This is a genomic window from Saccharothrix xinjiangensis, assembly GCF_039527585.1.
GTDB lineage: Bacteria > Actinomycetota > Actinomycetes > Mycobacteriales > Pseudonocardiaceae > Actinosynnema > Actinosynnema xinjiangensis.
The window spans coordinates 683464-739847 of sequence record NZ_BAAAKE010000001.1; the positions used below are offsets into that span (position 1 = coordinate 683464).

57 protein-coding genes (2 of these 57 only partly in view) are annotated in these 56384 nt (G+C 73.4%); 25 read left to right on the forward strand and 32 right to left on the reverse strand.

The window, feature by feature from the left end; all coding sequences use genetic code 11:
- Positions 1 to 230: the 5' portion of a class I SAM-dependent methyltransferase gene (locus ABD223_RS03240; RefSeq protein ID WP_344034301.1), read on the reverse strand. The gene continues 412 nt to the left of window position 1, outside the view; 230 of the gene's 642 nt are visible here — the first part of the coding sequence; it begins with the start codon at positions 228 to 230; the stop codon falls past the left edge of the window.
- A gap of 13 nt (positions 231 to 243) precedes the next feature.
- Positions 244 to 1443, reverse strand: coding sequence for a cysteine desulfurase-like protein (locus ABD223_RS03245; protein ID WP_344034302.1), 1200 nt, complete (start codon positions 1441 to 1443; stop codon positions 244 to 246).
- A 113-nt stretch (positions 1444 to 1556) separates the two neighbouring features.
- Between ABD223_RS03245 and ABD223_RS03250 the strand changes: the two genes are divergently transcribed.
- Positions 1557 to 2096, forward strand: a complete 540-nt coding sequence (locus ABD223_RS03250; RefSeq protein WP_344034303.1) for a bacterial proteasome activator family protein — start codon at positions 1557 to 1559, stop codon at positions 2094 to 2096.
- A gap of 157 nt (positions 2097 to 2253) precedes the next feature.
- Here ABD223_RS03250 and ABD223_RS03255 read toward each other — a convergent pair whose 3' ends face one another.
- Positions 2254 to 3537 carry a polysaccharide pyruvyl transferase family protein gene (locus tag ABD223_RS03255; protein ID WP_344034304.1) on the reverse strand — a complete coding sequence of 428 codons (1284 nt, stop codon included), beginning with the start codon at positions 3535 to 3537 and terminating at the stop codon, positions 2254 to 2256.
- Positions 3538 to 3644: 107 nt separating this feature from the next.
- Here ABD223_RS03255 and wzm point away from each other — a divergent pair, with 107 nt between their 5' ends.
- From wzm to ABD223_RS03275, 4 genes are all read left to right on the forward strand, one after another.
- Positions 3645 to 4568 carry a galactan export ABC transporter permease subunit Wzm/RfbD gene (wzm, locus tag ABD223_RS03260; protein WP_344034305.1) on the forward strand — a complete coding sequence of 308 codons (924 nt, stop codon included), beginning with the start codon at positions 3645 to 3647 and terminating at the stop codon, positions 4566 to 4568.
- A gap of 17 nt (positions 4569 to 4585) precedes the next feature.
- The gene (wzt, locus tag ABD223_RS03265; RefSeq protein WP_344034306.1) at positions 4586 to 5401 is read left to right on the forward strand and encodes a galactan export ABC transporter ATP-binding subunit Wzt/RfbE; all 816 of its coding nucleotides are present in this window, start codon (positions 4586 to 4588) and stop codon (positions 5399 to 5401) included.
- Complete coding sequence (gene glfT1 / locus ABD223_RS03270; protein WP_344034307.1) at positions 5402 to 6307, forward strand: galactofuranosyltransferase GlfT1; 906 nt, start codon at positions 5402 to 5404, stop codon at positions 6305 to 6307.
- 82 nt (positions 6308 to 6389) lie between these two features.
- On the forward strand, positions 6390 to 6602 hold the full coding sequence (locus ABD223_RS03275) for a hypothetical protein (protein ID WP_344034308.1): 213 nt from the start codon (positions 6390 to 6392) through the stop codon (positions 6600 to 6602).
- A gap of 279 nt (positions 6603 to 6881) precedes the next feature.
- On the opposite strand, the gene ABD223_RS03280 is transcribed toward ABD223_RS03275, so the two are convergent.
- From ABD223_RS03280 to ABD223_RS03305, 6 genes are all read right to left on the reverse strand, one after another.
- On the reverse strand, positions 6882 to 8768 hold the full coding sequence (locus tag ABD223_RS03280; RefSeq protein WP_344034309.1) for a glycosyltransferase: 1887 nt from the start codon (positions 8766 to 8768) through the stop codon (positions 6882 to 6884).
- Positions 8769 to 8915: 147 nt separating this feature from the next.
- The gene (gene glf, locus ABD223_RS03285) at positions 8916 to 10100 is read right to left on the reverse strand and encodes a UDP-galactopyranose mutase (RefSeq protein ID WP_344034310.1); all 1185 of its coding nucleotides are present in this window, start codon (positions 10098 to 10100) and stop codon (positions 8916 to 8918) included.
- Positions 10101 to 10133: 33 nt separating this feature from the next.
- Positions 10134 to 12350 carry a hypothetical protein gene (locus tag ABD223_RS03290; protein WP_344034311.1) on the reverse strand — a complete coding sequence of 739 codons (2217 nt, stop codon included), beginning with the start codon at positions 12348 to 12350 and terminating at the stop codon, positions 10134 to 10136.
- Positions 12347 to 12760 carry a GtrA family protein gene (locus ABD223_RS03295; RefSeq protein ID WP_344034312.1) on the reverse strand — a complete coding sequence of 138 codons (414 nt, stop codon included), beginning with the start codon at positions 12758 to 12760 and terminating at the stop codon, positions 12347 to 12349. Before ABD223_RS03295 ends, ABD223_RS03290 begins: the two co-directional genes overlap by 4 nt.
- The gene (locus tag ABD223_RS03300; RefSeq protein WP_344034313.1) at positions 12757 to 13779 is read right to left on the reverse strand and encodes a glycosyltransferase family 2 protein; all 1023 of its coding nucleotides are present in this window, start codon (positions 13777 to 13779) and stop codon (positions 12757 to 12759) included. The genes ABD223_RS03295 and ABD223_RS03300 overlap by 4 nt, the downstream gene beginning before the upstream one ends.
- 168 nt (positions 13780 to 13947) lie before the next feature.
- The gene (locus ABD223_RS03305; protein WP_344034314.1) at positions 13948 to 14766 is read right to left on the reverse strand and encodes an HAD family hydrolase; all 819 of its coding nucleotides are present in this window, start codon (positions 14764 to 14766) and stop codon (positions 13948 to 13950) included.
- Positions 14767 to 14800: 34 nt separating this feature from the next.
- Here ABD223_RS03305 and ABD223_RS03310 point away from each other — a divergent pair, with 34 nt between their 5' ends.
- Positions 14801 to 15676: an LLM class flavin-dependent oxidoreductase gene (locus tag ABD223_RS03310; protein ID WP_344034315.1), complete on the forward strand. Its 876-nt coding sequence runs from the start codon at positions 14801 to 14803 to the stop codon at positions 15674 to 15676.
- A 4-nt stretch (positions 15677 to 15680) separates the two neighbouring features.
- Positions 15681 to 16868 (forward strand): L-2-hydroxyglutarate oxidase, encoded by a 1188-nt coding sequence (lhgO, locus tag ABD223_RS03315; protein WP_344034316.1) that lies wholly within the window; start codon positions 15681 to 15683, stop codon positions 16866 to 16868.
- A 50-nt stretch (positions 16869 to 16918) separates the two neighbouring features.
- On the opposite strand, the gene serS is transcribed toward lhgO, so the two are convergent.
- Positions 16919 to 18169, reverse strand: a complete 1251-nt coding sequence (gene serS, locus ABD223_RS03320) for a serine--tRNA ligase (RefSeq protein WP_344034317.1) — start codon at positions 18167 to 18169, stop codon at positions 16919 to 16921.
- A gap of 71 nt (positions 18170 to 18240) precedes the next feature.
- On the opposite strand from serS, the gene ABD223_RS03325 reads away from it, so the two are divergent.
- Entirely contained in the window at positions 18241 to 18822 is a 582-nt protein-coding gene (locus tag ABD223_RS03325) for a DUF6891 domain-containing protein (protein WP_344034318.1), read from the forward strand.
- Between the two features lie 57 nt (positions 18823 to 18879).
- Here ABD223_RS03325 and ABD223_RS03330 read toward each other — a convergent pair whose 3' ends face one another.
- The 3 genes from ABD223_RS03330 to ABD223_RS03340 form a co-directional block, all read right to left on the reverse strand.
- A complete protein-coding gene (locus ABD223_RS03330) occupies positions 18880 to 19332 on the reverse strand; it encodes a DUF350 domain-containing protein (protein WP_344034319.1) in 453 nt (150 codons plus the stop codon).
- An 85-nt stretch (positions 19333 to 19417) separates the two neighbouring features.
- Positions 19418 to 20578, reverse strand: coding sequence for a glutathionylspermidine synthase family protein (locus tag ABD223_RS03335; RefSeq protein ID WP_344034320.1), 1161 nt, complete (start codon positions 20576 to 20578; stop codon positions 19418 to 19420).
- Positions 20579 to 21253: a hypothetical protein gene (locus ABD223_RS03340; protein WP_344034321.1), complete on the reverse strand. Its 675-nt coding sequence runs from the start codon at positions 21251 to 21253 to the stop codon at positions 20579 to 20581. It abuts the gene before it with no gap.
- Between the two features lie 120 nt (positions 21254 to 21373).
- Between ABD223_RS03340 and ABD223_RS03345 the strand changes: the two genes are divergently transcribed.
- Positions 21374 to 22450, forward strand: coding sequence for a septum formation family protein (locus ABD223_RS03345; RefSeq protein ID WP_344034322.1), 1077 nt, complete (start codon positions 21374 to 21376; stop codon positions 22448 to 22450).
- Positions 22451 to 22454: 4 nt separating this feature from the next.
- Entirely contained in the window at positions 22455 to 22805 is a 351-nt protein-coding gene (locus ABD223_RS03350) for a metallopeptidase family protein (RefSeq protein ID WP_344034323.1), read from the forward strand.
- Positions 22806 to 22869: 64 nt separating this feature from the next.
- Here the strand turns inward: ABD223_RS03350 and ABD223_RS03355 are convergent, their stop codons facing one another.
- From ABD223_RS03355 to pheA, 3 genes are read right to left on the reverse strand one after another with little or no spacing between them, the layout of a single operon-like run.
- Positions 22870 to 23577, reverse strand: a complete 708-nt coding sequence (locus tag ABD223_RS03355) for an SDR family oxidoreductase (RefSeq protein ID WP_344034324.1) — start codon at positions 23575 to 23577, stop codon at positions 22870 to 22872.
- Positions 23574 to 24200, reverse strand: a complete 627-nt coding sequence (locus ABD223_RS03360) for a histidine phosphatase family protein (protein ID WP_344034325.1) — start codon at positions 24198 to 24200, stop codon at positions 23574 to 23576. The genes ABD223_RS03355 and ABD223_RS03360 overlap by 4 nt, the downstream gene beginning before the upstream one ends.
- A complete protein-coding gene (gene pheA / locus ABD223_RS03365) occupies positions 24197 to 25090 on the reverse strand; it encodes a prephenate dehydratase (protein ID WP_344034326.1) in 894 nt (297 codons plus the stop codon). The genes ABD223_RS03360 and pheA overlap by 4 nt, the downstream gene beginning before the upstream one ends.
- Before the next feature lie 103 nt (positions 25091 to 25193).
- On the opposite strand from pheA, the gene ABD223_RS03370 reads away from it, so the two are divergent.
- A complete protein-coding gene (locus ABD223_RS03370; RefSeq protein ID WP_344034327.1) occupies positions 25194 to 25805 on the forward strand; it encodes a macro domain-containing protein in 612 nt (203 codons plus the stop codon).
- 44 nt (positions 25806 to 25849) lie between these two features.
- Here ABD223_RS03370 and ABD223_RS03375 read toward each other — a convergent pair whose 3' ends face one another.
- Positions 25850 to 26332, reverse strand: a complete 483-nt coding sequence (locus ABD223_RS03375; RefSeq protein ID WP_344034328.1) for a GNAT family N-acetyltransferase — start codon at positions 26330 to 26332, stop codon at positions 25850 to 25852.
- 61 nt (positions 26333 to 26393) lie between these two features.
- Here ABD223_RS03375 and ABD223_RS03380 point away from each other — a divergent pair, with 61 nt between their 5' ends.
- Positions 26394 to 27026 carry a response regulator gene (locus tag ABD223_RS03380; protein WP_344034329.1) on the forward strand — a complete coding sequence of 211 codons (633 nt, stop codon included), beginning with the start codon at positions 26394 to 26396 and terminating at the stop codon, positions 27024 to 27026.
- 24 nt (positions 27027 to 27050) lie between these two features.
- Here ABD223_RS03380 and ABD223_RS03385 read toward each other — a convergent pair whose 3' ends face one another.
- From ABD223_RS03385 to ABD223_RS03400, 4 genes are read right to left on the reverse strand one after another with little or no spacing between them, the layout of a single operon-like run.
- Positions 27051 to 28172 (reverse strand): GAF domain-containing sensor histidine kinase, encoded by a 1122-nt coding sequence (locus ABD223_RS03385; protein WP_425563914.1) that lies wholly within the window; start codon positions 28170 to 28172, stop codon positions 27051 to 27053.
- Positions 28169 to 31243, reverse strand: coding sequence for a thiol reductant ABC exporter subunit CydD (gene cydD / locus ABD223_RS03390; protein WP_344034331.1), 3075 nt, complete (start codon positions 31241 to 31243; stop codon positions 28169 to 28171). Before cydD ends, ABD223_RS03385 begins: the two co-directional genes overlap by 4 nt.
- Positions 31240 to 32256 carry a cytochrome d ubiquinol oxidase subunit II gene (gene cydB, locus ABD223_RS03395; RefSeq protein WP_344034332.1) on the reverse strand — a complete coding sequence of 339 codons (1017 nt, stop codon included), beginning with the start codon at positions 32254 to 32256 and terminating at the stop codon, positions 31240 to 31242. The genes cydD and cydB overlap by 4 nt, the downstream gene beginning before the upstream one ends.
- A gap of 13 nt (positions 32257 to 32269) precedes the next feature.
- Positions 32270 to 33760: a cytochrome ubiquinol oxidase subunit I gene (locus tag ABD223_RS03400; protein ID WP_344034333.1), complete on the reverse strand. Its 1491-nt coding sequence runs from the start codon at positions 33758 to 33760 to the stop codon at positions 32270 to 32272.
- 433 nt (positions 33761 to 34193) lie between these two features.
- Here ABD223_RS03400 and ABD223_RS03405 point away from each other — a divergent pair, with 433 nt between their 5' ends.
- A complete protein-coding gene (locus ABD223_RS03405) occupies positions 34194 to 34793 on the forward strand; it encodes a TMEM165/GDT1 family protein (RefSeq protein ID WP_344034334.1) in 600 nt (199 codons plus the stop codon).
- Positions 34794 to 34813: 20 nt separating this feature from the next.
- On the opposite strand, the gene ABD223_RS03410 is transcribed toward ABD223_RS03405, so the two are convergent.
- The 3 genes from ABD223_RS03410 to ABD223_RS03420 all read right to left on the reverse strand — a co-directional run bounded on the left by ABD223_RS03410 (position 34814) and on the right by ABD223_RS03420 (position 35997).
- On the reverse strand, positions 34814 to 35194 hold the full coding sequence (locus ABD223_RS03410) for a hypothetical protein (RefSeq protein ID WP_344034335.1): 381 nt from the start codon (positions 35192 to 35194) through the stop codon (positions 34814 to 34816).
- 94 nt (positions 35195 to 35288) lie between these two features.
- Positions 35289 to 35582, reverse strand: a complete 294-nt coding sequence (locus tag ABD223_RS03415) for a type II toxin-antitoxin system Phd/YefM family antitoxin (protein ID WP_344034336.1) — start codon at positions 35580 to 35582, stop codon at positions 35289 to 35291.
- A gap of 76 nt (positions 35583 to 35658) precedes the next feature.
- Positions 35659 to 35997 carry a hypothetical protein gene (locus ABD223_RS03420; RefSeq protein ID WP_344034337.1) on the reverse strand — a complete coding sequence of 113 codons (339 nt, stop codon included), beginning with the start codon at positions 35995 to 35997 and terminating at the stop codon, positions 35659 to 35661.
- Positions 35998 to 36049: 52 nt separating this feature from the next.
- Between ABD223_RS03420 and ABD223_RS03425 the strand changes: the two genes are divergently transcribed.
- On the forward strand, positions 36050 to 37000 hold the full coding sequence (locus ABD223_RS03425) for a hypothetical protein (protein ID WP_344034338.1): 951 nt from the start codon (positions 36050 to 36052) through the stop codon (positions 36998 to 37000).
- 45 nt (positions 37001 to 37045) lie between these two features.
- Here ABD223_RS03425 and ABD223_RS03430 read toward each other — a convergent pair whose 3' ends face one another.
- From ABD223_RS03430 to ABD223_RS03440, 3 genes are read right to left on the reverse strand one after another with little or no spacing between them, the layout of a single operon-like run.
- Entirely contained in the window at positions 37046 to 37714 is a 669-nt protein-coding gene (locus ABD223_RS03430) for an IclR family transcriptional regulator (RefSeq protein WP_344034339.1), read from the reverse strand.
- Positions 37701 to 38906 carry a fumarylacetoacetate hydrolase family protein gene (locus tag ABD223_RS03435; RefSeq protein WP_344034341.1) on the reverse strand — a complete coding sequence of 402 codons (1206 nt, stop codon included), beginning with the start codon at positions 38904 to 38906 and terminating at the stop codon, positions 37701 to 37703. Before ABD223_RS03435 ends, ABD223_RS03430 begins: the two co-directional genes overlap by 14 nt.
- Positions 38903 to 39769 (reverse strand): hypothetical protein, encoded by an 867-nt coding sequence (locus tag ABD223_RS03440; RefSeq protein ID WP_380646230.1) that lies wholly within the window; start codon positions 39767 to 39769, stop codon positions 38903 to 38905. Before ABD223_RS03440 ends, ABD223_RS03435 begins: the two co-directional genes overlap by 4 nt.
- Before the next feature lie 69 nt (positions 39770 to 39838).
- Between ABD223_RS03440 and ABD223_RS03445 the strand changes: the two genes are divergently transcribed.
- The 6 genes from ABD223_RS03445 to ABD223_RS03470 all read left to right on the forward strand — a co-directional run bounded on the left by ABD223_RS03445 (position 39839) and on the right by ABD223_RS03470 (position 48742).
- Positions 39839 to 41014: a homogentisate 1,2-dioxygenase gene (locus ABD223_RS03445; protein ID WP_344034343.1), complete on the forward strand. Its 1176-nt coding sequence runs from the start codon at positions 39839 to 39841 to the stop codon at positions 41012 to 41014.
- A gap of 36 nt (positions 41015 to 41050) precedes the next feature.
- Complete coding sequence (locus ABD223_RS03450) at positions 41051 to 42328, forward strand: SWIM zinc finger family protein (RefSeq protein ID WP_344034344.1); 1278 nt, start codon at positions 41051 to 41053, stop codon at positions 42326 to 42328.
- Complete coding sequence (locus ABD223_RS03455) at positions 42325 to 43752, forward strand: DUF5691 domain-containing protein (RefSeq protein WP_344034345.1); 1428 nt, start codon at positions 42325 to 42327, stop codon at positions 43750 to 43752. Before ABD223_RS03450 ends, ABD223_RS03455 begins: the two co-directional genes overlap by 4 nt.
- The gene (locus ABD223_RS03460) at positions 43749 to 44837 is read left to right on the forward strand and encodes an ATP-binding protein (protein ID WP_344034346.1); all 1089 of its coding nucleotides are present in this window, start codon (positions 43749 to 43751) and stop codon (positions 44835 to 44837) included. Before ABD223_RS03455 ends, ABD223_RS03460 begins: the two co-directional genes overlap by 4 nt.
- On the forward strand, positions 44837 to 47461 hold the full coding sequence (locus ABD223_RS03465) for a DUF5682 family protein (protein ID WP_344034347.1): 2625 nt from the start codon (positions 44837 to 44839) through the stop codon (positions 47459 to 47461). Before ABD223_RS03460 ends, ABD223_RS03465 begins: the two co-directional genes overlap by 1 nt.
- A gap of 105 nt (positions 47462 to 47566) precedes the next feature.
- Positions 47567 to 48742, forward strand: coding sequence for a VWA domain-containing protein (locus ABD223_RS03470; protein ID WP_344034348.1), 1176 nt, complete (start codon positions 47567 to 47569; stop codon positions 48740 to 48742).
- Positions 48743 to 48979: 237 nt separating this feature from the next.
- On the opposite strand, the gene ABD223_RS03475 is transcribed toward ABD223_RS03470, so the two are convergent.
- Positions 48980 to 49444, reverse strand: coding sequence for a hypothetical protein (locus tag ABD223_RS03475; protein ID WP_344034349.1), 465 nt, complete (start codon positions 49442 to 49444; stop codon positions 48980 to 48982).
- Between the two features lie 64 nt (positions 49445 to 49508).
- Positions 49509 to 49982: a hypothetical protein gene (locus ABD223_RS03480; RefSeq protein ID WP_344034350.1), complete on the reverse strand. Its 474-nt coding sequence runs from the start codon at positions 49980 to 49982 to the stop codon at positions 49509 to 49511.
- 226 nt (positions 49983 to 50208) lie between these two features.
- Here ABD223_RS03480 and ABD223_RS03485 point away from each other — a divergent pair, with 226 nt between their 5' ends.
- From ABD223_RS03485 to ABD223_RS03500, 4 genes are all read left to right on the forward strand, one after another.
- Positions 50209 to 50967 (forward strand): DUF2470 domain-containing protein, encoded by a 759-nt coding sequence (locus tag ABD223_RS03485; RefSeq protein ID WP_344034351.1) that lies wholly within the window; start codon positions 50209 to 50211, stop codon positions 50965 to 50967.
- A gap of 9 nt (positions 50968 to 50976) precedes the next feature.
- Positions 50977 to 51741 (forward strand): CPBP family intramembrane glutamic endopeptidase, encoded by a 765-nt coding sequence (locus tag ABD223_RS03490; protein ID WP_344034352.1) that lies wholly within the window; start codon positions 50977 to 50979, stop codon positions 51739 to 51741.
- Positions 51742 to 51892: 151 nt separating this feature from the next.
- Positions 51893 to 53143, forward strand: a complete 1251-nt coding sequence (locus ABD223_RS03495; protein ID WP_380647299.1) for an arginine deiminase — start codon at positions 51893 to 51895, stop codon at positions 53141 to 53143.
- 106 nt (positions 53144 to 53249) lie between these two features.
- Positions 53250 to 53810 (forward strand): ferritin, encoded by a 561-nt coding sequence (locus ABD223_RS03500; RefSeq protein WP_344034353.1) that lies wholly within the window; start codon positions 53250 to 53252, stop codon positions 53808 to 53810.
- Positions 53811 to 53850: 40 nt separating this feature from the next.
- Here ABD223_RS03500 and ABD223_RS03505 read toward each other — a convergent pair whose 3' ends face one another.
- From ABD223_RS03505 to ABD223_RS03515, 3 genes are all read right to left on the reverse strand, one after another.
- Positions 53851 to 54177: a DUF952 domain-containing protein gene (locus tag ABD223_RS03505; protein ID WP_380647301.1), complete on the reverse strand. Its 327-nt coding sequence runs from the start codon at positions 54175 to 54177 to the stop codon at positions 53851 to 53853.
- Between the two features lie 64 nt (positions 54178 to 54241).
- On the reverse strand, positions 54242 to 55186 hold the full coding sequence (locus ABD223_RS03510; protein WP_344034354.1) for a DUF5926 family protein: 945 nt from the start codon (positions 55184 to 55186) through the stop codon (positions 54242 to 54244).
- 15 nt (positions 55187 to 55201) lie between these two features.
- A complete protein-coding gene (locus ABD223_RS03515; protein WP_344034355.1) occupies positions 55202 to 55909 on the reverse strand; it encodes a glycerophosphodiester phosphodiesterase family protein in 708 nt (235 codons plus the stop codon).
- Between the two features lie 93 nt (positions 55910 to 56002).
- On the opposite strand from ABD223_RS03515, the gene ABD223_RS03520 reads away from it, so the two are divergent.
- On the forward strand, positions 56003 to 56384 hold the 5' portion of the coding sequence (locus ABD223_RS03520; RefSeq protein WP_344034356.1) for a cytochrome P450. It continues 851 nt past the right edge of the window; only the first 382 of its 1233 coding nucleotides appear in the window; it begins with the start codon at positions 56003 to 56005; its stop codon lies off the right edge, out of view.

Here is a 56384-nt window from a genome sequence, read left to right on the forward strand (position 1 = left end):
AGGTGCCCGAAGCCGCGGCGGGCCAGCAGCCGGGCCAGGACCACCGAGGACGCGCCGCAGCCGCACTCCACCACCACCGTGCGCGAGCCGAGCAGCACCTCGTCGACCACGGCGGCCAGCGCGGCGGGCCTCAGCTCCTGCGCCGTGGTCGGCAGGTACTCCGACATCAACGGCGCGAGGCGGTGCAGCGCGGCCAGGTCGGCGAGCTCCCGAGACAGCAGGTCGTCCACCCGGCACCGCCCCTCACCCCAGCTCGGCGACCGCCCGCACGAGCTCGTCCACTTCGACCGCGTTCGTGTAGTGGGCGAGCCCGACGCGGATGGCCCCGCCGACCTCACCCACCCCCAGCACCGAGAACACGCCGTGCTGCCCCGAATCGGCGAACGCGCACACGCCGCGCTCGGACAGGTGCTCGACGCCGTCGGTCGCCTTCACGCCGGCCACCGTGAACGCCAGGGCGGGCACCCGCCGCATCGCGTCCCCGATCACCATGACGTGACGGAGTGATCGCAGTTCGTTGATGAGATTAGCCAGAAGACCGGCCTGGTAGGCCTTCACGGACCGCAGTGACGTGAGCAGCCTCTCCCGCCGGGGGCCGACGGCCGCGTCGTCGAGGCCCGCCAGGTACTCGACCGAGGCGACCAGGCCGGCCAGCAGCGGGTAGGCGTGGGGGCCCAGCTCCAGGCGCTCCGGGCCGCGCGCGCCCGGCTCGACGGCCACCGAGGGCAGCAGGTCGAGCATGGACGGGTCGCGGAACACCAGCGCGCCCACGGGCGGCCCGCCCCAGTTGTTCGCCGAGACCGCCACCACGTCGGCGTCCATCGACGTGACGTCCAGCGGCACGAACGGCGCGGCGGAGGAGGCGTCCACGACCACCAGGGCATCCGTGCGGCGGGCCGCCTCGGCGATCTTGCGGAGGTCCGGGCGGGTGCCGACGGAGCCGGACGCGGCGGTGACGGCGACCAGCTTGCACTTGGGCGTGATCAGCTCGTCGTACTGCCACGCGGGCAGCTCGCACGTCTCGATGTCGACCTCGGCCCACCGCACCACGCTGCCGGTGCGCTGCGCGGCCCGCTGCCACGGCGCGATGTTGGCCGGGTGGTCCAGGCGCGACACCACGACCTCGTCCCCGAGGAACCAGGTGTCGGACAGCGCGTCGGACAGCCGTTGCAGCAGCACCGCGGAGCTGGGCCCGAGCACGACCCCGGCGGGATCCGCGCCCACCAGGTCCGCGACGGCCCGCCGAGCCGCGTCGACGATGGCCTCGGCGCGTTGCGAGGCAGGGAATATGCCACCCGGCCCGGAGACGGGTGCGCGCAGCGCGGTGGAGACGGCCGTGGCCACCTGTTCGGGTACTTGCATCCCCGCAGGAGCGTCCAGATGAACCCAGCCGTCGCCGAGCGCGGGGAACAGGCCGCGGACTCGTGCGACGTCGAACGCCATGCCGCACACCGTACGGAGGAGGTCCGCCGCGCCGACAGCAGGGGCTGCGGGTTTGCCACCCGATCCGTGACCCGGTTCGCCCCTCGGGCCCCCATCGAGCCAGGATGGAGGGCATGAGCGAGCAGGAGAACGAGCGGCACGTGGTCGTGGTCGGCCCGGACGGGACGCCCGTGGGCGCCGCGCGGATGCCGGTCGGTTCCGGTGACGACGCGGGCGGCCAGGACGTGACCGGCCTGGTCGAGCAGCCGGCGAAGGTCATGCGGATCGGCACGATGATCAAGCAGTTGCTGGAGGAGGTCAGGACCGCGCCCCTGGACGAGGCCAGCCGGAACCGGCTCAAGGAGATCCACAAGCGGTCGATCGACGAGCTGGAGGACGGCCTGGCGCCGGAGCTGCGGGACGAGCTGGAGCGGCTGTCGCTGCCGTTCACGGAGGAGGGGACCCCGTCGGACGCGGAGCTGCGGGTCGCGCAGGCCCAGCTGGTGGGGTGGCTGGAGGGCCTGTTCCACGGCATCCAGACGGCGCTGTTCGCGCAGCAGATGGCGGCGCGGGTGCAGCTGGAGCAGATGCGGGGCCGGGCGCTGCCCGCCGGTCCGGGCGGAGCGGGCGAGGTCCCCGGCGCGAACCCGCGGGGCACCGGCCAGTACCTCTGAGGACGTCCGCGGCCGCCTGAGGGCCTCCGAGGTCACCGGCCGGACCGCGCCCGCCGGTGGCCCCGGGGTGGCGCGCCCGCGCAGGGCGGAGCGGCTCCGGACCCGGGCGGCCGGTTCGACCGCCCGGGTCCCCGAGGCGGGCCCGGCCGGGGTGGGCTCAGCTGAACGCGCCCCACAGGGACGCCATCCCGCGCAGCCCGCGCGGCTTGCCCCCGTCGCCCTCGGCGACGGGCGCGGGGACCTCCTCGGCGGGCGGCTCGGGCTCCGGCCGGACCGGCGGCACGTAGATCCGGCCGGCCAGGTCGAGCTTGGTCTCGCGGTATTTGGCGAGCAGCTCGGGCGCGTACCCGCCGGCGGTGGGCGGCTCGGGCACGTCGGTCACGTCGGTCGTCATCGACCAGGACGAGCCGAGGTCGATCAGCGACCGGTGCTTGGTCGCGTAGTAGTCCGGGCGGACGCTCACCGCGACCCCGCTCGCCCCGGCGGCCGCGGCGACCATGTGCAGGTGGAAGCGGGTCGACAGCCACTTCTGGCCGGTCCTGACCGGCAGCCCGTCGCGCCAGATGTCGGAGAACGGGAAGAAGCGCACGCCGGGCAGCTCGTGCTCGATCAGGCCGTAGACCTCGCGGTCCACCCTCGGGATGCCCTCGACGAAGCCGATGTCGCCCGCTGTCGCGCCCCAGGACCGCAGGGTGTCCAGGACCAGCGAGGCCAGCGCGGGCCGCGGCACCTCGATCAGGTCGGACTGGATGCACAGCATGAACTCCGGCAGCTCCTCCTCCTTGCTGTAGAGGTGCGTGCCGAGCCCCATGAAGGCGTCGTCGACGGTCTTGCGGACGTTCTCGGTCCCGGCGGCGTCGAGCAGCTCCGCCGACGCGTCGTCGCGGACGTCGACCACGTCGAACCGCTCGACGAGCTTGCGCAGCAGCGACGTCGCCTGCGGCGCCGCCGGGTAGAGGCCCTGACCGGTCATCACGGCCCGGCCGCCCGAGCGCCGCGCCGCCGCCGCTGCGCCCGCGACGAGCCCGACGTGGCGGGGCCAGATGGCGTTGACGTAGCCGCCGCCGATGACGTGCACGACGTCCGCGCGGTGCAGCACCTCGATGGCCTGCACCCATCGCGGGGCGTGACCGGGGAACTCCACTGCGTGCTGAACCCACGAGGCGACCTCCCACGGTTCGTCGGAGGGCGCTTCCCAGCACAGCCGCCACAGCGTGTCGACGAACTTCACCCGCGGGTGCAGGTCGCCGAGCAGCACGGTCGCGGGGCCGGGACTGGCGCAGTCCACCCACACGTCCGCCTCGGGGGCCGCGGTGGCCAGGTAGCGCAACCACGTAGCGGTGATCAACTCATCACCGTAGTTCGGGAACCCGGAAGTCCCGACGAGGTAGATGGTCGCTCCGGCCCACGGGGAGGAGGACATCCTCGGGGTTTCAGTCACGCGCTGATGGTAGATATGCGGTGGAATGATCCCAACAAGGTCACGCACTCGGGCTGCGGTGCCTCCCAATGTCGGGATACGCGCTACCGCCGGTAGTCTCACACACCGTGCAACCCACGAGTACGGTCGACCGGCCAGAGGCTCCCCCTGCACCCAACTCGCGCACCTTCGCGCGGGCGTTCGGTGACGTGCGTGACGCATGGCACCAGCGTGAGCTGTGGGCGCACCTGGGCTGGCAGGACATCAAGCAGCGCTACCGCCGTTCGGTGATCGGTCCGCTGTGGATCACCATCTCGATGGGGACCACGGCGCTCGCGCTCGGCCTGCTGTACTCACAGCTGTTCGGCCAGTACGTGCCGACGTTCCTCCCGTACGTGACCGCGGGCTTCGTCATCTGGAACTTCATCGTCGGCGTCGTCACCGAGGGCACCGAGGTGTTCATCGCCAACGAGGGGCTGATCAAGCACCTGCCCGCGCCGGTCACCGTGCACGTGCTGCGCATGGTGTGGCGCCAGGTGCTGTTCTTCATGCACAACCTGGCCGTCTACGTCATCGTGGTGGCCATCTTCTTCCCGGAGCTCGCGAAGCCCTACAAGATGGAGGGCGACGACTTCCTCCACCCGGGCCTCTCGTGGTCGGCCCTGCTGGCGATCCCCGGCTTCGTGCTGCTCGCGGTCAACGCCGTGTGGATCGCGCTGCTGTTCGGCATCATCAGCACCCGGTTCCGCGACATCCCCCCGGTCATCCACAGCTTCATCAACCTCGTCTTCTTCATGACGCCGATCGTGTGGCACGTGGGTGTGCTCAACAGGTTCACCCAGGGCGGCGACGGCGGGAGCGGCGACTGGCGGGTGCTGATCGCCGAGCTGAACCCCATCTACCACTTCGTGGAGATCGTCCGCGCGCCGATGCTGGGCCACGCCCAGGACTGGCACCATTGGGTCGTGGTGGGCGCGTTCACCCTCGTCGGGTGGACACTGGCGTTGGTCGCCATGCGCAATTACCGTGCCCGCGTTTCCTACTGGGTCTGAGTGAGGCCTCGAAAATCATGGTCAGCATCGACGTCTGGAACGCCTCGGTCGACTTCCCGATCTTCGACGCCAAGTCGAGGTCGTTGAAGAAGCTCGCCCTGGGCAAGGTCGGCGGCAAGATCGGCGCGGAAGGCCGCGTCCCGATCATCGAGGCGCTGCACGACATCAACATCTCGCTCCGGCACGGTGACCGCGTCGGCCTGATCGGCCACAACGGCGCGGGCAAGTCCACCCTGCTGCGGCTGCTCTCGGGCATCTACGAGCCCACGCGGGGCAGCTCGCGGATCGTGGGCAAGGTCGCGCCCGTGTTCGACCTCGGCGTGGGCATGGACCCGGAGCTCTCCGGGTACGAGAACATCATGATCCGCGGGCTCTTCCTCGGCATGGGCCGCAAGGAGATGGAGAAGCGGGTCGACGACATCGCCGAGTTCACCGAGCTCGGCGACTACCTGTCCATGCCGCTGCGCACCTACTCGACCGGTATGCGGGTGCGGCTGGCGCTGGGCGTGGTGACCTCCATCGACCCGGAGATCCTGCTGCTCGACGAGGGCATCGGCGCGGTCGACGCGGCGTTCCTGGAGAAGGCGCGGGACCGGCTGAACGACCTCGTGAGGCGATCGGGCATCCTGGTGTTCGCGTCCCACTCCGACGACTTCCTGGTCGAGCTGTGCAGCACCGCGATCTGGATGGAGGAGGGGCAGGTCAAGTCGCAGGGCTCGCTGCGCGAGGTGGTCACCGCCTACAAGGGCCGGGACCCGTTCGAGCACCTGAGCCCGGAGACGCTGGAGCGGATCGGTCAGCCGAGGGTCCTGAGCGGGAACGGTGGCGAGTAGGTGAGCGTGGAGAGGGCACTGCCCCAGGGCGCTGTGGTGGGGGTCGTCGTGACCCGGCACCGGCGGGAGCTGCTGGCCGACTCGCTGAAGGTGCTGGCGTCGCAGACGCGGCCCCTGGACCACCTGGTGGTCGTCGACAACGGGCCGGACCAGCCGGTCGACGACCTCGTCGAGCAGTGCCCCATCCCCACGACGTACCTCGCGTCGCACCGCAACCTCGGCGGCGCGGGCGGCTTCGCCCTGGGCATGCTGCACGCGCTGTCGCTCGGCGCGGACTGGCTGTGGCTCGCGGACGACGACGGCAGGCCCGCGGACGAGACCGTGCTCGCGGTGCTGCTGGAGGAGGCGTCCCGGCGCGACCTGGCCGCCGTCTCGCCGGTGGTGTCGAACATCGACCGGCCGGAGAAGCTGGCGTTCCCGCTGCGGCGCGGCCTGACCTGGAAGCGGAACACGTCCGAGCTGGGCCGCGACTTCCTGCCGGGCATCGCGTCCCTGTTCAACGGCGCGCTGTTCAAGGCCTCGACGGTCGACGTGATCGGCGTGCCGGACTACCGGCTGTTCTTCCGCGGCGACGAGGTGGAGATCCACCGCAGGCTGGTGCGCAGCGGCCTGCGGTTCGGCACGTCCCTGCGGGTCGCCTACCTGCACCCGGACGGGTCGGACGAGTTCAAGCCGATGCTCGGCGGCCGGTTCCACGCGCAGGACCCGGAGAACGAGGTCAAGCGGTACTACACCTACCGCAACCGCGGGTACCTGCTGTCGCAGCCGGGCATGCGCAAGCTGGGGCTGCTGGAGGCGTTCCGGTTCGGGCTGTACTTCATCGGCGTGCGCCGGGACCCGAAGGCGTTCCTGGAGTGGCTGCGGCTGGTGCGGCTGGGGCAGCGGGAGCGGTTCTTCCGCAAGTGAGGTCCGGGGGTTCAGCCGGCGGCGGAATCGCCGTTGGCGAACCTCCCTTGCCTGGTCGGCGGCCTGCTGGTGGGCTGGCCGCATGGTTGCTGAAGCGCGCGAGAAGTCCCTGGTGCTGCACTTGGCCGCGAACCCGAACCCGATTTCGATCCGGGTGACCGACGCGACGGCCGACGACCTCGAACCACGCCTGATCCAGATCGTGCGCAACGGCCACACGCAGGTGGTGCGGACGGCGGACGGCAAGGACTTCGTGGTCAACTTCGGCCACGTGGTGGCCGCTCACTTCGAGTGAGCCGCCGGGTGGTTCGGGGGCGGTGCGGCGGGTCGGTCCGGGAGCGGCGGGTCGGTCCGGGGAGTGGCGGGTCGGTCCGGGAGCGGCAGGTCCGTCCGGGAGCGCCGGGGCGGTCCGAGAGCGGCGCGGCGGGGCGGTCCGGGGAAAGCGCCCGGTCGCCCGCCAATTCATGTCGTACCCCGCCGGTATAGTAAAAAACAGGGGTCCCCCGGGAGGGGACCCCTGCGCAGCGTCCACCGGCCCGGCGGCGCCGTCACCGGCGCGGCCCGGACCGCCGGATCACCTGTTGTTCTCGAACACCTTGCGCCACGACTCCACCGAGGTCATCTCGGGCAGCGCGTCGCGGTAGGTCCTCTTCAGCCGCGGCCACTCCTGGCCCAGCCGCCGGTAGTTGCGCACCACCCGCGCCATCAGCTGGCGGAACTCCTTCGGGTCCCGCTTGCGGAACGCCACGCCGCTGCCGTCCGCGCTGGACACCGTCGCGCTGTCCAGGTTGCCCAGCAGGAACCAGCGGGCGTTGGTGGCGGGCACGTTGATCTGCGGGCGCTCCTCGGCGTGCTTCTCCGGGGTGCGCAGGTTGTGCAGCAGGGCCTTCGACGCCTTCGCCGCGATCACCGCGGGGTTCACCGGCGGCTTGAGCATGGCCTCGGCCCGCACCATGTCGAACGTCGGCGGCGGGAACTCGCGGGCCGACGGGAGCACCTGGGCGTCGCTGTAGGTCTTGCGCAGCCGCTGGATGTCCGGCAGGGCCGTGCGCAGCGAGTCGAACAGCTTCGCCGGGCCGTCCAGGAAGTCCTCGATGGCCTTCTGCTGCACCGCGACCGTCGAGTACTCCATGGACAGCAGGTGCCGCAGCGACAGCTTCATGCCCTGCTTGACCAGGGTGGACCTGACGTCGTACGGGCTGTGCAGCGCGGCCAGGATGAGCCGGTTGCGGGTGTGGAAGTACGCCTGCCAGTCGGTGGCGTCGTTCTTGTCGGTCCACGGCATGTGCCACACCGCGGAACCGGGCAGCGAGATGGTCGGGTAGCCGTTCTCCAGCGCGCGCAGCGAGTACTCGGCGTCGTCCCACTTGATGAACAGCGGCAGCGGGTAGCCGGTGCGCTGGATGACCTCGCGCGGGAACAGGCACATCCACCAGCCGTTGTAGGTGGCGTTGATGCGCAGGTGGAGCTTCGCGGTCTCGCGCAGCGACTCCTCGCCGAAGTCGTGGTCGGTGACCGCGCCCGGCGCGGCCCGCCAGAAGCAGCTGGCCAGGTCGACGACCTCGCCCATGCTGTGCAGGCGGGCGCGGGCCTGGAGGTTGAGCATGTGGCTGCCCACGATGACCGGCTGGGCGGCGGCGCGGGCGAACGCGTTGGAGCGCAGCACCGCGTCCGGCTCCAGCCGGATGTCGTCGTCCATGAGCATGATCTGGTCGACGTCGGTGTGCTCGATCGACTCGTACAGGCCGCGGGTGAAGCCGCCGGAGCCACCGAGGTTGTCCTGCTCGATGACCTCCAGCTTGTCACCCAGGAGGGCGACGGCCTCGGCGTAGCCCTCGGTGTCGCGGACCTTCACCGCGCCCTGGTCGGCGACGAACACCTTCTGCACGACCGCCAGCACCTGGGGGTCCTCGCCGAGGGCGCGCAGGGCGATGACGGCGTCCACCGGGCGCATGGTCGTCATGCCGATGGCGACCTTCTGCTCCGGCAGCACCTGCTCGGTCGTCCAGGCGGCCTCGCCGATCTCCAGCGTGCTGTCGTCGGTGAACACGTCGAACCAGATCCAGCCGCCGTCCTCGAACGGCTTCAGGGTGACCCGGAAGTCGACGTCCTCCCACTGCCCGCCGGTGCGGACGGGGCGGCCGTCGAGGTGGATGATGTCGCCGTTGGGCTTGGAGCGGTAGACGTCGAGGCGGCCGCCGCCGCGGACCCGCATCCGCAGCACGACCTCCTCCACGACCGTCCAGCGCTTCCAGTAGCTCGCGGGGAACGCGTTGAAGTACGACGCGAACGACACCTTGGCCGACGAGGGGACCGTGACCGAGCGCCGGGAGGAGACGTGCGCGTGCACGTTCTCGGGCTCGTCCAGGTACAGCGGGCGGACGTCAAGCGGGTCCTCTTCCCGGGGCAAGATCACGCGCTGGAGCACGTGCCTGGGGTCGAGGGGGCTCTGCTCGGTCACTGGTTCCCTCCGGCGAACCGCGCGCGACGGGCGGTTCGAGTGAGCTGCGGGTGAATCCGACCACCGGACGAGGCGGTCACGGTGGCACCGACGATACTCCGTCGCGCGGCTCGCGCCGGCGACGGAGTACCGGCCCCGACCAGTCGTTCAGTCGAGGTTGCCGTCGAGCGGCGCGCCGTCGACCAGGTGCGGGGCGATGCGGTTGTCGAACGCGGTGAGCGCCGAGCCGATGGCCATGTGCATGTCGAGGTACTTGTAGGTGCCCAGGCGACCGCCGAACAGCACGTTGCGCTCGGCCGCCTCCTGCTTCGCCAGCTCGCGGTACCGCTCCAGCTTGGCGCGGTCCTCGGAGGTGTTGATCGGGTAGTACGGCTCGTCGTCCTTCTCCGCCGAGCGGGAGAACTCGCGGACGATGACCGTCTTGTCCGACGGGTACTCGCGCTCCGGGTGGAAGTGCCGGAACTCGTGGATGCGGGTGTAGGGCACGTCCGCGTCGTTGTAGTTCATCACCGGGGTGCCCTGGAAGTCGCCGATCGGGAGGACCTCCCGCTCGAAGTCCAGCGTGCGCCAGCCGAGCCAGCCCTCGCTGTAGTCGAAGTACCGGTCGAGCGCACCGGTGTACACGATCGGGGTGCCGGCCGGGATCTCGGCGCGCACGTCGAAGAAGTCGGTGTTCAGCCGCACCTCGATGTTCGGGTGATCGGCCATCTTCTCCAGCCACGCGGTGTAGCCCTCGACCGGCAGACCCTCGTAGGTGTCGTTGAAGTACCGGTTGTCGAAGGTGTAGCGGACCGGCAGGCGGCTGATGACCGCGGCCGGCAGCTCCTTCGGGTCGGTCTGCCACTGCTTGGCGGTGTAGTCGCGGACGAACGCCTCGTACAGCGGGCGGCCGATCAGCGAGATCGCCTTCTCCTCCAGGTTCTTCGCGTCCTTGGAGTCGATCTCGGCGGCCTGCTCGGCAACCCAGGCACGGGCCTCTTCCGGGCTCAGGTAGCGCCCCACGAACTGCGAGATCAGGCCCAGGCCCATCGGGAACTGGTACGCCTGCCCGTCGTGCATGGCGAACACGCGGTGCTGGTAGCCGGTGAACTCGGTGAACTGGTTGACGTAGTCCCACACCCGCTTGTTCGAGGTGTGGAAGAGGTGCGCACCGTACCGGTGCACCTCGATGCCGGTCTCCGGCTCGGCCTCCGAGTACGCGTTGCCGCCGATGTGCTCCCGGCGTTCGAGCACCAGCACCCGCTTGTCCAGCTGGGAGGCGGCGCGTTCGGCAACGGTCAGGCCGTAGAAGCCCGATCCCACCACGATCAGGTCAAAACCCGCGAAATCCACGGGGTCGAGGTTACCGGTCTGGTAGGTCACGGCTCACAGACCCCCCTGGCGCTTCCAGCGACGCCCGAACAGGGCCAGGACCAGCGCCCCGACCAGGCCCGCGGCGCCCAGGGCGAGGCCCGCGGCGAAGCCCGGCGGCGTCCACTCCAGGGTCAGCTCGCCCTCGTCGACGCCCTCCGGCAGCTCCACCTGGAGCAGGCCCGCGGGCCCCGTCGTGAGGGGCACCTCGCGCCCGTCGACCCGCGCGGTGTAGCCGGGCCAGTTGAGCCGGGCGAAGGTCAGCACGGCGGGTTCGGCGTCGTCGGCGACCCGGAAGCGCACCGCCTCGGCGGTCTCCTCGGGCGAGGTGTCGGAGAGGACCTCGACGCCCTCCGACGCGGACCCGAGCCTGCCGTCCGGCCACGCGTGCGGCGCCTGCCTGGCCAGCACGGTGACGGCGTCGTCGCGCTCCCGCACCCGCCACCCGTCCGGTGCCTCGACCTCGTCCAGGAGGCCGCGCTCGACCACGACCGTGTCCAGGCGCATCATCTCGGCGAGCGTGGTGCCGCGGTCGTCCCGGGGCGCCCACAGGTTCCGGTAGCCGGCCACGCAGGACTCGCCGATGAAGCTCATGCAGAACGCGTCGGAGAACTCCTTGAAGCCCATGCCCGTGTAGGTGTTCACCGCGTTGACGCCGGCGGCCCGGTAGGCGGTGCCGAACAGGACGTGCTGCCACGCGCCGTCGGGGCCTCGGCCCAGCCGGTCCACCGCGCCGCGGTCGGCGAACTGCATGGTGGCGCCCTGGTAGCTCGCGAAGGAGTCGCGCATCGCCTGCACCGAGTGCGGGTAGTAGTACGGGTTGACGTTGAAGTTGCCCACGAACGCCGTGGTCTGGAGCAGCAGCACGGCCGCCGTGCCCGCGTGCAGGCCGATCGCGAGCTTGCCGGTGCCGCGCCTGGCCGCCCAGACGGCCAGGGCGGTGAAGCCGGCGACCACGACCAGGGCGAGCACGTGCCAGCGGCGGTGCTGCGGCGTGCCGGCCCACGACAGGTAGGTCGCGAAGAGGACGAGCGCGCCGGACGCGGCCGCGCGCACCTTGACCCGGTCGGTGCGCAGGCCCTCGGACAGCACGACCGCGACCAGCACGGCCAGGCCGAGGTAGACCGACTCGATCAGGCGCAGCGGCCAGCGGAACATCCACAGCTGCGACGGGCTGAGGGTCAGCAGCAGGTAGGCGACGACGATGACGCCGACGCTGGTCAGCTCGCGCAGGCGCTCGCGCACGACGCCCCAGCGCAGCCACGGCAGGAGCGGCACCACGAACCAGGCGAAGTAGGCGACCGGGCTGTGCATGGTCGCCTGCCAGTTGCTGATCTGCGGCAGGTAGGTGGGCGCGCTGAGGTTGAGCAGGTCGCCCAGGCCGGGCACCAGCATCCCGTCGTTCCAGATGCCCTGCCCGCTGCGCCACGTCACCGACGAGCTGCCCAGCAGCGCCAGGAAGACCAGCGGCACGACCGCGCCGACGCACAGGCCGACCAGGACCAGCCGGACCACCACGGCGCGGCGAGCGCGCACCAGGTTCTCGACGATGAGGCCGAGCAGGACGATGCAGATGCCCAGCACGCCGTACGGGTTGCCGCCGGTGACGATGAAGGCGCCGATGAGGAAGACCCAGAACGGGTTCATCCGGCCGTCGGCCATCCGGCGCGCCGCCCACCACAGCAGCGGCACCATCGAGAACGACATCAGGCCCGAGGCCCAGCCGGCGGTGTCGAAGTACAGGGTGAAGCCGCTGAACGGCAGCGCCACGGCCACCGCGGAGGACGCCCACCGGGCGGCGCCGTAGTCGCGGGCGACCAGGTAGGTGCCCAGCGCCAGCAGGACCATGAACTGCGCCTTGACCAGCAGCGCGGAGACCGCGAGGTCGGGCAGCAGGGACACCAGGACGTAGTTGGCGACGTACAGCGGGTTGTAGATGCCGAACAGCGCCTCGGCCGCGTAGTTGCCGCCCATCCAGGCGTCGACGTCGAGCAGCGGCGGCCACTGGCCGCCCCGGATCAGGGTGCCCAGGTGGTGCCAGGTGGGCAGGAACTGGGCGGCGCTGTCGTCCCAGTAGTAGAAGATCCGGTTGTTGATCAGCGGGACCAGCGCCAGCAGCGCGACCAGGGCGCACGTGGCCAGCGGCCAGGCGAGGCCGCCCCGCTCGCTCTTCCTCGCCTCGGGCCCCCGGTCGGCGTCGACCGCGGTCGCCCCCTCGTGGAGCAGGCTCACGCCGCCGCCTCCTGCGGGGTCTCGCTCTTCTTCAGGTCGCCGGGCACGTTCCCGCGGAAGACCAGCTGGGTGACCACGAAGGTGATCGGGATGGCGACGACGGCGGCCACGAGGGGCGCGACCTTCTCGTTCATGTCCGCGAACTCCACCAGCGCCCACAGGCCGACCGACTGGATCACGAAGTTGGCCAGGGTGGACAGCGGGAACAGCAGGAAGCTCTTCCACGACGGCTTCACGCGGAACGTGAAGTAGCAGTTCAGGAAGTACGAGCCGATCATGCTGAGCACGAACGCCAGCACGTGCGCCGCGAAGTAGGGCAGGAAGGTGGTGAAGAGGACGTAGCAGAGGTAGTACGTCCCCGTGTTCACCACGCCCACGGCGCCGAACCGGACGATGCGGCCCAGGTTCACAGCTTCGCCCCGGTCGTGGACCGCGCCTCGTGCGCCAGGTTGTGCTGGAGCAGCTCCTGGTGGTCGAGGCCCGGCCCGAGGGGGACGCTCACCGGGGCGTCGGCGTCGCCGCTGACCTCCTTGAGCAGGAAGTGCGGCCGGCGCTTGGTCTCGTAGTAGATCCGGCCCAGGTACTCGCCCATCACGCCGAGGAACAGCAGCTGGAGGCCGCCGATGCCGAGGATGCCGGTGACCAGGGTGACGTAACCCGGCACGTCCACGCCGCGGATCAGCGCGTCGGTGAGGATCCAGATGATGTAGCCGAACGCGAGGGCGGTGAAGAACCCGCCGAGGTACACCGCCAGGCGCAGCGGCTGGTTGTTGAACGAGATGACGCCGTCGATGCCGTAGTTCAGCAGCTTGCGGAAGGTCCACTTGCTGCCGCCCACCTCGCGGGTCACGTTCTCGTAGTCGACCACGACGGTGTCGAAGCCGATCCACGAGAACAGGCCCTTGGAGAAGCGGTTGTACTCGCCCAGCGACAGCAGGGCCCGCACCGCGCGCTGGCTGAGCACGCGGAAGTCGCCGACGCCGTCCTCCAGCTCGACGTCGACCAGGCGGTTCATCATCTTGTAGTACATCTTCGAGATCAGCGACCTGACCTTGCCGTCGCCCTTGCGGGTGCGGCGGGCGACGACCTGGTCGTAGCCCTGGTCCAGCAGCGGCAGCATCCGGGCCAGCAGCTCCGGCGGGTGCTGGAGGTCGGCGTCGAGGATGGCGACGGCCTCGCCCCTGGCCTGGCTGAGGCCCGCGAGCATCGCGGCCTCCTTGCCGAAGTTCCGGCTCAGCGCCAGGTAGCGGAAGCGCGGGTCCTCGGCCGAGATGCGGCGCATGACCTCCAGCGTGCGGTCCTTGCTGCCGTCGTCGACCAGGAGGACCTCGAAGTCCGGGACGATCGCACTCAGCTCCTTGGTCAGCGCCTCTTTCAGCCTGACCAGGCCCTGCTCCTCGTTGAAGCAAGGAATGACCACGGAAAGCATGAGTACTCCTGTGTTTGCCGCTGCGCTGTGAAAGGTGACGTCATCAGTGCGTGGCCCACGGTGTGAGAGCCGGGCTACCAGTCGCGCCGCACGCTAGCACGGTAGACACCGGGCACTTCCGCCGTGGGTACCCCCGGTGACCTCGCGCTAACCACCACCGGGCGATCGTCAGAACCACCGCTCCAGGACCAGCGCCACCCCGTCCTCGGAATTGGCTGCGGTGACCTCGTCGGCGGCCTCCCGGGCCGCCGGGTGCGCGTTGCCCATCGCCACGCCGTGACCCGCCCATTTCAGCATCGGCACGTCGTTCGGCATGTCCCCGAAAGCCAGCACGCCGCTCGCGTCGACGCCCAGCCGCTCGGCCACGACGGCCAGGCCGGAGGCCTTGGTGACACCGGGCGCGGCGAACTCCAGCAGGCCCTCGTCGGTCGAGAACGTCATGGCCACCGAGTCGCCGACCAGCGGCCCGACGGCCCGAGCCATCTCCTCCGACGTCATCATCGGGTGCCTGACCAGCAGTTTCACCGCATCCCGACCGAGCAGCTCGGCCCGCTGGTGGCCGGGCAGCGGCTGCGAGCCCTCCGACCACGGGTGGAGGTAGTGCTCGTCGGAGAGGAACTCGACCTCGGCCGGGCGGCGGGCGCTGCCGCCGACCCGCTCGGACGCCAGCGCGCACCCCGGCAGCGCCTCGTCGAGCACGGCGGCCAGGTCGCTCAGCTGCACCGGGGTCAGCACCTCGGCCGCGACCACGCGGTCCTCGCCGAGGTCGTAGAGCACGGCCCCGTTCGAGCACACCGCGTAGCCGGTGAGGCCGGCGGAGTCCGCGATCTCGGGCACCCACCGCGGTGGGCGGCCGGTGGCCAGGACGAACGGGACGTCCGCGGCGAGCACGCGGCCGACCGTCGCGACGGTGCGGGGGCTGAGCCGGCCGAGTGGTCCGAGGAGGGTGCCGTCGGCGTCGGACGCCACGAGGGAAGGTCTCTGCACGCCCCCATGGTGCCTGGTCGGATAACGTCGCCGGGTGCGCACTGGGATTGTGATCCTGCCGGAACGCCGCTGGTGGATGGCCGAACACCAGTGGAAGGCCGCCGAGGAGTACGGCTTCCACCACGCCTGGACCTACGACCACATGGGGTGGCGGTCGTTGGTGGACGGTCCCTGGTTCGGGGCCGTGCCGACGCTCGCCGCGGCCGCCCGCGTCACGGAGCGCATCCGCCTCGGGACGCTGGTCGCGTCGCCGAACTTCCGCCACCCGGTGCCGTTCTCCCGGGAGCTGCTGGCGCTGGACGACCTGACCGACGGCCGCTTCACGCTCGGCGTCGGCGCAGGTGGGCAGGGGTACGACACGCAGGTCATGGGCGGTCCGCCCGCCGGCAGCAGGCAGGGCCGGTTCGAGGAGTTCGTGACCGCGCTCGACCTGCTGCTGACGCGGGAGCGCACCACGTTCGAGGGCGAGCACTTCCGGATCAGGGACGCGCGGAGCGCGCCGGGGTGCGTGCAGCAGCCGCGGCTGCCGTTCGTGGTCGCCGCGAACGGGCCGAGGGCGATGGCGGTCGCCGCGCGGTACGGCACCGGCTGGGTCACCACCGGACCGGAGGCCGACGACGAGGGGTCGTGGTGGCGGGGAGTGGCCGAACTCACGCTGCTGTTCCGCGAGCAGCTGGACCGGATCGGGCGCGCGAAGGGCACCGTCGACTTCCACCTCAACGCCGACTCGTGCCCGGTGTTCTCGCTGACCAGCGTGGAGCACTTCCGGGACGTGGTCGGGCGGGCGCGGGAGCTGGGGTTCACCGACCTGGTCGTGCACTGGCCGCGCGCCGACGGGGTGTACGCGGGCAGCGAGGCCGTGCTGGAGCGGGTGGCGGCCGACGTGCTGCCCGAGCTGGTGAAGGGCTGACGGCGTGCGGCGGGTGGTGGTGGTCGGCGGCGGCATCGTCGGCCTGGCGACCGCGTGGGAGCTGGTGAAGCGCGGCCACGAGGTGGTGGTGCTGGAGAAGGAGGCGCGCTGGGGCGCGCACCAGACCGGCCACAACAGCAACGTGGTGCACGCGGGCCTCTACTACAAGCCGGGGTCGCTGAAGGCGCGCATGTCGGTGGCCGGCAACGCCTCGATCGTGGCGTTCGCCCGCGAGCGCGGCGTGCCGGTCGAGGTCTGCGGCAAGCTGGTCGTCGCCACGTCGCGCGACGAGCTGCCGCGCCTGGAGGCGCTGGCCGAGCGGGCCGCGGCGAACGGGGTGCCGGCCCGCCGGATCACCGCCGACGAGGCGCGCGGGCACGAGCCCGAGGTGGCGGCGGTCGCGGCGCTGCGGGTGGAGAGCACGGGCATCATCGACTTCCCGGCGGTGTGCCGGGCGCTGGTGGACGAGCTGGACGGCCAGGACCTGCGGTTGGGCGCGCCCGCCCTGGCGATCCGGCGGGCCCTGAGCGGCGGCGGCGTCGAGGTGGCCACGCCCGGCGGCGTGGTGCGGGCGGACGCGCTGGTGAACTGCGCGGGCCTGCACAGCGACCGGGTGGCCAGGATGGCGGGCGTGGCGCCGTCGGCGGCGATCGTGCCGTTCCGGGGCGAGTACTACGAGCTGCGGCCCGACCGGCGGCACCTGGTGCGCGGGCTCGTCTACCCGGTGCCGGACCCCGAGCTGCCGTTCCTGGGCGTGCACCTGACCCGGATGCTCGACGGCAGCGTGCACGCGGGCCCGAACGCGGTGCTCGCGCTGCGTCGCGAGGGTTACACGTGGCGTGACTTCTCGGCGGTCGACGTGCTGGACGTGGCCAGGTTCCCGGGCACGTGGCGGCTGGCGCGGCGGTTCGCCCGCACCGGGGCCGAGGAGGTGCTGCGGTCGTTCTCGCGGAAGCGGTTCGCGGCGAGCCTGGCCCGGCTGGTGCCCGCGGTCGGCCCGGACGACCTGGTGCGGGCCGAGGCGGGGGTGCGGGCGCAGGCCATGCGCGCCGACGGCTCGCTGGTGGACGACTTCCTGATCGACACCGCGCCGCGGCAGGTGCACGTGCTGAACGCGCCCTCGCCGGCGGCCACGTCGTCGCTGGAGATCGGTCGGCACGTGGCGGGGCAGGTGGAGCTGAGCTGGCCGTGAGGCGGGTTCCCCGGCCGGCGCGACCGCGCCGGCCGGGGAACCCCGACGCCCTAGTTGGGCTTGAGCACGTCCAGGCCGAGGAACGGGCGCAGCGCCCGCGGGACCACCACGGAGCCGTCGGCCTGCTGGTGGTTCTCCAGGATGGCCACGATCCACCGGGTGGTGGCCAGGGTGCCGTTGAGCGTGGCGGCGATCTGCGGCTTGCCGTTCTCGTCGCGGTAGCGCACGTTCAGCCGGCGGGCCTGGAACGTGGTGCAGTTCGACGTCGAGGTCAGCTCCCGGTACGCCCGCTGGGTCGGGATCCACGCCTCGCAGTCGAACTTGCGGGCCGCGCTCGTGCCGAGGTCGCCCGCCGCGGTGTCGATGACCCGGTAGGGCACCTCGATCTTGGCCAGCATCTCCTCCTCCCAGGCGAGCAGCTTCGCGTGCTCGGCCTCCGCGTCCTCGGGACGCACGTAGGAGAACATCTCGACCTTGTTGAACTGGTGCACGCGGATGATGCCGCGGGTGTCCTTGCCGTACGAGCCGGCCTCCCGCCGGTAGCACGACGACCAGCCCGCGTACCGCTTCTCGCCGTCCAGGATCTCGTCGGCGTGGTAGCCCGCGAGGGGCACCTCCGAGGTGCCCACCAGGTACAGGTCGTCGGCTTCGAGGCGGTAGATCTCGCTCGCGTGCGCGCCCAGGAACCCGGTGCCCGCCATGATCTCCGGGCGGACCAGCGTCGGCGTGATCATCAGCTCGAACCCGGCGGCGGTGGCCTGGGCGACGGCCATGTTGAGCAGCGCCAGCTCCAGCCGCGCGCCCACGCCGGTGAGGAAGTAGAACCGCGAGCCGGAGACCTTCGCGCCGCGCTCCATGTCGATCGCGCCGAGCCGGGTGCCCAGGTCCAGGTGGTCCCGGGGCTCGAAGTCGAACTCGCGCGCCGTGCCCACGTGCTTGAGCACCGCGTAGTCGTCCTCGCCGCCCTCGGGCGCGTCGGGGTGGACCACGTTCGGGATGGCCCGGTGCAGCTCGGCCAGCTCGGCCTCGGCGGCGGACTGCTCGGCCTCGGCGGCCTTGACCCCGGCGGACAGTTCCTTGCCCCTGGCGAGCAGCGCCTCGCGCTCCTCGCCCTTGGCGCGGCCGACCTGCTTGCCGAACGCCTTCTGCTCGCCGCGCAGCGCGTCGGCGCGGGCCACCGCGGCCCGGCGGCGCTCGTCGGCGGACAGCAGCGCGTCGACCACGGCCTCGTCCTCGCCGCGCGCGCGCTGCGACGCGCGGACGGCCTCCGGGTTGTCGCGCAGAGCCTTGAGGTCAATCACGCGGAGCAGCGTAGTGCCTGGCCGTCGGGCGGCCGAACGGGATTGTCGGTGCGGTCGGGCAGGATGCCCGCGTGGCTGATCGAACGAACGACACCCCGGACCTGCCCGCCGATGTGCTGGAGGATGTCGAGGAGTACGCGCGCGGCGTCGTGCACGGCGGTTTCACCTCGTTCGAGGAGGCCGTGCAGTGCACGGCCGACTACGAGGAACGGATGACGGAGGGCGCGGCGCGCGCGGTCGTGGAGCGGGTGTGGCGGGAGCGGGCCGCCGAGCAGGAGGCGTGGCCGGAGACCACGGACGTGGACCGGTTGCTGTCCGTGTTCGAGGCGCTGGAGGCGGGCGGCGTGGTGGCCCGCGCCGACTTCACCTGCTGCCAGACGTGCGGCCACGCCGAGATCGGCGACGAGGCGGCGGAGGACGCGCACGGCTACGTGTTCTTCCACCGGCAGGACACCGAGGGCGCGGTGGACGGCGACGGCGTGTGGCTCGCCTACGGCTCGTTCAGCGAGGACGGCGACCGGACCGAGGCCGTGGGGCGCGAGGTCGCCGACGCGCTCACCGCGGGCGGCCTGCCGGTCGAGTGGGACGGGTCGGTCCGCACCCGCATCAGGGTCGGGCCGCTGGCCTGGCAGAAGCGCCTGCCGGTCGGCTGAGGGGCGCCGAGGGGCACGGAGGGGCGCGCCCCGGCGGCGCGCCCCTCCCGCGGGCGACTACGAGATGGCGACGGCGACCACGAGGCCGAGCGCGACGTGCGCGGCCGCGACCACGGCGCTGGCCGGGGCGAACCGGTCGGACTGGATCAGGGCGCCGATGTCGAGCCGGGTCACCCACTCCAGCAGCCGGACCGCGAGCACCTGCACGATGATGCCCACCAGGCCGAAGATCAGCGCCGACAGCAGGCCCTCGGCGAGCTTGCCGCCGGAGCTGTAGATCGCCACGACGATGATCAGCGCCATGCTGACCAGGCCCGCGGCGGTGACGATGACCGCGTTCGGGTGGCCGTCGCGCACCAGCGTGCTGAGCTTGCCGGGCGTGGTCCAGTCGATCGCGTAGAAGCCGAAGACCATCAGCAGCAGGCCGATGATGGCGTAGAGCGCGATGGCGCCCACGCCCTGGCCGATGGAACTGCCGAAACCGGGGTCCAACGCGAGGTTGGTGATCACTGACCCTCCAGGGGGTGCGGGTTGGGGATGTGCGCCGCCGGTGAAGGAGCCGGTGACGGGATCGGTTCGCCGGGGTACGTGCCCATCAGGCGATCCGGTGCGGCACGAACGTCGCGCCGTCGTCGGTGACCAGCCCGACCGTCTCGCGGATGCCGAGGCCCGCCGAGGCGTCGCCCACGACCCACGCGCCGAGCGCCGGCCGGTAGCCGTCGAACTCGGGCAGCGGGTCGAACAGCTGGTAGACGAAGCCCTCCTTGCCGTAGACCCCGGTGGTCTGGGTCTCGTAGCCGGGGGCGACGATCTGGATGTTGGCGCCCTCCCGGCCGAGCCGCGGCTTGCGCACGTACTCGGTCAGCAGGCCGGGGTCGTCCAGGAACGCGGGCAGCAGGTTGGGGTGGCCCGGGTACATCTCCCACAGGATCGCGAGCAGCGCCTTGTTGGACAGCAGCATCTTCCACAGCGGCTCGACCCACAGGGTGGCGGGCAGGCTCTCCACGGCGAAGCGGCCGAACTGCTCCTCGGCCACCCACTCCCACGGGTAGAGCTTCACGACCGTGCCCATCGGGGCCTCTTCGAGGTCGACGAACCGCTTGAGCGCCGGGTCCCAGCCGATCTCCTCGATCGCCAGGCCCACGGTGTCCATGCCCGCCTCGGCCGCGGTCTCCTGGAGGTAGGCCACGGTCACGTGGTCCTCGCCCGAGGGCTCGGAGCCGGACCAGGTGAAGTGCACCTCGTTGGACGGCAGCCGCGAGGTGATCTCCGCCCAGCGCTCGACCAGCTTCTCGTGGATCGAGTTCCACTGGTCGTCGTCCGGGTGGACGTCGGTCTTCCAGTTCCACTGGACGACCGACGCCTCCAGCAGCGACGTGGGCGTGTCGGCGTTGTACTCCAGCAGCTTGGCCGGGCCGCCGCCGTCGTAGCGCAGGTCGAACCGCCCGTAGACGTGCGGGTCGCGGCGCTTCCACGACTCGGCGATCGCGGGCCACAGCCACTCGCCGATGCCGAAGTCCCGGTAGCGCTCGGTGACCACGACGGTGTCGACGGCCTCCAGGCACATGCCGTGCAGCAGCTCGACGTCCGCCTCCAGGGACAGGACCTCGCTCATGTCGAACACGTAGTGCGCGGACTCGTCCCAGTACGGCCGGGGGCTGCCGTCCGGCCGTTTGCCGGGCGCGCCGAACACCAGCCCCTGGTCGGAGACGGTGCGCTGCCAGTTCGGTCGGGGCGTGGAGGACTCGCGACGCACTCAGCTGCTCCCGCTCTTGCTGCCGCTGGAGACGCCGAAGCCGCCGCGCTGGATCACCTTGCCCGAGGACGTGGAGACGTTCGCGCCCTTGGGCAGGGTGTAGCTGCCACCGCTGACCTTCTGGCCGACCGGGGTGCTCGGACCGCCGTAGTGGTAGCGGTAGGAGTTGCCGCCGATGTAGAAGAAGCCGCCGCTGTGGTACCCGCCGTGGCTGCTGACGTAGTTGTCGTCGCAGTAGTCCTCGTCCACGACGACGCCGTCCATCGTGCACTGGGCGTCGACCTCGTCGGGGCTGGCGGCGGCGTACCAGATGGCCACCACGCCCACCACGCCGACGGCCACGCCGCCGCCGATCAGCAGCCGTTTGCGCAGCTTCTTCTTGCGCTTCTCCTCGGCCTCGCGGGCCAGCTCGGCCTCGCGCTCCTGCTCCGCGACCTGGGCCCGCGCCCGCTGCTCGGCCACCGTCGGCGGCCGGGGCTTGGTCTTGCCCGGCTCCTGGTTGCGCACCTGGCCGCGCCCGGTCTGCCGAGGCGCCCCCTGCTGGGGCGTCGGCTTCGGCGCGGGCACGTACGGCGGCGGCGAGCCGCCAGGCGCGTTCGGCCCGTTCGGTGCACCACGACCCGGACCGCGCTGGTCGGGCGCGCCGGTGTTCCCGGTGTTGTCGTTCTCAGTCATCAGCCACTCCCGGCGGGGACGGTACCCAGGTCGGCCGCCATTTGGGTGACGAGTGTCCAATTAGCAACACTCGGCACCCGCCCGGTGGGCGTCTCGGTCGGCACAGGCATCATTGTGTAGATGTCCGCGAACGCCCGTTGGTTTCGTCGTGGTGACCACATGGTCATGCTCGGCGCGTCGGCTGGCGCGTTCACGCTGCTCGTGCTGAGCACCTTCACGTCCTGGCCGGCGGGCGAGGGCACCTCGCTCCAGGGCGGGACGACCCCGGTCAACCCGGTCCTGGTGGCCCAGGCGGGCGAGTGCCTGAACTGGACGAAGAAGGACCTGTCGGACATCGCGAAGGTCGACTGCTCCGCCCAGCACCTGTTCGAGGTCACCGGGGTCGCCGACATCTCCGCCGCGCACGGCCCGCAGGCCCCGTTCCCCGACGACGCGCAGTGGCAGGAGATCAGCCAGGAGTACTGCTCGCGGGAGTCGCTGGAGTACCTGGGCGGCGAGTTCGACCCGTTCGGCAAGTACACCGTCGGCCCGCTCAACGCCGGCTCGCGGCTGTGGGCCGAGGGCGACCGGACCGTGCGCTGCGGCCTCCAGGTGGCGGGCCCGGCGGGCGGCCTGCTCCCGGCCTACGGCACCGCGCGAGCCCAGGACCAGTCCGACGTCTACGACCCGGGCGTGTGCCTGGGCATCACCGAGGCCCGGTCGGTCGGCGACCCGGTGGAGTGCGCCAAGCCGCACACGTTCGAGATCGTCGGCGTGGTGGAGCTGCCGCCGGGCGACTACCCGCCGCCGGAGCAGCAGGAGCAGGTGCTGTCGACCGAGTGCGACCGGATCGCCCGGGAGTACACCGGCGACGCCGACCTGAGGGCGCGCGACCTGCTCGTCTCGTGGGACACCAGGGCGCCCGAGAGCTGGGCCGCGGGCTCGCGGCTGGCCAACTGCAAGGTCGGCGCGGTGCCCCAGGACAACCTGCTGGTGGCGTGGGAGGGCAGCGTGCGCAACCCGGACGCGCCGCCGCTGATCACCTCGAACCCGCCGCAGACCACGACCGTGCAGCAGGACGAGCCGACCGGCGCGCCCCTGCACTCGCAGTCCAGCTCCGCCGACGGGTCGGCCACGCCGACGTCCTCCGCCGAGGACGACGACGAGCCGAGCCGGACCACGACACCCAGCACGACCGAAACCACCACGACGAGGTGACGACGTGCCGGTGGAGATGTCCCGTCAGCGGTTCGAGGAGCTGGTCTCCGAAGCCCTCGACCTCATCCCGCCCGCCTTCGCCGCGGCCATGGACAACGTGGTGGTGCTGGTCGAGGACCGCCACCCCGACGAGCCGGACCTGCTCGGCCTGTACCACGGCGTCGCGCTGACCGAGCGGACGACGGACTACGGCGGGGTGCTGCCGGACCGGATCACCCTCTACCGCGAGGCGCTCCTCGACCTCTGCCGGGACGAGGACGAGGTCGTGGACGAGGTCGCCATCACCGTCGTGCACGAGGTCGCCCACCACTTCGGCATCGACGACGACAAGCTGCACGAGCTGGGCTGGGGCTAGGTCACCGCACGGCCGGCACCGGCTCCCGGCGGCGCGGCGACCGCCGGCGCGCGGCGGCAGGCGGCTAGCCCACCAGGGCGCGGTAGAAGGTGGCCGGGTCGCCCGCCAGCGACGCCTTCACGTGCGCGCTCCAGTCGTCGACCACGACCTCCGGCGCGTCCGCCTCGACGCCGTCCAGGGCGACGCGCGCCACGTCGGCCGGCTGGTTGATCGGGTCGAGGCCCGTGCCCGCGATCATGTCGGTGTCGGCCGTGCCCAGGTGCAGCGCGGTGACCAGGGTGCCCTGGCCCGCCAGTTCGAGCCGGACGCCGTTGGTCAGGCTCCACTGGGCGGCCTTCGCGGCGGCGTAGGCGCCGGTGCCCGGCGCGGAGAACCACGACATCGCCGACAGCACGTTGACGATCGCGCCGCCGCCGTTCGCGGCCAGCACGGGCGCGAACGCCCGCACCACGTCGAGCGTGCCGTAGAAGTGGGTGTCCATCTCCAGGCGGATCTTCGCCAGGTCGCCGGTCACCAGGTCCTGCGCGGTGTTGACGCCCGCGTTGTTGACCAGGAGGTTCACGTCGGTCGCGGCCCGTGCCGCGGCGGCCACCGAGTCGGGGTCGGTGACGTCCAGGCGCAGCACCTCCGCGCCCGGCAGGTCGACGGTCTCCGGGTCCCGGGCGGTCGCGTACACCTTGGCCGCGCCCCGTTCGAGCAGGTGGCGGGCGAAGTGCCGGCCGATGCCGCGGTTGGCGCCGGTCACCAGGGCGGTGGAGCCGTCGATCCTCATAGCGGTAACTCCTGTTCGATCACGTCCACGCCGGTCCACGACGTGCACAGCCAACCGTTGGGGGTGCGTTCCAGGACCACGCGGCCGGTGTTGGGCAGCAGGCCGGCGCGGGCCAGGCCGGGGCTCACGTTGGCCGCCAGCGCCAGCGCCGCCATGCGCAGCGACGCGCCGTGGCTGACCAGCACCGCGGTCTCGCCGTCGCGGTGCCGCGCGGCGACCCGGTCCACGGCGGCCAGGTAGCGGTCGAGGACCTGGCGGCCGCTCTCGCCGCCGGGCAGCGGCACGTCCAGCTCGCCCTCGCCCCACCGCTTCGCCACCGCGATGAACGCCTCGAACGCCTCGCGGTCGTGCCGACCCTCCAGGTCGCCGCAGAAGACCTCCTGCACGCCCTCCACGACCTCCACGTCGAGGCCGTGGGCGGCGGCGACGGGCGCGGCGGTCTGCTGCGCGCGCACGGCCGTGCTGGCGTAGACGGCGGCCACCGGCTCGTCCGCCAGCGCCTCGGCCAGCGCGGCGGCCTGCGCCACCCCGGCGTCGGTCAGCGGCGGGCCCGGCGGGAGCGAGTCCAGGGCCATCTTCACGTTGGAGGCGGTCTCGCCGTGCCGCACCAGGACCAGCTTCACGCGTCCTTCCCCTCTCTCACGGCGGCCACCCACCCGGCGGCGGCGACGAACTCGTCGTTGCCCGCGGGCGTCCCGCCCGGCTCGGCCTTCGGGTAGGAGCCGAGGAACCTGATCTGCTGGCAGTGCCGGTGCAGGCCGGCCAGCGCGTCGCCCACCCTGGGCTCGGCGACGTGGCCGTCCAGGTCCACGTAGAAGCGGTACTCGCCGAGCCGGTCCTTGGTGGGGCGGGACTCGATGCGGGTCAGGTTGATGCCGCGCAGCGCCAGCTCCGCCAGCAGGTCCGCCAGCACACCGGGCCGGTCGCCGACCGTGCACACCACGGACGTCCGGTCGTGGCCGGTCGGCTCGGGCAGCGGGCCCGGCCTGCGGACCAGCAGGAAGCGGGTCTTGGCGTCGCGCACGTCGGCCACGTCGGTGGCCAGCACCTCCAGCGGGTAGTGCCGGACGGCGACCGGCGCGCTGACCGCGGCGTCGAACTCGCCGCGCAGCACGGCCCGCGCCGCGGCGGACGTGGACGTGGTGGCGACCACGTCGGCGTCGGGCAGGTGCTCGGCCAGCCAGTGCCGCACCTGCGCCAGCGCGTGCGGGTGGCTGGCGACCGTGCGCACGGGCTCGTCGCCCGGCCGCTTGAGCACGCTGAACCGCACCGGCAGCACCGCCTCGGCGACCGCGACCAGCGGCTCGTCCTCGGTCAGGGCGTCCATGGTGGCGGGCACGGCGCCCTCGACGGAGCTCTCCACGGGCACGCAGGACGCCTCGGTCTCCCCGCGCCGGGTCGCGGCCAGGGCGGCGGGCACCGTGTCGAACGGGACCAGCTCCTGCTGCGGGGTCGCGAAGCCGCGTGCGGCCTGCTCGGTGAACGTTCCGCTGGGGCCGAAATAGGCGAGCACGCCCGCAACGATACGAGGAGCACGCCCGGTGATCGGCGTTGAGGCGAGGATCACCCGCCCGGCGGGGCCCCGCCCCCGTTCCGCTGCAACGGGTTCTCCTGGAATGCTGGTGCGCGTGTCCGCCGATACGGAGGGTGAGATCAACGCTCCGGTAGCAGTTCCCCGTCTGGTGCTGTGCGCCGTCGACGAACCACTGGCCCTCGCGTGGGGCTCGGTGGCAGACGGCAGGTCGGGCGTCGAGGTGCACCGGGGCTCGGTGCTCGACATCGTCGCCGAGGCCGTGGTGAGTCCCGCGAACTCCTCCGGCTGGATGCGCGGGGGCATCGACGCGGTGTACGCGCGAGCGTTCCCCTTCGTCGAGGACCACGTGCGCAGCGCGGTCCTGGGCCTGCACGGCGGCGAGCTGCCGGTGGGCGAGGCGTTGATCGCGCCGACCGGCGAACCCGAGCCGGAGTGGCTGATCAGCGCGCCCACCATGCGACAACCCGGCGAGCTGCTGCCGGGTGACACCGTGCACCCGTACCTGGCGGCGCGGGCCGTGCTGCGGCTGTGGCTCGACGGGCGGCTGGAGGACGGCAGGCCGGTGCGCGAGGCGGTGCGCACCATCGCCATGCCGGGGCTGGGCACCGGTGTCGGCGGGGTCGCGCCGACCACGTGCGCGCGCCAGGTCGCGGCGGCGTGGGACGAGGTGTTCAGCCCGCTGCCCAGGCGCTGAGCTGTGGACAACCCTGTGGACAACGCGGTGATCGCTGTGGACAACTAGCGCGGGGCGACCCATCGCTCCAGGTCCAGCTCATCGGTGATGGGGATGCCGTAGTCGCCGACGCTGGGGATCTCCGGCTTGAGGCGGCGCGACTCCCGCACCGCGTCGGGGCGCAGCGCGGCGAGCCGGAACCCGCGGCGCTGGTAGAAGCGCAGGGCGTCGAGGTTGTCGTTGGTCGTGGTGAGGCGGACGCGGTTGCAGCCCAGCTGCCGGGCGCGCCGCACCGCGGCGTCGACCAGCGAGCTGCCCACGCCCCTGCCTCTTCGCAGCGCGTCGACGGTGACGATCTCCAGGTGGCCGTCGAAGGCCGAGTAGGTGAGCAGCCCGACGACCTGCTCCTGCTGCTCGACCAGGAAACCGGGCAGGCTGGCCGGGAAGAACACCTGCCCGTGGGCGACGGCCGTGTGGGAGCCCCACAGCTCCAGCACAAGTCGGCCGACGACGATCCGGTCGGCTTCCTCGATCGCGCGTACGAACATGTCCTGCACTGTGTTGGTGACCGGGCGTGGCCGGTACCGGCATTCGCCCTATGGTTGGTTCGTGCCGGTGCGAGTGTTGCTCGTGGACGACCACGAGGTGGTCCGCAGGGGCCTGCGCGAGCTGCTGGAGGACGAGGACGACATCTCGGTGGTCGCGGAGGCGGGCGGCGTGGCCGAGGCGCTGGTCCGGGCGTCCGCCGCGCGGCCCGACGTGGCCGTGGTCGACGTCCGCCTGCCCGACGGCGGCGGCGTCGAGCTGTGCCGGGGCCTGCGGGCCCTGCCGGGCGGGCCGCGGTGCCTGGTGCTGACCGCGTTCGACGACGAGGAGGCCCTCGTCGGCGCGATCATGGCGGGCGCGTCGGGGTACCTGCTGAAGCAGGTGCGCGGGCAGGACCTGGTGCACGCGGTGCGCGAGGTGGCGGCCGGCCGGTCGCTCCTGGACCCCCGGACGACGGCCCGCGTGCTGGACCGCATGAGGCGCCCGGTGGAGGTCGACGTGCTCGACGCGCTGACCGAGCAGGAGCGGCGGGTGCTGGAGCTGATCGGGGAGGGGCTGACGAACCGGCAGATCGCCGAGAGGCTGTTCCTGGCGGAGAAGACGGTGAAGAACTACGTGACGGCGGTGCTGTCGAAGCTGGGGATGGAGCGGCGCACGCAGGCGGCGGCCTGGGTGGCGCGGCGGTCGGCGCGGTAGCGGCGGTCCCGGGCGCGGGCGCGCTCAGCCGCCCAGCGGCACGTGCCAGTTGATCGTCGTCCCGGTGCGGTGCGACGAGGTGATCTCGCACCCTCCCCCGGCCGCCAGCGCCCGCTCCTCCAGGTGCCGCAACCCGCGCTTGGCCACCCCGCGCGGGATGCCGCACCCGTCGTCGCTCACGGTCAGGTCCAACCGGTCCGGGTCCCGGCGCACGACGATGCCCACGTGCCGCGCCCCCGAGTGCCGCACCACGTTGGACAGCGCCTCCCGCAGCGCCGCCCGCGCGTGGTCGGCCAGGTCGGCGGGCACGTCGGCCAGGTCGCCCTCGGTCCGCACCTCCGGCTCGTACCCCAGCAGCTCGCCCGCCGTCCGCGCCTCGGCCAGCACGGAGCGCTCCAGGTCGGCGTCCGACGGCCTCCCGGGGTCGGCGCTGCGCAGCGCCCGCACGGTGGCCCGCACCTCCGCCATGGTCTGGTCGAGCTGGTCCACGGCGTCGGCCAGCCTGCGCGCCTCCCGACCCTCCAGCTTGAGCCGCCGGTCGAGCAGGTCCAGTTGCACGCCCGTGGCGTAGAGCCGCTGGATGATCACGTCGTGCAGGTCGCGGGCGATCCGCTCCCGCTCCTGGTAGACCGCCACGCGCTGGCGCGCCGTCGACCCCTCGGCCAGCACGACCGCCAGCCCGGCCTGCGCGGCGAACGCCGCCAGCACGTCCACGGTGTCCGGCCGGAACGGCGCGGCGCCCTTGCGCCGGTACACCGCGAGCGCCCCGATGCGGCGCTCCCTGGTCCCGAACGGCGCCACCGCGAACGGCCCGTACCCGCGCAGCGCCTTGGGCACGAACGGCGCGGTGCGCGGGTCGGTGGTGAAGTCCTCGGCCACCACGGGCACGCCGGTCCGCGCCGCCCGCGCCGCCGACGACCGGCTCGACAGCACCACGCCCACCGGGTCGACGTCGCCGGAGGACGCCTCCACGGTGAGCGTGCCGTCGTCGGCGGTGACCATCGCCAGCCCGAGGTCGGCCTCGGCCAGCTCCACCGCGTGCCGCACCACGAGCGGCAGCACGGCGTCCGGGTCGTCGCCGGCGAGCGCCGCCGAGGTGATCTCGGTCGACGCGGCGAGCACGCGCGCGGGGTCCACGAGGGTCAACGGTAGGCCCCGGCCCGCACCCGCACCCGGCCCCCGTCGACCTCCAGCACCAGGTCCGCGCGCTCCGCCTCCTCCGGCCGGTGCGTGACGTGCACGACCGTGCGGTCCCGCAGCACGTCGTCCAGCCGGTCGAGCAGGGCCCGCGCGGTGGGCTCGTCCAGGTGCGCGGTCGGCTCGTCGAGCAGCACGAGGTCGCCGTCGCGCAGCAGCGCCCGCGCCAGCGCCACCCGCTGCGCCTCGCCGCCGGACAGCAGGGTCGGGCCGATCGCGGTGCCCAGGTCGAGCGACACCCCGGCGACGCCCAGCGCCCACGTGAGCCGCTCGTCGTCGGCGTGCGGGTCGCCGAGCTTCAGGTTCTCGCGCACGGTCGTGGACACCAGCATCGGCTCCTGGGGGCACCAGGCGACGCGCCCCGGTCGCGCGACGGCGCCGCGCGACGCGCCCACGAACCCGAGGAGCAGCGCGAGCAGGCTCGACTTGCCCGCGCCGGACGGCCCGACCACGGCCACCTTCGACCCGGCGGGCACGTGGAGCGCCACGTCCTCCAGCACCGGTTCGGCGCTCTCCGGCCAGCGCACCGCGACGCCGTCGAGCGAGACGTCGCGCGCTCCCCGGACCTCGACCGGCGGGGGCGGCGGTTCCACGACCCTCCCGTGGGCCTCGCGCAGCGCGGCCCGGTGCTGCGCGGCGGGCGGCAGGGCGCTCAGCACCTCGGCCAGCGCCAGCGGCACCAGGCCCAGCACCGGCGCCAGCAGCGGGTCGACGCCGCCCGACAGCCCGACGCACACCGCGGCGGCCAGCCCGGTGGTCAGGTGCACGACGCCGATCGCCGCGCCCGCGCCCAGCGCCTGCCGCCGCGCCAGCCGGGCCAGGGCGGCGTCGCGCGCGGCCAGCTCGGCCCGCACCGCCCGGTCCGCGCCGAACGCGATCAGGTCCGGCGCGGCCGTGAGCAGGGTCAGCACCCGCTCGGACACCTCGCGCCGCCCCCGCGCCAGCACGGCCGTGGCGCGGCGCTCGGCCAGCACGGCCACGGCGGGGGCCAGCGTGCCGCCGACCAGCAGCGCCACCGCCAGCGCCACCCCGGCCAACGGCTCGACCAGCGCGAACAGCAGCACCGCGGCCGCCGACGCGCCCACCGCCACCAGCGGCGGCTGGAGCACCCGCGGCACCAGGTCGCGCACGGTGTCCACGTCGTCGACGAGCCGGGTCAGGTCGGCCCGACCCGGCCGCAGGCCGCGCCACAGCCGGACCCGCAGCGCCTCGGCGTGCCGGAACGCGGCGTCGTGCGACACCAGCCGCTCCAGGTACCGCAGCACCCCCTTGGCCAGTGCGAACGTCCGCACGCCCACGACCAGCACGGACAGCGTGAGGATCGGCGGCTGGGTGGCGGCCCTCGCGATCAGGTGGGCCGCCAGCGCGGTCAGCGCCACCCCGCTCAGCGCGGCCGCCGCGCCCAGCGCCGCGCCGGCCAGCAGCCGGGCGGTGGGCCGGGGCGAGCGCGGGGTCGCCGCGCGGCGCGGCAGCCGTTCGACCGGCCGCCCGGCCTCGACGTCGTCGGCGCCCTCGACGGACCGGTGCATGGCCAGCACGACCGCCGCACCGCCCGCCGCGGCCCGCTCGACCGCCGCCATGACCTTGGCGGCCGTCGCCGGGTCGAGGTGGGCGGTGGGCTCGTCCAGCAGCAGCACGGACGCGCCGTCCCGGACCTTCGTCAGCGCCCGCGCCACGGCCACCCGCTGCCGCTCGCCGGTCGACAGCTCCGCGATCGGCCGCGCCACCAGGTGGTCGGCCGCCACCGAGGCCAGCACGTCCCGGTCGACGCGCCCGGTGGTCAGCTCCAGCTCGTCGGCGACCGTGCGCCCGGCGAACGCGGGCCGCTGCGGCACCCACGCGATCGCGCCCCGGTCGACCGACACCGAACCGCCGTCCGGCCGCACGAACCCCAGCAGCACCCCGAACAGCGTCGACTTGCCCGCGCCGCTGGGCGCGTCGAGCCGGTGCACCTCGCCGGGCCGCACCCGGAAGCCCACCCCGTCCGGCGCGAACCGGCCGCGCCGCCGCACCCGCAGGTCGCGGACCTCGACCCCGGTCACGCGCGGCGACCCGGCGGGCGCCTCGGGCTCCGGGATCTCCGCGACCCGCCGCACGGCCTCCACGCCGTCCTCGGAGGCGTGGTGCGCCGCGCCCGCCGCCCGCAGCGGCAGGTAGCACTCGGGCGCGAGGATGAGCACCACGAGCCCGACGACCAGCGCCATCTCGCCCGACACCAGCCGCAGCCCGATGCCCACCGCGATCAGCGCCACCGACAGGGACGCCACGACCTCCAGCACCAGCGCGGACAGGAACGCCACGCGCAGCGTGCCCATGGTGGCCCGGCGGTACCGCTCGCCGACCTCGCGCACGGCCTCCGCCTGGGCGGCGGCCCGCCCGAACGCGGTGAGCACCGGCAGCGCCCGCACCAGCTCGGCCAGCCGGCCGGACAGCCGCTCCAGCGCGGACGCCGCCTCGGCGACCCGCGCCGAGGTGAACTTGCCGATGAGGATCGCGAACACCGGGATCAGCGGCAGGGTGACCGCGATCAGGACCGCCGAGGTCGGGTCGGTCCACAGGACCCACGCCCCGACCAGCGCCGGCACCACCGCGGTGGTGACCAGCGCGGGCAGGTAGCGGGTGAAGTACGCGTCCAGCGCGTCCAGGCCCTTCGTCGCCACCACGGCCAGCTCGGCGGGCCCGCGCGCGACGATCCACGACGGCCCCAGGCCCAGCGCGCGGTCCAGCACGGCGGCGCGCAGCTCCTCCTTGGCCCCGGCGGCGGCCCGCGCCGCGACGGACTCGGTGGCCCACGCGAGCAGCGCCCGCGCCACGACAGCGGCGGCCAGGACCGCGAGCGAGCCGTCGGCCACGATGGCCTCGGCCAGCGCGACGGCCTGCCACACGAGCGCGCCCGACGTGGCGACGGCCAGCGCCGCGCACGCGGCCAACGCCCGGCGCGCCGATCGCGAGAGCGACGGCAGCGCGCCGAGCGGGCCTCTCCCCGGCTTCTTGGCGGAAGGGGCTCCGGGGGAGCTCATGACCCGTGACCGGCGGGCGCGTGCGCCGGCGGGATGTGCCGGGTGCCGATCCGCTTGCGGAACACCCAGTAGGTCCACCCCTGGTAGACCAGCACGGCGGGCATGCCGAACGCGGCCACCCACGTGATCACGGTCAGCGCGTACGGGCTGGACGCCGCGCCGGCCACGGTCAGCGACCACGCCGGGTCCAGCGTGGACGGCAGCACGTTCGGGTACAGCGCGCCGAACAGCGCCGCCACGGTCGCCGCCACCGCGACGCCCATCAGCGCGAACGCCTGGCCCTCGCGCCCCAGCACCAGCCGGCCCCAGGCGCCGAGGGCGGCCAGCGCGACCGCGATCGACGCGGCCCACGTCCACGCGCTGCCGAACCTGAGCTGCACGGCCAGCAGCAGCACCAGCAGCGGCAGCAGCGCGAACGGCGCGGCCCTCAGCGCCAGCCGGCGGGCGCGGTGCCGCACGTCGCCCTCGGTCTTCAGGGCCAGGAACACCGCGCCGTGGACCAGCGCGTACCCGGCCACGGCGACCGCGCCGAGCAGCGTCTCCGGTGTGATCGCCGCGAACGGCGAGCCGACCCGGTCGCCCGCCGCGTCCAGGGGCAGGCCGAACACGTTCACCGACAGGACCAGGCCGACGCTCAGCGCGGCGGTCCACGAGCCGCCGACGATCACGGCGTCCCACGCCCGCCGCCACCGCGCCGAGTCGACCTTGCCGCGGTACTCGAACGCCACGCCGCGCCCGATCAGCGCGAGCAGGAACAGCACCAGCGGCAGGTAGGCGGCGCTGAGCAGCGAGGCGTACCAGTCGGGGAATGCGGCGAACGTCGCGCCCACCGCCACGATCAGCCACACCTCGTTGCCGTCCCACACCGGGCCGATGGTGTTGATCAGCACCCGGCGCCCGGTCTCGTCGCGCCCGAGCACGGGCAGCAGCATGCCGACGCCGAAGTCGAAGCCCTCCAGGAAGAGGTAGCCCAGCCACAGCAGGGCGATCACGCAGAACCAGAGCGTCTCCACGGCTCCCCCGCTCTCAGTAGGCGAACGACAGCACGTCGTCGTCCTTCTTCTCGTCCGTCTTCTCCTCCTGGTCCGGCAGCACGCCCGCTACCCCCGCGCGGACGTACCGCCGGACCAGGAACCCCTCGACGACCGCCAGCACCCCGTAGACGAGCGTCAAGGAGATCAGCGACGTCAACACCTCCCCCGGTGTCGACGACGACACGGCGCGCGCGGTGAACATCCACACGCCGTCCACCCCGCCGGGGTTGGGCACCACCACGAAGGGCTGCCGGCCCATCTCGGTGAAGATCCAGCCGGAGCTGTTGCCCAGGAACGGCGTGGCGACGCTCGCCAGCGCGAGCCGCGGGAACCACCGGCCGCCCGGCACCCGGCCGCCGCGCGTCAGCCACAGGACCAGCAGGCCGGTCGCGGCCGAGATCGCGCCGAACCCGATCATCAGCCGGAAGCCCCAGTAGGTGACCGGCAGGTTGGGCACGTAGTCGATCGGCTGCCCCGACAGCTCGCCCAGCCGCTCGTCCACCGGGTAGTTGGTCCCGTACCGCTCCTGGTACAGCGGCACCAACTCCTGGATGCCCTTGACCTCGGTGGAGAAGTCGCCGTGCGCCAGGAACGACAGCAGCGCGGGCACCGTGACGCTCTTGACGTCCTCGCAGTCGGGCCGGCTCACGTCCCCGATCGCGAACACCGAGAACGAGGCGGGCTCCTCGGTGTGGCACAGCGCCTCGGCCGCGGCCATCTTCATGGGCTGCTGCTCGAACATCAGCTTGCCCTGGAGGTCGCCGCTGATCGCCAGGCCGGCGAACGCGGCCACCCCGACCCACGAGCCGAGCTTCACCGACGCGCGCCAGACCGCTCCCTCTTCGGTCCGGCCACGCCGGGCGCCCCGCCACAGGTGCCACGCCGCGATGCCCACCAGGAACGCCCCCGCGACGGCGAACGCCCCGAAGACCGTGTGCGGGAAAGCGGCCAGCACGGTGCTGTTGCCCAGCACCTCCCAGATCGAGGTGAGCCGCGGCCGCCCGTCGACCACCTCCACGCCGACGGGGTGCTGCATCCACGAGTTCGCGGCCAGGATGAAGTAGGCCGACGCGATCGTGGCCAGCGAGAACGCCCAGGCGCAGGCCAGGTGCGCCCGCTTCGGCAGGCGGTCCCAGCCGAAGATCCACAGGCCGAGGAAGGTCGACTCGACGAAGAACGCGACCAGGCCCTCCATGGCCAGCGGGGCGCCGAAGACGTCCCCGACGAACCGCGAGTAGGCGCTCCAGGTCATGCCGAACTGGAACTCCTGCACGATGCCGGTCACCACGCCCATGGCGAAGTTGATCAGCAGCAGCTTGCCCCAGAACTTGGTCATGGCCAGGTACTTGCGGTCGCCCGTGCGGACCCAGGCGGTCTGCATGGTGGCCACGAGCAGCGACAAGCCGATCGTCAGCGGCACCATGAGGAAGTGGTAGACGGTGGTGATGCCGAACTGCCACCGCGCCAGGTCGAGAACGTCCACGACTCGAAGTTAGGCCGGTGAGCAGGGCCTTTTCAGGTCCGAGGGTCCTGTCGGGACCGGGACCTAGGTCCTGTCCCTGATCGGGCGCCGAGCGGGCGCGCCGCGCCGGTTGACGTCGTGGGCCCGTTCCTCGCACCCGCCCCGGTGTCCGGCAGCGACGGGGTCCTCCGCACCCGGCTCGTGGCCCGCGTGGGTTCCGTCACACTCCCCCATCCCCCTGACTGCGGTTACGATGGGTGACGCCAGAGGGGAGTAGTTCCCTCGACCCCACGCGGGTCGAGGCGAGGCGATCGACAGACTGATCCTCCGGGATCCGGTCCCTCACCCGTCTTTTCGAAGAGGGCGAACGAGACCTCCGGCCGGGCAGCGCACCACGCCCGGTCGGGGTCGTGCTGCCTCCGTCCGGGTATTCCAACCCTCGGAGGTAGATCCCGTGGCACCTGAGCTCCTCGCGGCCGTGACCGCGTTCGCGATCATCTTCCTGGCCGAGTTGCCGGACAAGACCATGGTCGCCACCCTCGTGCTGACCACCCGTTATCGGGCGTGGCCGGTCTTCGTCGGCGTGACCGCCGCGTTCGCGGTCCAGTGCGTGGTGGCCGCCACGTTCGGCGGCGTGCTGACCCTGCTGCCCGACCGGGTGGTGGCGGGCGTGGTCGCGCTCCTGTTCGGCGTGGGCGCCTTCCTGCTGATCAAGGAGGGCTTCTCGAAGGACGACGACGAGACCGACTCGGCCTCCGGCGGGACCGGCCAGGTCACGTTCCTGCGGGCGGCGCTGACCTCGTTCGGCGTGCTGTTCGCCGCCGAGTGGGGCGACGCGTCCCAGCTGGCGACGGCGGGGCTGGCGGCGCGGTACGGGACGCCGGTGTTCGTGGGGCTGGGCGCGTTCCTGGCGCTGACCACCGTGGCGGCGATCGCGGTGCTGGTGGGGCGCAAGATCGCGTCCCGCATCCCGACGCGGGTGGTGCAGCGGGTGAGCGGGTTCCTGTTCGCCGGGTTCGCGCTGGTCGCGCTGTGGCAGGCGACGATCGCCTGACGTCGGTGGCGCGGGGCCCGTCAGTCGAAGGCGGGCACCGCGTCCAGCGCGGGCAGGTGGCCGATGCCCGCGCCCACCTCGGCGTTCGTCAGCACCGCCCGCACCCGGTAGTGGGGTTTCGAGGCGGTGCCCAGCTGGTCGTAGACCAGCACGTAGTCCCAGGCGTGCTCGCCCGGCGCGTCGAGGTCCTCACCCCTCCCCTCGACGGCGTCGAGCCACACCCGCCGCGCCGGGGAGACGCCCCGGCGCCAACCCCCACCGTCGAGGGGACCGCCGTCCGCCGACGGTGGGAGGTCGAACGAGTTCCGGCTGACCGCCACCAGTTCCGCGGCCACTTCGTCGGACGAGACCTTCGCGAACAGGTCCTCCCGTGCCGCGGGCGACCAATCGACTCGGTACACGGAAGACATTCTCGAACCCACCGGTCCGGGGCGCTCGTGAATTGGTGACAGGTCACCCGTACAGCCCATTCGATTGACTCAGAAGAGTGCCGATCTACCGACTTTTGCGGTTCTTGAACTGTTCGAGCACCTCTTCCGGGGAAATTCCCTCACACCTGTCATCTGCCCGGCGGTCGTTCAGCTCGGCCGCGATCGGTCCGTGCGAAAGGACCAGCTGCTCGATCTCGACATCCCTCAAGGGGGTGACGAGTGCGACGAACCGCCCGTGCTTGGTGATGATCGCCGGCTTGTGCGAGTCGTTGATCTCGTCCAGGACGTGGGCGGTGTTCTGGTTGAGTTCGCGCATCGTGTAGGTCTTGACGTTCGCGAGTGCCGTCTTGGTCGTCATGGGGTCTCCCGGGACCGGTCGCCGCGCCGAGGTGGCTCGCGCGCGGTCGGACGTCGTGTGAATGGTCGGAACAGCTTCAACACCCGCCGGCCACGAGCGACGGCGCCCCCCTCGCGGACCACGTGGTCCCCCACTCCGCCGGACGTCCCGGGAGCCACGACACCCGGGACGACCGCCCCCTCTCCCGCGGCGCGCCCGAGCACAGGTCGACGTCCGGGCGCGACCGCCGCGCGCCACCGGACCCGGCGCGCCCGCGGGCCGCCGCGCCGGCGTGCGCGCCCATCACCAGCCTGTGCATCCGCAGCAGGTCGGACACCGCCGGCACGTCGTCGCGCGGTCGGACCCGCTGCGCGGCGGACTCGGCGCCGCCCCTGCCGGGTTCCCTGATCACCACCGGTTCACCACCCCCTCGCATCGCCTTGTAGTATATTTGTAGTACAAATCCGTTTGTCAAGGGGGAGGTGGACGTGGAGGCCAAAGCCGCTGGTCAGGCCGACCCGAACGGGCTGGACGACACCGGCCGGGAGCTGGAGTCCCTGCGCTCGGCGGCCCGCTGGATCGTCGGCGCGTCGGCCTCCGTGCTCGCCGTGGTGGTGGCCGGCGTGCAGTTCTCCGCCATCGGCGAGGTCGACGACCTCGCCCCGACCGGGTTCGGGGTCGCCCTGCTGGCCGCCCTCACCGCGCTCACCTGCACCGGCGCGGTCCTGTGGCTGGCGGCCCGCGTCCTCGTGCCGCCGCGGTGGACGATGACGGAGCTGGCCCACGTGGAGCTGACCGAACCGGAGAAGTGGGCCGGGCACTGGGCCAACGCCGAGCTGCGCGGCAGGAGGGCGCTGCTGGCGCCCCTGTCGGAACTGCGGCTCTCCCACCTGTACCGGCACCACCGGGCGCTGTTCGTCGCCTCGGTCGAACTGGTCGAACGGGGGCGGGCGGTCGTGGAGAAGGACCTGCTGGGCACGACCGGCGCGCGGGTGACCTACCACGCGGGCGCGCAGGAGGACGTGGACCGGCTCCACCAGCGCCTGCACCTGGCGGAGCAGCTCTCCGAGCGCGTGGTGGACACCGTCAACCTGGCGGACGTCCACCGCCGCTACCGGCGCCTGATCGGGCTCCTGCCCTGGCTGGGCGGCGCCGCCCTGGTGGGGGTGGCGACGTTCGTCCTGGTCACCGCGCCCCCGGGCGGGACGCCGGTGACCGGTCCGGTCGAGGTCCAGGTCCGGTTCACCGAGGACCCGGACGCCCTGGCGGACGCGGACCTCCCGCCCGGCTGCCGGGGCCTGACCGTCACCGGCGTCGCGGTCGGCGGGACCCTGGAGGAGCCGGTGGTCACGAGCATCGAGCGCGCGGAGTGCGTCCTGCGGCAGGTGGAGCTGCCGAAGGGGACGGCGGCCGTCATCCCCTCGGTGCCGAAGAGCTAGCGCGTCCCGGTGAACCCGGCCCCCGGGCGCGCCCGGCCGGTTTCGTCACCGCAACGCGTCGGCGACCTCCTGAGCCGCCCGCACCACCTGCGGGCCCACCACGTCGCCGTCCAGCTTCTCCAGCGCCACCACGCCCACGCTGGCCCGCAACCCGGGCACGCCGCGCACCGGCGCGGCCACCCCGAACGCGCCGGGCTGGAGCTCGCCGGTCGAGTGCACCCACTGCCGCCCCTCCGGCGACAGCCCGATGGCCTTGCCCGCCGCGCCCCGGTGCACCGGGTGCCGCGACCCGACCCGGTAGGCGACGTGGTAGGCCGTCCACGACGGCTCCACCACGGCCACCGCCTGCGCCTCGGTCCCGTCGGCCACGGTGAGGTGCGCGGTGGCGCCCACGTGCTCGGCCAGCGTCCTCAGCGCGGGCTGCGCCGCCAGCCGCAGCTGCGGCAGCACGTTGGACGCCAGCCGCAGCACGCCGAGGCCGAGCCGCACCTTGGAGCCCTCCCGCCGCACCAGCCCGCGCGACTGGAGCGGCACCAGCAGCCGGTACACGGCGGCCCGCGACGCGCCGATGGCCGCGGCCAGCTCGCTGATCGACGGCGCCTCCGACTCGGCGTCGGCCACCGCCTGGAGCAGGGCGAGGCCCCGCTCCAGGGTCAGCGAGCTTTCCTTCGAGGCGGGCGCGGGCAGCCGGCCGCGAGGATCAGGTCTGACCAACGCCCCGCCCCTCGTCGGCGGGCGCGATCGTGCCGACCACCTCGGCCAGCCCGACGAGCGAGCCGTTCTCCCCCGGCGCCGTCGCGGTGATGCGCACCGTGTCGCCGTCCTCCAGGAACGTCCGCTCCTCGCCGTCCCCGTCCCCGTCGCCGAGTCGGATCGGCTCCGCGCCGCCCCAGCTCAGCTCCAGGAAGGAGCCGCGCTCGTCGCGGTTCGGGCCGGACACGGTGCCCGACGCGATCAGGTCGCCCGGCCGGACCGTGGCGCCGTTCACCGACAGGTGCGCGAGCTGCTGCGCGAAGGTCCACGACATCTCGCGGAACGGCGGCCTGGACACCACGGTCCCGTTCCACTCGACCTCGATGGCGATGTCGAGGCCCCACGAGATCTCCTCGCGCAGGTAGGGCAGCACGTCGTTGCCCAGCGGCGGCGGCGTGACGCGGGCGACCGCGAAAGCCTCCAGCGGCGTGACCCACGCCGACACGGACGTGGCGAACGACTTGCCCAGGAACGGCCCGAGCGGCTGGTACTCCCACGCCTGGATGTCGCGCGCGGACCAGTCGTTGACCAGCGCCACCCCGAACACGTGGTCGGCCGCCCGCGACGGGGTCAGCCGCGACGCGACCGGCCCGCCGCACACGAACCCGACCTCGGCCTCGATGTCCAGCCGCGCGGAGGGCCCGAACACCGGCCCGGACGACGACCGCCGCTGGCCGTGCGGCCGCACCACGGGCGTCCCGGAGACGACGACCGTGCCCGCGCGGCCGTGGTAGCCGACGGGCAGGTGCGTCCAGTTGGGCAGCAGCGGGTCGCCGTCGGGCCGGAAGATGCGGCCCACGTTCTCCGCGTGGTGGCGCGACGAGTAGAAGTCGACGTAGTCGGCCACGGTGAACGGCAGCACGGCGCCGCTCAGGTCGACCAGGGACGCGGCGCGTGGCGCGGACGTGGCGTTCACGACCTCCACCAGCCGTGCCCGCAGCTCGCTCCAGGCGGGCCGTCCGGCGGCCAGCAGGGCGTCGAGGGAGTCCCCGGCCACCAGCGGCTCCAGGCGCTCGCCCAGGGCCAGCCCGCGCAGCGGCAGCGCGGAGTCGCCCACCCGCACCGCGATGCCGTGCGGCAGCACGCCGTAGGGCAGGGTCTGCGGCCCGAACGGGGCGTCCGGCGTGAACGCCGGGTCGTCGATCCAGCTCACAGCAGCCCCAGCTCCCCCAGGTCGGTGATCGGCTCGTCGAGCGAGCACGACCCGTAGGAGGCGAACACGCCGCGGACGGCGTGCGCGGCCTGGTCGGACAGCGACGAGGCCTCCTCGCCGAGCGCGGCGGCGTCCGTGCTGGACAGCGCCTCGCGCACGTCGCCGCCGGACAGCGCCCGCGCGGTGGCCACCAGCAGGTTGAGGAACCCGTGGTGGGTGAAGCCGGTCCCGGGGTCGGTGTGGCGGACGGCGTGGTGGAGCCCGGCCGTCGCCTTGAACGCCACACCGCCGCCGCTGACGACCGCCAGGAAGTCGGCGACCTCGTCGACGCTCGGGAAGTTCTCCCGGCTGAGGCCGCCGCAGCGCAGCTTGGGCCAGCTGCCGTGCTCGATGACGCGGCGCACGCCGTCGAGCCAGCCCGCGCCGCCCCGGCGCGGTTCCACCACGCGGATCACGTCCTCGGGCACGAACTCCGAGACGCGTTCCAGCCACACCTCGTCCACGTCGGTCGGGGCGGGCATCTCGACCATCCGCAGCGCGAGCAGCTCGCTGCGGGACTCGACGATCGACACGGCCTTGGGCACACCGCCCAGGCCGGTGTCGATGACCAGTGACAGGGCTACGGGCTTCACCGGCTTGACCTTGATCAGCTCGGTGATCAGCTCGGCCAGCCGCGACGCGGGGCACAGGAAGAGCCCGACGGCTCCCGCCCACTCCCCGGTGCGCGCGTCGAGGTGACCGCGCACGGCGTCGGGCATCGACGCGTTCCCCGGCGGGAACAGTGCGGCGTCATCTACAAGCCTCGCGAGCAGGGGCGGAGTGCCGCGTGGACCGGGCGCACGGAGTTCGAAGGCGCTTGACACGGCTGACACGCTAGTGGCGTACCGGTCAATGAACAAAGATGTCCGACTATCGAACGCCCGGAGTGAACGATGGCGTACTACCGCCAGGTCGGTGAGACACCCCGCAAGCGCCACACCCAGTTCCGCACGCCGGAGGGCGGTCTGTACGCGGAAGAGCTGATGGGCGTGGAGGGCTTCTCGGCCGATTCGGCGCTGCTGTACCACCGCCACCTGCCCACGGCGATCGTCGACGCGGTGACCGTCGAGGAGGACCGCGGCGCGCTGTCCCCGAACCTGCCGCTCAAGCCGCGGCACTTCAAGACACCCGATCTGACCTGGGACGACAGCACCGACGCGGTCACCGGCCGGCGCACCCTGTTCGGCAACGCCGACGTGGTGATCGGGTTCGTCCGCGCGTCCGCGCCCAGCCCGCTCTACCGCAACGCGGCGGGCGACGAGCTGCTGTACGTGCAGACCGGCTCGGGCGTGGTCGAGACCATCTACGGCGCCCTGCCGGTGGGCGAGGGCGACTACGTCGTGCTGCCGACCTCGTGCACCTACCGGGTGGTGCCGGCCGAGCCGATGGGCGTCCTCGTGCTGGAGGCGACCGGGCACGTCGGGCCGCCGCGGCGCTACCTGTCGAACAAGGGCCAGTTCCTGGAGCACTCGCCGTACTGCGAGCGCGACGTCCGCGGCCCCGTCGAGCCGCTGCTGGTCGACGGCGAGGACGTGGACGTGCTGGTGCGGCACCGCGCGGGCCTGACCCGGTTCACCTACGCCAACCACCCGTTCGACGTGGTCGGCTGGGACGGCTGCCTGTACCCGTGGGCGTTCAACATCCGCGACTTCGAGCCGATCACGGGCCGCGTGCACCAGCCGCCGCCCGTGCACCAGACCTTCGAGGGTCCGAACTTCGTGGTGTGCTCGTTCGTGCCGCGCAAGGTCGACTACCACCCGCTGGCGGTCCCGGTGCCCTACAACCACGCGAACGTGGACTCGGACGAGCTGATGTTCTACGTGGGCGGCGACTACGAGGCGCGCAAGGGCTCCGGCATCGGCCTCGGCTCGCTGTCGCTGCACCCCTCGGGCTGCACGCACGGGCCGCAGCCGGGCGCGGTGGAGGCGTCGCTGGGCGCGGAGCGGTTCGACGAGACCGCGGTCATGGTGGACACCTTCCGGCCGCTGGAGCTGGGCGAGGCGGCGCTGGCCACCGAGGACCCCCGGTACGCCTGGTCCTGGGCGCGCAGGGGCCCTGACCTGGATTGATCCACTTTTGTCGGTGGGTGGTCCTAACCTGCCGACATGGACGCGCGAGCGGTGCTGGAGCTGGCTCCGGACAGCCGGGTGGCGAACAGCGCCACCCGGTTGGCCGGTTCCTCCGGCTGGCGTGGGACGGGCCGTGACGACACGGCCCTGTGGGGCCTGTGCGCGGGCAGCGGCGCCAGCCCCTACCAGGTGTGCGTCGACCTGGGCGACCGGGCGTCGAAGTGCTCGTGCCCGTCGCGGAAGTTCCCGTGCAAGCACGCGCTCGCGCTGCAACTGCGGCACGTGCGCGAGGCGCTGCCCGTCGCGGCGCCGCCGGAGTGGGTGGCGGAGTGGCGGTCGCGGCGGCAGCGGCGCGTCGCGGCGGCCCCGGACGACTCCCCGGAGGCCGTGGCGCGGCGGGCGAAGGCCAAGGAGAAGACCGCGCTGGCGCGGCGGGACGCGGTGCGGGCGGGCGTGGCCGGGCTGGCCGACTGGCTGGCCGACGTGGTGGGCGCGGGCATCGCGGGGTTGCCCGCGCGGGACGCGGAGTGGTGGCGCTCGATCGGCGCGCGCATGGTCGACGCGCAGGCCAAGGGGCTGGCGTCGGCCGTGGAGGAGGTGCGCCACGTGGTCGCCGCCGGCGGGCCGACGTGGGCGCACGACACCGCCGACCGGCTGGGCGGCCTGCACCTGCTGACCCGGCTGGCGGACTCGCCCGAACTGGCCGACGTGGTCCGCGGCCGCATCGGCTTCTCGGTGACCGAGGAGGAGGTCCGCGCCGGCGAGGGCTGGTCGGACCACTGGGCGCCGCTGCTGAAGCTCGAATCGGACGACGGCCTGGTGCGCACCGTGCGGCAGTGGGCGTGGGGGCGCGCCCACGGCTGGGTGGTGGCGGTGCGGCACGCGGGCGGCGGGGCGCGCCCGGTGGCGCCGCTGGAGCACGGGGTGCAGGTCCGGGGGGTGCTGCACCCCTACCCCGGCGCGCCGCCGCACCGCGTCGCCGTGGGCGGGGAGCTGCTGGAGCGGCCGCCGGGGCCGGTGCCCGTGCCGGGGACGTGGCGGGAGGCGCTGGCGGGCCTGGAGGAGCCGCTGAGGGCCGACCCGTGGCAGCGCCTGCACCCGCTGGGCTGCGCCTCGGTGCGGCCGACCCGCGACACCGCGTGGCTCGTCGACGACGAGGGGCGCGGCGTGCCGGTGCGGGCGGACCTGGCGCTGGACCAGGCGCTGGCCGTGACGGGCGGCGGCGCGTTCGACGCCTGGGGGTTGTGGAACGGGCGCGAACTGAGGCTGGGCGCGGTCGCGCGGCCCGGCGGGGTGCCGGAGGTGGTCGGATGAGCGCCCAGGACGCGTGGCAGGGCACCGTGCAGACCGTCCTGGTCGGCGCGCAGCGGTCCGGCGCCACGCCCGCCGAGCTGCTCGACCGGTGCGCCGAGCTGGGCCTGGCCGCGCACGCCGCGCAGCTGCCGCCCCTCGTGGACGCGTCGCCGCTGGAACCGGCGCCCGGGTCCGGCGACGTGCCGGTCCACCGGCTGGCGCGGGCCGTGCTCGTGCAGGTCCTCGCCCTGGACGACCAGGTGCTGCTCACCGAGTGGTGCGGCCTGGCCAAGGCGGCGCGCGCGGTGGCCGACCACCGCGACCTGCCCGCCCTCCTCGGCCTCGGCACCGCGCACCACGGCCTGCGCCCCGCGATCACCGCCGTGCTCGGCGCGCGCGGCCGGTGGCTGGCGGGCCTGCGGCCTGCCTGGGCGTGGGCGACCGCCGGCGGCGCGGACGACGACGTGCCCCTCGACGAGGTCCTGGACCTGCCCGGCCCCGCCCGGCAGGCCGCGCTGCGCCGCGCCCGCACCCGCGACCCGGCGGGCACGCGGGAGTTCCTGGCCGCCCGGTTCGACGGGCAGCGCCGCGCCACCGACCGCCAGGCGCTGGTCAACGCCCTGGAGACCAACCTGGGCCCGGACGACGAACCGCTCCTCGAACACGCCCTGGACGACCGCGCCATCGGCGTGCACGACGAGGCGCTGCGGCTGCTGCGCACCCTGCCCGCGTCGAAGCTCGCCGAACGCGCCGCCGAACGCCTGCACCGCGGCCTGTGGCTGACCGCCGACGGGTTCGACGTGCAGACCGACGAGCTGTGGACCGAGCACCAGCCCGAACCGGACGAGGCGCGCGACCTGCTCAAGGACGGTTCGGAGACCGGCGTGGCCGGGCGCATCCGGGGCGCGGCGGCGAGCGTGCCGCCGAGGCACTGGACGAACCGCCTGGACACCGACGACGAGGGCGCGGCGGTGGAACTGGCGCGCGGCACGTGGGCGGGCGAGCTGCTGCGCGGCGTGGCGCAGAACCTGCGGCTCGCCGACGACGCCCGCCCGTGGGCCATCGCGGCCACCCGCGCGCTCACCGGCATGGAGCAGCTGGAGATGCTGGCCGGCCTGCCCGCCGAGCTGGCCGCGCGCACGGTCGTCGAGGTGTCCGAGCAGTGGAACTACGACCTGCTCGACCACGCCTGCTCGCAGCTGCCCTCGCCGTGGAGCCCGCGGGCCACCGCCGACCTGCTCGACCGCTACGCGGCGGCGCGCGCGCCCAGGTGGCGCGCCGGCAGGCCGCCCGCCGTGCTGCTGGCCAGGGGCGACGCCGAGGTGCTCGGCGCGAACTGGGCCCGCATCACCGAGCGGTGGCCCGAGCACACCGTCGACCTCGACGTCCTGCGCCTGCGGATGCAGCTGCGCGAGGCGTTCAACCACCGGGAGGTAAGCCAGTGACCACCGAGACCGTGCTGCGGCCCGCCGCGGAGCAGCAGTACGCCGCCGAGCTCGCCGCGCTGGCCGCCTCGGACGACCGGCCCCGCCCGCCGCGCTGGCGGCTGTCGCCCCGGGCCGTGGTCACCTACGTGCTCGGCGGCCGCACCCCGGACGGCGTCGTGATCACCCCCAAGTACGTCGGCGACCGGAGGCTGGTCGAGGTCGCGGTCGGCACGCTGGTCACCGACCGGGCGCTGCTGCTGGTCGGCGTGCCCGGCACGGCCAAGTCGTGGCTGTCCGAGCACCTGGCGGCGGCCGTGAGCGGCGACTCGACGCTCGTCGTCCAGGGCACCGCGGGCACCGGCGAGGACCAGGTCCGCTACGGCTGGAACTACGCGCGGCTGATCGCCGAGGGGCCGTCCGAGGCGGCGCTGGTGCCGAGCCCGGTGATGACCGCGATGCGCACCGGCGCGGTCGCGCGCGTCGAGGAGCTGACCAGGATGCCCGCCGAGGTGCAGGACTCGTTCATCACCGTCCTGTCGGAGAAGACGCTGCCCGTGCCGGAGCTGGGCACGCAGGTGCGGGCCGTGCCCGGGTTCACCGTGATCGCCACGGCGAACGACCGGGACCGCGGCGTGAACCAGATGTCGTCGGCGCTGGCCCGCCGCTTCAACACGGTCGTGCTGCCGCCGCCCGCGACCGAGGACGCGGAGGTGGAGATCGTGTCGGCGCGCGCGGCCCAGCTGGGCCGGGCGCTGGAACTGCCCGCCGAGCCGCCCGCGCTGGAGGAGGTGCGCCGGGTCGTGCGGATCTTCCGCGAACTGCGCAACGGGTCCACCGTGGACGGTCGGACCCAGCTGAAGAGCCCCAGCGGCAGCCTGTCCACGGCCGAGGCGATCTCGGTGGTGACCAACGGCATGGCCCTGGCCGGCCACTTCGGCGACGGCCGGATCACCGCGGACGAACTGGCCTCGGGCCTGCTCGGCGCCGTGGTGAAGGACCGCGTGTCGGACACCGCGGCGTGGCAGGAGTACCTGGAGGCGGTGGTCAAGGAGCGGTCCGAGTGGCGCGACCTGTACCGGGCGTGCCGGGACCTGGTGGGCTGATGGCGCGCGAACAGCCCCTGCCCGAGCGGGTCGCCCTGCTCGGCATCCGGCACCACGGCCCCGGGTCGGCGCGCATGGTCGTGGCGGCGCTGGAGGCCGTGCGGCCGGAGGTGGTGCTGATCGAGGGGCCACCGGAGGGCGACGCCCTGCTGCCGCACGTGCCCCACCTGACGCCGCCCGTGGCGCTGCTGCTGCACGACGAGGCGGAACCCGCGAGCGCGGCGTTCTGGCCGTTCGCCGAGTTCTCCCCCGAGTGGCGGGCGATGACGTGGGCGCACGAGCACGACGTCCCGGTCCGCTTCTTCGACCTGCCGGCCGCCGCGTCCCTGACCGACGCCCCCACCCCTCCCCCGGCCCCGTCCGACCCCCCGCCCTCGCCGCCCACCTCCCTCTTCCCGACCTCCTCCCCACCGCCCACCTCGCCCCTCCCCACCTCCCCCCTGCCAACCTCCGCCCCTCTCCCCTCCACCACTCCCCTCCCCGCCGACCTCCCCTCCCCCCTCCCCGACGTCCCGGACTCGCCAACGCCTCCTCCCGAGGACCGCCCCCGGGCGGCCCTGGACCCCTTGGGGATCCTGGCCGAGGCAGCGGGCTTCGACGACCCGGAGCGCTGGTGGGAGGACGTGGTCGAGCACCACACCGACCCGGCGCACCTGCCCGACGCGGTGGCGGAGGCGATGTCCGCGCTGCGCGAGGAGTTCGCCGACCAGGTGGACACCCGGACGCTGCGCCGCGAGGCCGCGATGCGCCAGAACCTGCGCCAGGCCCTCAAGGACTTCTCCGGCCCGATCGCCGTCGTCGCCGGCGCCTGGCACGTCCCGGCCCTGCGCACCCTCCCACCCGCCGCCACCGACGCCGCCGCCCTGAAGGGCCTGCCGCGCAGGAAGGTCTCGGGCACCTGGGTGCCGTGGAGCCACGGCCGCCTGGCCACCGACTCCGGTTACGGCGCGGGCGTGGCCTCACCCGGCTGGTACGCGCACCTGTGGGAGTGCGCCGACCGGGGCGACGCGGTGCCGCGCTGGTTCGCCCGCGCGTGCGCGGTGCTGCGGTCCGAAGACCTCCCGGCGTCGACCGCGAGCGCCGTGGAGGCGGTCCGCCTGGCCGACACCCTCGCCGCCCTGCGCGGCCGCCCGTCACCGGGCCTGTCCGAGGTGATGGAGGCGGCGCTGGCGGTCCTGTGCGGCGGCGACGAGACCCCGCTGCGCCTGATCCACGACCAGCTCGTCATCAGCGAGCGCCTGGGCGAGGTGGGCGACGGCGTGCCCACGTCCCCCCTGGCCGCCGACCTGGACCGCCTGCGGCGCAGGCTCCGCATGCCGGCGCCCGCCGTGCGCAAGGCGATCCGCCTGGACCTGCGCAAGGACACCGACCGCGAACGCTCGAAGCTCCTGCGCCGCCTGGAAGTCCTGGACGTCCCCTGGGGCACCCCGGACGGCACGCGCACCCTGGGCACGTTCGCCGAGGCGTGGCAGCTGCACTGGCAGCCGGAGTTCGCCGTGTCCCTGGCCGTCGCCGCCCGCCACGGCACCACCGTCGAGGCAGCCGCCCGCCAGGTCCTGACCACGCGCGCCACCGGGGCGACCCGCGTGGTCGACGCCGCCGAGGTCCTCAGCCGCGCCGTGGGTTGCGAGATCCCCGAGGCGGTCACCGCGGCACGCCAGGCCCTGGACCGCCGCGCCGCGGCGGCGACCGACGCCCTGGAACTCCTGACCGCCCTGCCGGACCTGGCCACCACGGTCCGCTACGGCTCGGTCCGGGGCACCGACCCCGACCTGCTGCGCACAGCCCTGCACGGCCTGCTCGCCCGAGGCGCGGTCGGCCTGCCGCTGGCGTGCCGGGGCGTGGACGACGACACGGCCGAACGAGCCCTCAAAGCCATCGACGGCGCGGAAGACGCGGTCCGCCTGGCAGCCGACGACGAGCACCGCGACACGTGGCAGCGAGCGCTGCGGTCCCTGGTGGCGATGCCCGACGCACACGGCCTGCCCACCGGCCGCGCCACCCGGCTGCTGTGGGAGACCGGCGTGCTCGACTCCGACGCGGTCGCCGCACGCCTGCACCGAGCGGTGTCGGCGGGCGCGGCAGGCGCGGGCAGGTTCAGCGCGACAGGCCCCGACTCCACGGCCGGCGGCGGCTCCACGGGCGCCACGGCTTTCGTGGCGGGCTTCCTGCGCGGGTCGGCGGCGCTGCTCACCGCGGACCCGAGGCTGTTCGGCGTGGTCGACGAGTGGCTGACCGGCCTGCCCCGCGCGGACTTCGAGGCCGCGCTGCCGCTGCTGCGCCGGGCCGTGACCGAGTTCAGCCCGGCGGAGCGGCGGATGCTCGGTGACCGGGTCCGGGGCACGGCAGCCGGCTCGTCCGCCGGTCCGGGTGGCTCGGGTGACTGGGACGAGGCTCTGGCAGGTCGCCTGGTCGAGCACGTGCGGGCGTTGCTGGCGGGGGTGCCGGGTGCCGGGGCCGGGGCGAAGGCCGGGGCGGGTGTCGCAGCAGGGGCGGGCGCCGGGGTCGAGGCGGGTGCTGAAGCCGGGGCCGGGGTGGGTGTCGCAGCGGGCTCGGAGGCCGGTGCCGGTGCCGGTGTCGGCGCCAGGGGCGGGAGCGGGATGGGTGTGGAGGTGGGTGGGTGACGTGGGTGTGGTCGGCGTTCCTCATGTTCCAACCGATGAACGAGAACGCCGTTTCCGTACATTTTCGGCCGATGATCACCCGATCGTGTATCTCGGGGAGGGCTCGTGAACCACGATATCGCAGGTGAGCGCGAGCGGCGGTGGCGGTTGCTGCTCGGGGGTGCGGCCGGTGACCTCGGGGTGCTCGGTGAGGACGACCAGCGTCGGGACGGGGCGTTGACCGGGCTCTACGGCGGTGGGGGTGACGCGGTGGAGACCGGGGGCAAGCGCGGCGCCGGGCTGGGTGGCTCGTCGCCGGTCCTGCACCGGTGGCTGGGTGACATCCGCACCTACTTCCCCGGCTCGGTCGTCCAGGTCATGCAGCGGGACGCGGTGGAGCGGCTCGGGTTGCGCCAGTTGCTGCTGGAGCCGGAACTGCTGTCGAGCGTCGAGCCGGACGTGAGCCTGGTCGGCACGCTGGTCTCCCTCTCCAGCGCCATCCCGGCGCGCACGCGCGAGACCGCCCGCGCCGTGGTGCGCCGGGTCGTCGAGGACATCGAGCGCCGGCTGGCCGACCGGCTGCTGGCGGCCGTCCGGGGTGCGGTCGACCACTCACGCCGCACGCGCCGGCCACGTCTGTCCGATGTGGACTGGAATCGCACGATCCGGGCCAACCTCCGCCACTACCAGCCCGAGCAGCGCACGGTCGTCGTGCAGGACCTGGTCGGCAACAGCCGGCGCAGCAGGCAGGCTTCGCTGCGGGACGTCATCCTGCTGGTCGACCAGTCCGGGTCGATGGCGGAGTCGGTCGTCTACTCGGCGGTGCTGGGCGCCGCGCTGGCTACGTTGAGGTCGGTCGAGACGCGGCTGGTCGTGTTCGACACCGAGGTGGTCGACCTGACCGACGACCTGGACGACCCGGTGGACCTGCTGTTCTCCACGCAGCTGGGCGGCGGCACGGACATCAACCGCGCGGTGGCCTACGGGCAGTCGCTGGTGCGCCGGCCCACGGACACGGTGATGGTGCTGATCAGCGACCTGTACGAGGGCGGCGTGGCGCGCGAGCTGCAACGCCGGGTGCGGGAGCTGGTGAGCAGCGGGGTGACGGTCGTCGTGCTGCTCGCGCTGTCCGACAGCGGCACCCCGGCTTACGACCACGAACTGGCCGCGCGGCTGTCGGAGCTGGGCGCGCCCGCGTTCGCCTGCACGCCGGACCGGTTCCCGGACCTGTTGGCGACGGCGCTGCGCCGGGAGGACGTGGGCGCTTGGGCCGAGCAGAGCGGCATCCCGGTAGGCCGTTGACGTGAACCACCGACACCCCGGCTGATCAGGTGCGTGAGGTGGGACAAGCGCACGGAGGCGAGCGGGGTGAGCGGGGCTGGCGAGGCCGAGAGGGCGAGAGGGGCCAGGAGGGCGCGCAGGGCCAAGAGGGCGAGAGGGCGAGCAGGCGCGGGCCGGAGTTGGGGAGCGGCACGAGCGCCGGGACGGCTCCGGGCAACCCCGAGCGGGTTCAGGCACCCCGGGCAACCCCGAGCGGGTTCAGCGGATGACCACGCGTCCCAGGGTCAGGAACGGCGCGCCGCGGGTGAGCACCACCGCGCGCCCCCGCGGGTCCGGCCCGGCCAGCCACACCTGGCCGCCGCGGCGGATGTTCTCGCGCACGCGTTCCGGGATCTCGGGCAGCCGCAGGAACGTCCGGTCGGACCCCTCGGTCTCCAGGTACGCCTGCCACCCCACGCGGGCGCGCCCGGGCACGAAGTTCACCGCAACGGGGTGCCTCGGGTAGGTGTCGAGCAGTCGCCGCAGGCTGCGGCGCGAGCAGAAGTGCCGCAGGCCGGGCACGGCGAACTCGACGCACAGCGGGCTGAGCACGAACACCCACCGGGACCCGATCCACTCCGACACCAGCCACAGCACGACGAACGCGAGCAGGGCGATGCCGATGAACCCGACGGCACGGCGGTCCGCCTGGTTGAGGCACTTGTGCACCCACGTCTCGCCCACCGCTGCTCCCCGCACGCCACAGGATGTCCTACGTCGGGATTTCCGGTCGGCGCGCCGGCGAAACTCAGCCGCGTGACACCTTCGCGGGAAACAGCCGGGGCACGCCGCGGAACGTCACCACGGTGTTGCCGGTCCGGTCGGGGGGCACGACCCAGGCCCGCCGGTGGCGGCTGATGCGCCCGCGGGCGAGTGGTCCGGCGTTGACGTCGAGCACGAGCGGTCGCGTGCCGTGGACGACGAGTCGCCCGCCGCGCCAGTGGACGCGCACGTAAACCCACGTCTGGTCGCCCAGGAGGTGGGTGGACGGCTGGGGCCGGGTGAGGTTGAGGCCGAGGACGAGCGCGGAGAACGCCAGCAGCGCGGGCGACAGCGAGGGCGGCTCGTCGGGGCCGAGGACGAGGGCGAGCTGGAGCAGGAAGGCGAGCACGGCGAGGGCGACCCAGCCGAACGCCCGGCGGCCGGACTTCTCCAGGCAGTGCCGGGTCCACGGGTCGTCGAGGGCCGAGCCTTCGGTGGACGGCTTGTTCGGCACGACCACGGGTCACCTCCGCCGGGGGGCGTGACCAGGTTACGGCGGCGGGGTCGGGCCGGGGAACGGCCGGCCGGTCCCGGTCCTCGGACGGGTCGCTCCGCCGCTGTGCGGGTCGGCGCGCGGTGGTTACCGTGGCCGGTGGGTGCGGGCGAGCCCGGAGCAGTACGCCGGTCGTGGGACTTCCGCCGCCGGCCCTCACCAAGTTAGGCTGCCCTAAGTTGGGAGGTGAGCGGTGAACGAGACGCGTCGACCGCCCGCACCGCACCCGGCGGAGCGAGCGCGCACGATCGCCGCCCGGGGTGGGCGCGCGGCCCTGTTGCCGTCGGACGGCACGGAGAGCCGGGTCACGCCGGTGCTGCACCACGTCCACCCGCGCGGCGACGTGACGGTCCTGCTGCCCGACGAGCACCCGCTGGTCGAGGCCGGGCGCCGGGCCGAGCTGACCGCGATGCTGGAGGTCGCCGACCACGCGCCGGTGCAGTTGCGGGAGCCCGTGCGCGGCCTGCTGTGGATCACGGGCTGGTTGCGCACGCTCGACCCGCGGGAGGCCCGGGTGGCGGGCCTGGAGGTCGCCGACGACCGCCCGGACCCGCGCCTGCTCGACGTCGGGCACGGCGTGAGCGTGCTGAGGCTGAGCCCGGCCTCGCTGGTGGTGGCCGACGCCGAGAGCACCACGTCGCTGCGGCTGGAGCTGTTCGCGCAGGCCGAGCCCGACCCGTTCGCCGCGCACGAGGACCACTGGCTGCGGCACCTGGAGCTGTCGCACCGGGACGTCGTCGGCCTGCTCGGCCAGCACCTGCCGGAGCACCTGCGGGGCGGTCACGTCCGCCCGCTGGGCCTGGACCGCTTCGGCCTGCGGTTGCGGGTGGAGATGTCCGACGAGGACCACGACGTGCGGATCGCGTTCTCCCGGTCGGTGGGCACCGCGCAGGAGCTGGCGGTCGAGCTGCGCAGGCTGATGGGCTGCCCGTTCCTCGCCCAGCGCCGTTAACGTACGCGGGTGATCGAACCACTCGACGCCCGTGAGCGCCGCGGCTACCAGGTCGAACTGCTGCTCGTCTTCGCGATGACGCTCGGCCTGTCCGGGTTGCGCAGCCTGGTCCGCCTGCTGGACAGCCTGCTCAACCCGGTGCCGCTGAACGAGCAGAAGGTCGCGATCAACGTCCCGCAGGCCCGGTTCGACCTGCTCGACCTGGTCGCGCAGCTCCTCGGCGTGCTCCAGCTGGCGGCGTGGGGAGGGCTGGGCCTGTACCTGCTGTGGCGCGGCGGCATCAGGTTGAGGACCCTCGGCCTCGACCGCGCCCGCGTCGGCCCGGACGCCCTGGGCAGCCTCGGCCTGGCCGCCGTCATCGGCATCCCCGGCCTGGTGTTCTACCTGGTGGCGTGGAACCTGGGGCTCAACCTGGCGGTGCAGCCGTCGACGCTCGACGAGGCGTGGTGGCGCAGCGTGGTGTTGATCCTGTCCGCCATCGGCAACGCGTGGGCCGAGGAGGTGCTGGTCGTCGGGTACCTGATCACCCGGCTGCGGCAGCTCGGCTGGGGTGGGAACACCGCCCTGCTGGCGAGCGCCCTCCTGCGCGGCTCGTACCACCTGTACCAGGGCTTCGGCGGGTTCATCGGCAACGTGGTGATGGGCCTGGTGTTCGGCAAGGTGTGGCAGCGGACGAACCGGCTGTGGGTGCTGGTGGTCGCGCACGCGCTGCTCGACGTGGTCGCGTTCGTGGGCTACTCGCTGCTGCGCGGGCACGTCTCGTGGCTGCCGTGACCCCGGACCGATCACGTCGAGCAACGTTCGTCCGGCCGGGATCCCTGATCACGCAACAAATCGCCGCTGTGATGCCGGCTTGCGTTCAATCTCGCCGAAATGAGCCGTTCCCAGCTGCTGTTACCGCCGGCACCGGGTTACCCTCGGGAGCGTGACCGCGCACATCGCACAGACCGAGACCCAGCCCGGGGCCGACCCCGCACCGGCGCCCCGGGTCGACAGCGAGGTAGGCCCCCTGCGCACGGTGCTGCTGCACCGCCCCGGCGCCGAGTTGAAGCGGCTGACCCCGCGCAACAACGACCAGCTGCTGTTCGACGGCGTGCCGTGGGTGGACCGCGCCCAGGAGGAGCACGACGCGTTCGCCGAGGTGCTGCGCGGGCGCGGGGCCGAGGTGCTGCTGCTGGCGGACCTGCTGGTCGACGCGCTGCACGACGACCGGGCGCGGATCGCGGGCATCCACAGCGCGGTCGACGAGCGGCGGCTGGGCCTCGACCTGGCCGACGCGCTGCGCTCCCACCTGACCTCGATCGGCCCGGAGCCGCTGGCGACCGCGCTGATGACCGGCATGACGTTCGAGGAGCTGCCCGCGGCCGAGGGCGCCTCGCTGGTGCGCAAGATGCACCACCCGCACGACTTCGCGGTGGCGCCGCTGCCGAACCTGCTGTTCACCCGCGACTCGTCGGTGTGGGTGGGCGACCGGGTGGCGATCACGTCGCTGGCGCTGCCCGCGCGCGACCGGGAGACCGCGCTGACCGACCTGATCTACGCCTACCACCCGCGGTTCCACAAGACGGGCCGCGCGTACGGGGCGCACTCCGCGCCGGTCGAGGGCGGCGACGTGCTGCTGCTCGCGCCGGGCGTGCTGGCGATCGGCGTCGGCGAGCGCACCACGCCCGCGGGCGCCGAGTCGTTCGCCCGGTCCGCGCTGGCCGACGGCCTGGCGCACACCGTGCTGGCGGTGCCGATCACGCAGGAGCGGGCGACCATGCACCTGGACACGGTGTGCACGATGGTCGACCGGGACGCCGTGGTGATGTACCCGGCGGTGCGCGACAACCTGGACGCCTTCCCGGTGCGGTCGGACGGCGCGGGCGGCGTCGTGGTGGGCGACCGGCTGCCGTTCCTGGACGCGGCGGCCGAGGCGATGGGCATCGAGCGGCTGCGGGTCATCGACACCGGCCTCGACCCGGTCACCGCGGAGCGCGAGCAGTGGGACGACGGCAACAACACCCTCGCCGTCGGGCCCGGCCTGGTGGTGGCCTACGAGCGGAACGTGGAGACCAACGCGCGCCTGGAGGACGCGGGCGTCGAGGTGCTCCGGATCAGCGGCTCCGAGCTGGGCTCCGGCCGCGGCGGGCCGCGCTGCATGTCGTGCCCGATCGACCGCGCGGCACTCGTGTGAAATAGGCCCGGAAGGGTTGCCTAAGCTTTCTTCGGCAACCCTTCCCTTAATTTGCAGAGCCTTGCCTTTAATGCATTGAAGCGCATTGCGCGCTATTCTGCGCGTCATGGCCCTCAACTTGACGAAGATTTCCTCCTCGCGCGAGTCGAAGTTCCACGACCTGCTCCGGGCACAGGTCCGCAACGAGTTCACCGCCTCCCAGCAGTACGTGGCCATCGCGGTCTGGTACGACGGCAACGACCTGCCGAGGTTGGCCGCGCACTTCTACAAGCAGGCCCTCGAAGAGCGCAACCACGCGATGATGATCGTGCAGCACCTGCTGGACATCGGGTTGCCGGTGACCATTCCCGGGGTGGACGAGGTGCGCAACGACTTCGCCGCGCCGCGCGAGCCGGTCGCGCTCGCGCTGGAGCAGGAGAAGACCGTCACCGAGCAGGTCGTGGCGCTCGCCAAGACCGCCCGCGACGAGGGCGACTACCTCGGCGAGCAGTTCCTCCAGTGGTTCCTCAAGGAGCAGGTGGAGGAGGTCGCCTCGATGAGCACGCTGCTGACCGTGGTCGACCGGGCCGAGGGCAACCTGTTCCACGTGGAGAGCTTCCTGGCCCGCGAGGGCGTGGGCGAGGGCGCCGACCCGACCGCGCCGCGCACGGCGGGCGGCGCGCTCTGAGCACCGCGAAGGGCCCCCGGCGGCGGGGGCCCTTCGCCGTTCACAGCACGGGCGGTGGCCGGAACGCGCCGTCGGCGTCCGGGGTGAACTCGTGCACGGCCACCACGTGGTCGGTCGGGATCGGCCCGTAGACGTGCGGGAACCACGGCCCGGACTCGTCGCCGTCGCCCGGTTCCCACAGCACCGGCAGGCCCTCGGGGTCGACCACCAGCAGCACGAGGTCGTGCCTGCCCGCGTACAGCCGGTTCGCGGGCAGGTGCGCCGTGCCGGGGTCCGAGCAGTGCACGAACCCGTCCGGGTCGAGCGGGATCGCGCCGGCCTCGCGGTCGCGCGCCCAGTCCTCCCTGGCGCTGATCCGCAGGATCACACGACCTCCCGAGTTGTCCACAGGTCCCTGTGGACAGGTTAGGTGACGCCTGTGGACAGCCGGGTCAGCGCAGCGTGATCTGCCGACCGCGCAGGCCGTCCCGGGACCGCCGCTCGGCTTCGGTGAGCGGTTCGGCGTCGAGGCCGGCCAGGGCGTCGTCCAGGCGCTTGCCCAGCGCCTCGGCACCCGGCGCCCACTCGCTGGAGTGCAGCTCGCGGTCCAGGTCCCACACCGGCACGAGCAGGCCGTGGGCGCGGAACGAGCCCGCGTAGCGGGAGCCGTCGCCGAGGTCCAGCTCGCCGCGCACGGACAGCCGGGCGAGCGCCGCGAGCAGCTGCTCCTCCGGCTCGGGGCGGACCCAGCGCAGGTGCGCCTTGTCGCCCGCGTCGACCCAGTACGCGGCCCGCACGCCCGGCGCGTCGAGGCGCTCGGTCGGCAGGATCGCGGCGTTGGCGCGCTCCAGGGACAGGGCGACGTCGCCGCTGGGCTCGGTCTCCGGCGGCAGCCACCACGCGAAGTCGGTGTGCAGCTCGGGGTTCAGCGCCGCCCCGGTGTCGAGCAGGTCCTGGAGCCGGCCGGGCTGCTCGCCGGTGTCGGGGCCGACGACGGCCAGCGCGTCACCGGTCTCGGCGGTCAGCGCCCACTGCACGGCGCGCGCCAGGTCGCGGCTGAGGTCGCCGGAGCGGACCTGCACCTGGAGGCCGACGAACGCGGTCCCGTCGCCGCGGACCAGGCCGGCGGCGGCCATCGGCAGCACGGTGGCCAGGACGACCTCGCGCGCCGCGTCCTTGACCGGCAGCTTCGCCGTGGCCGAGGGCACGAACTCGCGCAGCGCGATCAGCTCGGCCTCGGCGGCCAGGCCCTCGAACGGACGGGAGACGATCACGTCCGCCGCGCCGCCCGCCGCGCCGTGGCACGCCTTGTAGCGCTTGCCGGAGCCGCACGGGCACGGCTGGCGGGGGTTGATCCCGTCCACCGGCTTGTTCTTCACGGCCGTCCGCTTCGCCACCGCGCCTCCTCGTGGTCAGGGCTGGTCGGGCGTCAAGTTAGCCGCAAGGCGCTCGCGCGTTTCGCCCGGGTTGTTCGTGGCGACGAACCGGACGCCGCGCTCCCGGCACAGGGCGGTGTCGGCCGGATCGTCCACCGTCCACACATAAGCACCCTGCCCCCGATCCGGGTGACGCCTGAGCAGGTGAACTCCGGGCCCGGCGTAGTCGACGAAGTGCGGCCGGTGCTTCGGCCACAGCCGGTCGTACAGCAGCACGGTCGGCACGTCGGGCTTGAGCTCCTTGAACCGGTGCACGGCGAAGACGGAGAACGACATCATCACCGCCTCCACCCGGTACCCGCCCAGCACGGCGGCCAGCGCGCGCTCCACCTTCCCCCCGTACCGGACGGGGTGCTTGGTCTCGACGAACACGCGCGCGCCCCGGTCCTGGGCCAGGCCGAGCAGCTCGGCCAGGGTCAGCACGCGGGCCGGCTCGCCGCCGTGCCAGGAGCCGAAGTCGAGGCGCCGCAGCTCGGCGAGCGTCATCGCGCTCACCCTCCCCGTGCCGTCACTCGTCCGGTCGATCGCCGCGTCGTGGACGCACACCAGGTGCCCGTCCCGGGTCAGGCGGACGTCGCACTCCAGGCCGTCCGCGCCCTCGTCCAGGGCCAGGTCGTAGGCGGCGAGGGTGTGCTCGGGCAGGCGGGTGGACGAGCCCCGGTGGGCGACGATCTCGGGTGGCACACCCGCTGATGCTTCTGGTGGAGCACGGGTTGGGTCAACCCGACCACGCCATGTCACGACTCCCTGAACGTTTGCCAGGACAAGCACACCCGGATGGACTTGAAACGAGCCCACGACCTACCGTCCGTGACCGTGACCTCGTTCGACCAGCACGATCCGGCCTTCATCGCGGACCCGTACCCCGCCTTCGCCGCCCTGCGCGCGGAGGGCGAGGTGCACCGGCACGCGGGCCTGGGCGTCGCCGTGGCGGTGTCGCACGCGGCGGCGTCGGCGGTGCTGCGGCACCGGTCCCTCGGGCGCGTCTGGTCGGACGCCGCGCCGGTCGAGCGGTTCACCGGGTTCAACCTGCTGCACCGCAACTCGATGCTGGAGAACGAGCCGCCGACGCACACCCGCCTGCGCCGCCTCGTGGCCGCCGCGTTCGGGCGGGGGCACGTGGAGCGCCTGCGGCCGTGGATCGCCGAGCTGGCCGACC

What these genes read in the sequence shown, in the direction of transcription:
- ABD223_RS03500 (WP_344034353.1), top strand. Translation starts at nt 53,250, where the DNA reads ATGGCCCTCAACTTGACGAAGATTTCCTCCTCGCGCGAGTCGAAGTTC.
- ABD223_RS03420 (WP_344034337.1), bottom strand. Translation starts at nt 35,997, where the DNA reads ATGCGAGGGGGTGGTGAACCGGTGGTGATCAGGGAACCCGGCAGGGGC.
- ABD223_RS03465 (WP_344034347.1), top strand. Translation starts at nt 44,837, where the DNA reads ATGGCGCGCGAACAGCCCCTGCCCGAGCGGGTCGCCCTGCTCGGCATC.
- ABD223_RS03275 (WP_344034308.1), top strand. Translation starts at nt 6,390, where the DNA reads ATGGTTGCTGAAGCGCGCGAGAAGTCCCTGGTGCTGCACTTGGCCGCG.
- ABD223_RS03250 (WP_344034303.1), top strand. Translation starts at nt 1,557, where the DNA reads ATGAGCGAGCAGGAGAACGAGCGGCACGTGGTCGTGGTCGGCCCGGAC.
- ABD223_RS03415 (WP_344034336.1), bottom strand. Translation starts at nt 35,582, where the DNA reads ATGACGACCAAGACGGCACTCGCGAACGTCAAGACCTACACGATGCGC.
- cydD (WP_344034331.1), bottom strand. Translation starts at nt 31,243, where the DNA reads ATGAGCTCCCCCGGAGCCCCTTCCGCCAAGAAGCCGGGGAGAGGCCCG.
- ABD223_RS03345 (WP_344034322.1), top strand. Translation starts at nt 21,374, where the DNA reads ATGTCCGCGAACGCCCGTTGGTTTCGTCGTGGTGACCACATGGTCATG.
- ABD223_RS03340 (WP_344034321.1), bottom strand. Translation starts at nt 21,253, where the DNA reads ATGACTGAGAACGACAACACCGGGAACACCGGCGCGCCCGACCAGCGC.
- ABD223_RS03300 (WP_344034313.1), bottom strand. Translation starts at nt 13,779, where the DNA reads ATGCTTTCCGTGGTCATTCCTTGCTTCAACGAGGAGCAGGGCCTGGTC.
- ABD223_RS03245 (WP_344034302.1), bottom strand. Translation starts at nt 1,443, where the DNA reads ATGGCGTTCGACGTCGCACGAGTCCGCGGCCTGTTCCCCGCGCTCGGC.
- ABD223_RS03450 (WP_344034344.1), top strand. Translation starts at nt 41,051, where the DNA reads ATGGACGCGCGAGCGGTGCTGGAGCTGGCTCCGGACAGCCGGGTGGCG.
- ABD223_RS03355 (WP_344034324.1), bottom strand. Translation starts at nt 23,577, where the DNA reads ATGAGGATCGACGGCTCCACCGCCCTGGTGACCGGCGCCAACCGCGGC.
- ABD223_RS03370 (WP_344034327.1), top strand. Translation starts at nt 25,194, where the DNA reads ATGCTGGTGCGCGTGTCCGCCGATACGGAGGGTGAGATCAACGCTCCG.
- ABD223_RS03445 (WP_344034343.1), top strand. Translation starts at nt 39,839, where the DNA reads ATGGCGTACTACCGCCAGGTCGGTGAGACACCCCGCAAGCGCCACACC.
- ABD223_RS03455 (WP_344034345.1), top strand. Translation starts at nt 42,325, where the DNA reads ATGAGCGCCCAGGACGCGTGGCAGGGCACCGTGCAGACCGTCCTGGTC.
- ABD223_RS03375 (WP_344034328.1), bottom strand. Translation starts at nt 26,332, where the DNA reads ATGTTCGTACGCGCGATCGAGGAAGCCGACCGGATCGTCGTCGGCCGA.
- wzt (WP_344034306.1), top strand. Translation starts at nt 4,586, where the DNA reads ATGGTCAGCATCGACGTCTGGAACGCCTCGGTCGACTTCCCGATCTTC.